A 57,671-nucleotide genomic window follows, 5' to 3' on the forward strand; every position below is an offset into this window, starting at 1 on the left:
GCCCCTGCTCGACATGACGGAGGAGGAACTCACGAAAATGCTACCTTCAAACTTCAAATAACAAATAACCCTTATATGCTGCCAGACATATAAGGGTTATTTGTTGGTGTGAAAGGCGGCTAATATTGGATGCTTACTATTTACTTTCTGCTGTTCCATAATGACATTTTTTTATGCGTCCAAAGATCGGAGTATGCTGATTCCTTTTTGTAGCAAGAACAAGGTAGGGGGCGCAGCCGGCACAAGGTTTTGTAGGAAAATACTACCCGGAATGAAATGTAGGTGTGGAGATTTTCCGTACAAACCAAAGGCACAGACCTTGTGCAAGCCGTAGCCCCTTACTACCTTTGCGAATAAAAAGAAATCAGCACCGACTTATGGCACATCAAAGTGGAATAGATGGACTTAAGAAGCGAAAGTGCAACGCCGGTATGGAAAATGAAAAAGGTGGCTACCTCAACCGAGATAACCACCCATAAAGAAGAATGAATCGAAGAATATCTTTCCTTGTGCCTTAGAGCACACAGAGCAGGATTGCCAAGATGACGGCAAGCCAGAACAGCCAACGCAGGATTGTAAAGGTTACTTGCAGAATAACTTTAACAATGAAGCGTAGTATCAGGAAACCGAGAATAATCGAAACGGCGGTTACGACTTGCGGAGTAACTATCTTCGAGATGAGGTAAATCGCACCGATAACGATGGAAAGCAGAACGGCGAGTTCGATGAAGCGTGTCCAACCGAAGCGGCGGACTTGCTTGGGAGAAGTCGGCAGCTGCCTGTTCTTCTCGGTTTTATACGATGCGTCTGCCTTGATGAAGGCGGGCTGCTGAATGTCTTGATTCATGATGATTGTATTATTCATAATCGAGGCTTTTAATAGTTTCAAGAGCGATAACAAGATGCGCACACAACACAAAGACAAGTGTTTGCAAAACTCTTGACGTGTGGAGTGGAGCATTTATCTTGGCTCTTGACACTACAAAAGCCCCCGTTCGTGTTATATCAAGCCATGTTCTCACCGCCTATCGTTGGCAGACCATTGACCTCGATGAGCAGCACGATTGTACCGGTCAGTTCGGTGTACAGTTTGTCGTATTCTGTACCTGCCGCAAAGTCGTCCGTGAGTTCGTACTTGGCAAATACCGCTTGAATTGCCTTGTTGTTCAGCAAAATTAGTGCTAACCTTTCGGGAAGCGGACTTGGCAGTTCCTTCTCAAACTCCTGCTCCAGTAAGGAAACAAGGGTATCATACTTTGAGAAATGCAGGTCGTGGTACAGTACCTCGCTTGCCATCGTCTCTGCTTCTGGGTAGGAGAAACCTTGCGCCACGGCATCGCAGTAAGCCGTCAATGCCTCGTCTGCTCGAGCGGTTATAAACGCATTGTCATTCACTCTCTCTGGAAAATGCTCTCCGAGATACGCTTCCAACTTCAGACGGAAGTAGGAAAGTTCTTTCTTTGTCGTTGTCATAAATTCAAAATTTTAGGGTTATATACATTATTTTGGGGAAATGCCTAATGCCGTATTGAAAGAGCCCAACTTGTCAGCCAGCTCATCCATATCGTGTTCTATCTTCTTATTGGTAATACGGGCATAGATTTGCGTTGTCTTGATGTTGGTGTGTCCTAACATCTTACTTACGGATTCGATGGGAACTCCCTTGGATAGGGACATCGTGGCAAATGTGTGCCGGGCGAGGTGGAAGGTCAGGTTCTTTTTGATACCGCAAATATCGGCAATTTCCTTCAGATAACTGTTCAGTTTTTGATTCGTCAGCATGGGGAAAAGTTTGCCGTCACGATAGGTCTTGCCACTATATTTTGCAATGATGCTCTTGGGTATATCGAGTAAAAGAACGTTGGTCTCCACGCTCGTCTTCTGCCGCTTGGTCATTATCCACTGCTTGCCGTTGAGCGTGACAATGTTTTCCGGAGCGAGGTTGTACACGTCTATGTACGCAAGTCCCGTGAAGCATGAGAACACGAACACGTCCCTTACAAGTTCCAAACGACCGATGCCGAAATCCTTGTTAGCAATTTTAAGGATTTCCTCGTCTGTGAGGAATCCACGATTGACCGGTTCCATGTGAAAACGGATGTTGAGGAACGGATCATGGTGCAGGACACCAAGTTTCCTGCCCAGAATGGTAATCGTCTTGAAGGTTTTCATCATCCTCGTGGCGGTGTTGGGATTCTGCCCGACAACCGTTCGGAGATAAATGTCGAAGTCGTGTATCACAATATAGCCGAGTTCGGACAGGCGGATGTCAGACCGACCGTATTTATCACGAAGGAAATTTGAGAAGTGTTTCTTGCAGACGTTGTATTTCTGTAAGGTTGCAGCTTCGACCGACACGCCTACCTGCCGTGCAACATCACTGTTGTGCTTGTTGAAGAGGCTCATTAGGGTGTCCACATCCTCCTTTTTGCCAAGATACTCCGACTTGATACGCTCCAAGGACACCTCGTCCGTCATCTCTACTTTCTTAAAGATGGTCTGGAGTCCGCTCTGAATGTTGTCAAGTTCGAGGTTGGTGGAAAGTGCTTCAGTTGTCCTTCCCTTCAATCGTTCCTTCTCCCTGTCCCATTGAGACTGTTGGACAGCAATGCCCGTCGAGCCGATGGAAAGGCGTTCGTTGTTGAGATAGATTCTCAGCATGACAGGGGTCTTGCCCTCCTTGTTCACATAATTGCTTCTGAGATAGAAGACTGCTCTGAAAATAGCTTTCATACATTTTACTGCTTTTAGTTGTAGCCTGAATAGAGGTCTTGTCCTAACACCTGCCATCTGTAGCCGTAGCTTGTCGGACACATTGTTGCCCGAAGTGGTGTATGGTAACAAAAACACCTCTGTAATCACGCTGCAAAGTTCAACATATTTGTTTGAATAGCAGTAATTTACGCATACTCCTTATGTACTCTGTATGTACTCTTGGCTACATTTTTATTTTGCCTTGAAAATGTGTAGCCTGATTGTAGCCTTTTTAGAGCATTTTGGGAGTTTCTGCCCCCTCCGTGCATACTCTGAAAATTAGGATGGGTATAAAAGAAAAGTATCATAACTACTTGTAGCTATGATACTTACGATTTTCTTAGGTTTCTCTCTGATGTTCATTTCAGAGTACCTAAAGCGGAGAGAGAGGGATTCGAACCCCCGGTGCCTCTCAGCACGGCGGTTTTCAAGACCGCTGTAATCGACCACTCTACCATCTCTCCAATGGTGATTACCATTTTTACCTCTATTGAACAAGTAGTTGTTCCTTTAAAGCGAGTGCAAAGATAGTGAGTTTTCTTTTAATGCAAAAGAATTTGGATAATTATTTTTATACCATAAACATTATTTAACAAAAAGAATAAATTCAGGTAACTACTCAGTACCCCTATGGTAAATCCATCAGAGAGTAATCCGAAGTGTTAAAACTAACCGCTCCAAATAGTAAACGAACGGCTGCCCGAGAGGATGGGAAATACCTTTCGATGGTAGCAAAAGCACGCTTATTCGCCTATGTACCAGTGTTTTGTATCTATTTTCGGAGACTCAACATAGTCCCCTACACGCCTTGGGGTAGGCTTTGTTAAAAGTCGCCATATTACATTTAACAGTCTGTATCTCAACTGTTTAAGTTTTCTAATACTCTTGCAGGAAATGAATTTACGTAGTATATTTGCAGCGTGAATGAGCAAGTGACAGACAAGGCAGATGTACTCCAGACGATAGAAAACAGATTTGCTTCGTTGGAGAAGAAGGTGTCCGACCAGGATACCGAAATAAGCCGTCTCAACCGTCTCGTAAACCAGAAGGATAAAACCATACGGGATCTGAGGCAACGCCTGTCAAAGTATGAGGAACCACCAAAGGACAGTAGCAACAGTAGTATTCCGCCCACCCAAGACTCAATAGGAAACCAGATTGTTCGTCACACTNCCGAGTGAGAGAATGGTAGTCAGATGTCATTGTGCAATAAGGCATATCCATCACATTATCAGTTCTTTATACGATGTAAAGTTACAAAAAATATCTGACACTGGCAAGAAAATACTAAGATTTATTGTATCTTTTTCTTCGGTAGCAATTAGGATTTATACCTTCTATATAGANTGCCATAATTGCTTACTTCGGACATTCCCAGTACATCCCCTTTGCAAGGCTGTGCGAGATGTTGCGCGATGTATTCCATCTCCATATCAGCCAGGGTACGGTGCAGAACATACTGACCCGGATGGGAAAGAAATCGGAGAATGCCTATAGGGAAATACGCAACCGTGTCGAAGAGGCCGAAGTCGCTGGCGCCGACGAGACTGGGCTGTACGTCGGTGGGGAGCACCATTGGGCATGGGTCTTCCAGAACGACAATCTCACCTATCTCTTCCAGGACAAATCCCGCGGCAAGGCCGCAACGAGGAAGCATTTCCCCAACGACCTTCCTGATGTCACGCTCGTGACGGACAGGCACAGTACCTATTTCAGGCTGAACGTCAAAGGACATCAGGTATGCATTGCGCATCTATTGAGGAACATACAATATCTCACAGACCTGGATAAGAACCAGACATGGTCAACGAGACTTACGGAGTTGTTGCAGGATGCGATTNGACGACAAAACCACAGCGTTCCCAGTGCAGCAATTTAATTCGGTTACGGGATCGATTGTAGAAAACGTAGACAACACCATCAGAAGGATTGAAGTCATTGCGGCGTACCAATTGGGACAGGCGAAGAATACCCTGACGCATATCCACAGGAATGCAACAAACCCGAAAAACATTTGTTTCGTTGAGTACAAACATAAGTTTTTCGGGCAAAGGTAGTAAGGAAGGAAGACCACGCAAAGGCGGCTAATATTGGATGCTTACCTTGAAAACGCTTGTTATTCGGTAACAAAGTATTATCTTTGCAAACAGAATAACAAGCGTTCTTTGTTAGGCAGAAAACAGCGATACCAAGTAGTTCGCTCGTTTCCAAATCGTTACCTATTCAGTTTAACAAACAAGGTAACTTCTTTATTTCCAATTTATTGCTGTCCGGTAAAACTTTTTGGTGGCTATCTGTGTTAGTAAAAATAGACTTAAACTTATTATTTCTTAGAATTATCGGTTATTATAGGTCTTTTCTTGTCAAAATAAGTGCATTTTATAATGCTTACAGTTTGAAACTGAAAACCAAGCCCCTGGATGAGTAAAACGGCTGCAATACCGATGGATAAAGAGATACAGAGCTTTCAGTTTATTTTTACCGGACAGCAATATTTCCAATTAGTTGTATTTTAGAAATCATCTTGGGGTAGCTAAAGTTCAACTTTGGGAACGTAATACATATATGTTTTAAGTCTGATTGGTAAAACGTTGATTTTCAGAAGCTTGGCAACAAGTCTTAAAACGTTTGTGAACGAAGTAAACGTTGGTCTGTTTGTAACCTACTCATCTTGTACGCTGCCCTAAAGCTTGTGTTACCTTCGGGCTACTACTCGTACTGCATCGACTTAGCAGGGTGTATATGGCTAATGAGATAGCTTGGGGCGATGAGCACAAAGAGACATATTAATAAGGTGGCAAGGTTGAGCGCAAGAATGAGTGGAAGGTTGATTTCTACGGGCACAGTATCCACATAATATATTTTAGGGTCGATAGATACCAAGCCTGTATAGCGTTGGAGGAGGATTAAGCCTAAGCCTAAAACGTTGCCAATGATGAGTCCCTTGCCTATAATAAAGGTGGAGAACCAAAGGAAGATGTGGCGTATTTGGCGGTTTTTAGCTCCCAAGGCTTTCATCAAACCTATCATTTGGGTGCGTTCAAGAATAATGATAAGCAAGCCTGAAATCATGGTTACACCTGCTACCGAAACCATCAGCGCAAGGATAATCCACACGTTGAGATCCATAAGGTCTAACCACGAAAATATTTGGGGATTGAGTTCGGTTACGGTAGCTGCCGAATAGGTGCTGCCATAATGGTCTTGTGTGCCTTTTACCTTTTTCAATACGTTGAGTGCAGTGAAGTCTAAGCGGTTGAAATCGTCCACGGTCAGTTCTGCTCCAGAGCATTGTGAGGGCTGCCAACCATTGAGCTTATTGGCTGTGTATAAGTCGGTAAAACATATTTGGCTATCAAATTGCTTTAAGTTGGTTTCGTAGATGCCTGCAATGGTAAATTTGCGTGTGCGTACACCTTGGTCGTTGACGAAGTAGGCAAAAAGCTTTTGACCGAGCTTCAATTTTAGTTTGTCAGCAATGGTTTTAGAGATAAGAATTTTTTGTTGACTTTTCTTATCCGAAAAATTAGGGATAGCGCCTTCCACCATACTTTGATGAATAAAGGTAGTATCAAATTCAGGTCCTACACCTTTGAGCATTACGCCGAGAAAGTCGTCCTCGGTTTTCAGTATTCCCTGTGTGTTGGCAAAGCGTTGTACGTGTTTTACGCCTTTCACCTTTTTTATAGCGGTGCAAAAGCTGTCGGTTATTTCTATGGGATATTGTTCTGTGCTTTGCAAAGCTGCAAAGTCGGCTACGGTGATGTGGCTCCCAAAGCCTATAACCTTGTTGCGTATAGAGTGTTTGAAGCCTAAGACAATAGATACGGAGAGTATCATTACCGCCAATCCGATGGCAACACCAGCTGTGGCGATGCGAATGGCAGGTTTTGATACTTTTCGGGTGGTGTCCGAATTGTTATTGATGGTCTTGGCTATGAATAATGGAAAGTTCATTTTGTTGTTGTTTTGAGGGCCTCCTCCAATCCCTCCGTTGGGAGGGGAGTGCGTATTCGCTGTAATGTAGGGGCTCGATTTATCGAGTTCCACATACCTTTTTGCTTATTCGGAACTCGATAAATCGAGCCCCTACACGCTAATTATTACCTTTTGTCGGATGGGCGAATTTGTCAGACGAGTCGGACGAGTCGGACTGGTCTGACAAGTCGGACGGGTCTGACAAAGCAACCTTATGCCCTTTCTTTGTATAGGGTAGGGAGTAGGCTATTTATCTTATAGGTGCAAAGGTAGATGTTTTTTTTATTTTAATGCAATCTTTTGTTCATTTACCGAGATATTTTTACTACTTTTGCAGTTAATAAAACAATTATGACAGAATAGTGGGAGGGAAAGAAACCCTACTATTCATAAAACAAGAAAATAGAAATGAGAAGCAAGGTAAGTCAATGGTTTGAAACCAAAGTGCGTTACGATAGAACAACAGAAGAAGGACAGAAGAAGGTAACAGAAGCCTACACAGTGGAGGCAATGAGCTTTTCGGAAGCCGAAAGTGCTATTACTGAAGAGATGGTACACTTCTCAAGTGGCGAGTTTGATGTAAAGGCTATCACCCCTGCGGTGTATGGCGAGATATTCTTTAGTGACGTAGATACAGACGATAAGTGGTTTAAGGCTCGCTTGTCGTTCATCACCATAGACGAAAAGACGGAGAAAGAGAAGCGTTCGTACATCACTTATCTTGTTCAGGCTCACTCGGTAAACGGGGCAGTGAAGCACGTTGACGAGGTGATGGCTAAGACGATGATCGACTACGACATCGTTTCGATAGCCGATACCAAGATAATGGACGTATTCGAGCATAAGTCGGCAAGTGCTGAACGAGAAGATAAGCCCGAATACGAATAAAGAAACGAAAAATCATGCCTTAATAGAATAAACTATGTACGACGTAGCAACAAACCTTCACAAGATAAAAGACAATCTGCCCAAAGGGGTAGAACTGATAGCCATAAGCAAGTATCACCCCAAAGCATATATTGAGGCTGCATACAACGAGGGTCAACGTATTTTTGGCGAAAGTCACGTGCAGGAATTGCAAGGAAAGGTGGGCGAACTGCCCGAAGATATAGAGTGGCACTTCATTGGGCATCTGCAGACCAACAAGGTGAAATATATCGCTCCTTATATCTCGATGATTCAGTCCGTAGACAGCGTGAAACTGTTGAAAGAAATCAATAAGCAGGCCGCCAAACACAATCGTGTAATCAATGTTTTGTTAGAACTTCACATTGCTGAAGAGGAAACAAAATATGGTTTTACGTTAGACCTTTGTCGGGAATGGTTGGCATCGGGCGAGCTAAACGAACTTCAGAATGTGCACATTTCGGGGTTAATGATGATGGCTTCGAATACAGATGACGAGGCACAAGTGAAGGCTGAAATGATGGCGGCAGCCAACTTCTTTGACGAAATAAAGGCAAAGTATTTTGCGGATGATGCAGCGTTTAAAGAACGTTCGTGGGGTATGAGCCAAGACTACGACATAGCTTTGGCGTGTCGGTCTACAATGATTAGAGTGGGTACGGCTATCTTTGGTCCACGTGTTTATTAAGTGTTGGCGAATGAGAGGATAACCGATTAGGGTTAAAATATAAAAGGGTTAGGCACTATGGCTTAACCCTTTCTTTTTATGATATTTAAGCAGTTCGGCTTAAAGTTTTTGATAATGTTTGCAAGCGATGTTATTGCGCCTGTATAATGTTTAGGATAGATGAGGCGTGCCACATACCATACACCATCTACAAGGTAGGCTTTAGCTATAAAGCGGTTGTGGTCGTGGTTGCCTTTTATCAAGAAACAACTGTCCTTACTTTGCTGATAAGTGGCGTTTTCGGTGAGCATTTCTAAAGTGTTCTTTACACCCCATTGCACCGTATTAGGGTTGCCCCAGGCTTCAAGCATCACATCGTTGTAGACAATCTCTATACCATCACCATTTTCGTGCTCTTCCGTTACAATCATAAAATCGGGGTAGCGCAAATCAAAGTCGTAACGTATGTTGTGGAACGTTTGGTAATGTGCATTGCTAAGTTTCTGTTTTAAGGAGTTGCGTTCTAATTCGTGGGTAAAGTGAAGATATTTGTTTTGCTCGTTAGAAGCCGACTTAACGACATTTTTACCAATAACATTTTCTTGGTCTTGTTGCGTTTTAGCTTCCTTGCACGATATGCAAAGACTGATAGCTATTGCCGTGAATAGCAATAGAATAGTGGCAGTAGAAATGGTTGCGATAAGCCTTTTTATGTGTTTCATTGTTGCGTTTGCTCGTCGGTATGTGAAGTTGAGAATTTCTTATAACGATGCAAAAGTATAGAAAAATGGGAGAATAAACAACTAAATTGTAAGTAAATGTTAGGAAAATATAATCTGTGAGGTTTTAAGGCTGGTTCTATAAATTAGCTTTGTTAGATTTTGAGCTTATTTTTGAGGTTAAAATGCAAGAGCGTGAAGGAGTGTAGCGAGCTACACGACTGAACGAACTTACATGTTGAACCAAAAACGGAGCAAGCCGAATGCAATCAAACTTGTTTGAATTGTTGAGGCGCAGCCTGTTTTATATAAAAAGAAGCCAAAAGATAACAAAACGTATTTCATAAAAATTTAATGACTATATGCGGTGGTAATTTATAGAACCAGCCTGAAATGTGGGGAATGAGAAATAAAACGTAGGTGAATGAGGGTGTTAGCAATGAAAAAGGCTTGGTTATACTTTGATAACCAAACCCTCGTTTGCTAATGTGCTATTGGGAAAAATTGCCCGTGCTTCGTCTAAAATCTGTTGTTCGTTGTTGTAACGGGCTGAGTAATGACCTAAGAGCAATTGACCTACTTCGGCATCACGTGCCACGGTTGCAGCTTCTTCTGCCGTGCTGTGGTAATATAACTTTGCACGGTCACGGTAGTCGCTTGCGTATGTGCTTTCGTGATAAAGCAAGGTTACGTTGCGTACCACTTCGTGTAGTCGCTTCATATACCGCGTGTCCGAACAGTAAGCATAGCTCCTTGGAGGGGCTGATGGTGTAGTGAGGCGACTGTTGGGTATAAGGTCGCCTTCCTCGGTTGTCCACGATGCGCCACATTTGATGTTGTTGATTTGGCTGATAGGTATCTTGTAATAGTCTATCATATCACGTCGAATGTGCGGAGCGGTGGGCTTTTCGCGAAACAAAAATCCACAACAAGGTATGCGGTGTTCGAGCGGAATGGTCTCTACGGTGAGACTTCGGTCTTCATAAATAATCTTTTGTTCGGTTGTTTTAAGTCCGTGGAAATGAATATCATAACCTAAACCATTGCAGAATAGCTTCATACTTTGGTGAAAGTATTCCTCAAAGTCTTCAGGGGCATAGATATGGAGTGGCACAGTTCGCCCCGTCATTCCGAAAGTTGAAATCATTCCCCATAGTCCGAAGCAATGATCACCGTGCAGATGTGAGATAAAAACCGCTTGAATTTTGGAGAAATGCAGCTTTGAACGGCGTATCTGTATTTGCGTACCTTCGCCACAATCTATCATAAACACCTTGCCACGTATTTCTATAACCTGACACGTGGCATTGTGATGCAGCGTTGGCAGCGCACTACCACAGCCCAATATGTGTACGTTGAATGGTTCCACGCTTACTTTTTACGACCAAAAAGGAAGATACCGTTCTTGTTTTCTAACGCCATAGTATCTGCTCCGAGTTCCATTACATCGAATGTGTCTTTAGAGAGAACAAGTTTTCCGTTGTACATTTTCCACGTTGCCCAAGGATTGCTTTCAGCTTCGGTGTTCGAAACGATAGTTCCTCCCTCCTTTATTTCAAAGTCTTTGTCCAAGCTACGCCAATTGCCGAGGAGCGAAGTGAGGTTTACTGCACTTTGCAGCATCATCTCTCCGTACTCATTGTTTGCAATTACAGCAAAGCGATCACCATTGAGCTTGCCTCCCTTTACCACCTCTGTGGTATCATCGGGATTGCTGATAAATTCTATAGTGTCGCCTTTGTCGGTTACAAGAACGAGCGAATTCATTCCTCCGTCGATCATTGTGCCGTAAATGGTGGTGTCGCCAGCGTTTAGTGATTCAGCATTGGAAGTATTGGTTTCTATCACTTTTCCCTTTTTGTTGTCCTTACAGCCGATAAATATGAGGGCTACTAATGTGAAAATTAAAATAAAAGGTGATTTCTTCATAACTATATTCTTTTATTTGTTAATGTTTTGTTCTGTTTCTTTAGCTTCATCCCATAGTTTATCCATCTCTCCTAAAGTCATATCCTTTAGTTCTTTACCCATTTCTTTTGCTCTTTGTTCTACGTAGTTGAAACGATAGATAAACTTTTGATTGGTGTATTCCAAAGCATTGTCGGGATTGAGCTTGTAAAGACGTGCAGCATTGATAACCGAGAAGAGGAAGTCGCCCAACTCTTTGGTAGAGTTTTCTTTATCCTCACGTGCCAATTCTGCTTTTAATTCGTTAAGTTCTTCGGTTACTTTTTCCCACACATCTTCTTTCTTTTCCCAATCGAAGCCCACGTTGCGAGCCTTGTCTTGAATACGATAAGCCTTAATCAGCGAGGGCAAAGAATGAGGTACGCCCGACAATACCGAGGTATTGCCTTCACGTTCCTTTTGTTTGCGTTGCTCCCAAGTAGACTCTACTTGAGTGGCAGTTGAAGGTTTTTCGCTATCTGTTTGTGTATTAACGGCTTTATCGGCTTGTAGTTCGTCTTTGTAAACAACCTGTCCTGTGGGGCTAATTACCATATTTGGGTTGGCAATAGTCCACCCCGTCCAGTCGATAAAGTCGTGTCTGAACATCAATTTGTCTGATTGTGCGTTGCAAACATCAACGATATCGAAGTCGTTGGTCTCGTTTCCCAAGCACGAGTAGAATACTACGTGTTCCATAACGTCGCCCAACTCTTTGCAAATGCCCTTTTTGTCGTTCTTCATCAAGGCATCAGCAAGTTCGAAAGTTTCTTCGATGGTGTTAGGGCGTAGACTTTCAAAAGTCTGTTTTCTGTCCCACGGACATTCTTTGCGCAAACGGTCTTGCACGTCAAGCAGACGTCCGAAAGCTGCTAATTTTTCTTCTTTGGTATGCAATGTTGTGAGTTTTAGAGTGAAAAGTGGCGGTCTGCACCACTAATTATAATGCAAAGATACATTATTTATATGATTTTTTCGTAATTTTGCAGCGTTTTTAAAGATAATAAAGAAAATAACATATAGCGAAAATGGAATTAGCAAGCAAGTATGACCCACAGGACGTGGAGTCGAAATGGTATGAGTATTGGCTCGACAACAAACTCTTCAGTTCAAAACCTGATGGCAGAGAGCCTTACACCGTAGTAATCCCACCACCAAACGTTACAGGTGTGTTGCACATGGGGCACATGTTGAACAACACCATACAAGATATTTTGGTGCGCCGAGCACGAATGGAAGGCAAGAACGCTTGTTGGGTTCCGGGTACCGACCACGCAAGTATTGCAACCGAAGCAAAGGTGGTAAACCGACTTGCACAGGAGGGAATAAAGAAAACCGACCTATCGCGTGAAGACTTCCTAAAGCACGCTTGGGATTGGACACACGAACACGGAGGCATTATTCTGAAACAATTGCGTAAGTTGGGTTGCTCTTGCGACTGGGAACGCACAGCTTTCACAATGGATGAAGCTCGTAGTGAGAGCGTTATCAAGGTGTTCTGCGACTTGTACGAGAAAGGTCTTATCTATCGTGGTGTACGAATGGTGAACTGGGATCCAAGTGCACAAACAGCCCTTTCGGACGAAGAAGTAATCTATAAGGAAGAACATTCTAAGCTCTACCACTTGAAATATTACGTAGCCGATGCCGACCAAGCAAAAGTAGAACGCAAAAGCGAAGACAACGTAATGCACAAGGACGAGAAGGGATATTATGCCGTTGTGGCTACAACACGTCCTGAAACAATTATGGGCGATACAGCTATGTGTATCAATCCTGAAGACCCAAAGAATACGTGGTTGAAAGGTTTGCACGTAATAGTACCATTGGTAGGTCGTTGTATTCCAGTAGTAGAAGACGAATATGTAGACATTCAGTTTGGTACAGGTTGTTTGAAGGTTACACCAGCTCACGACATCAACGACCACGCTTTAGGTTTGAAGCACAGCTTAGATACAATTGACATCTTTAACGACAATGGTACAATTTCCGAAGCCGCAGGCTTGTATGTGGGGCAAGACCGTATGGACGTTCGCAAACAGATAGCTAAGGACTTGACCGATGCCGTTTTGATGGAGCGCATTGAGGATTACGACAACAAGGTGGGCTATTCGGAGCGTACCAACGTACCTATTGAGCCAAAGCTCTCTACCCAATGGTTCTTGAGTATGCAACACTTTGCCGACTTGGCTTTAGATCCTGTAATGACAGACGAGATAGAATTTTATCCCAAGAAGTACAAGAACACCTATCGCCATTGGTTGGAGAACATTAAGGACTGGTGTATCAGCCGTCAGTTGTGGTGGGGACACCGTATTCCAGCTTACTATTTCAAAGACGCAGAGGGCAAGAACGCTACCGTAGTAGCACCTACAAGCGACAAGGCATTAGAACTTGCCAAGGCTATCAATCCATCTGTTACAGCTGCCGACTTGGAACAAGAAAGCGATTGCTTGGACACTTGGTTCTCAAGTTGGTTATGGCCGATGTCGGTATTCAATGGTATCAACGACCCTGAAAATGACGAGGTGAACTACTATTATCCAACAAGCGACTTGGTAACAGGTCCAGACATCATCTTCTTCTGGGTGGCTCGTATGATTATGGCAGGCTACGAATATCGTGGTAAATTCCCATTCAAGCACGTCTACTTTACAGGTATCGTGCGCGACAAGATTGGACGCAAGATGAGCAAGAGCCTTGGCAATTCGCCCGACCCATTAGAACTCATTGCTAAGTTTGGTGCTGATGGTGTGCGTATGGGCATGATGCTTTCCGCACCTGCAGGCAACGATATATTGTTCGATGAGGCACTTTGCGAACAAGGACGCAACTTCAATAACAAGATATGGAATGCTTTCCGCTTGGTACAAGGTTGGGAAGTGGCAGACTTGCAGCAGCCTAAAACCAACCAAATAGCCATCAAATGGTTTGATGCAAAGCTGAAGGAAGTGAATGCAGAGATGAACAAGGAGTTTAAGAGCTACCGCATTTCTGAAGCCTTGATGACGGTTTACAAACTCTTCTGGGACGAGTTCTCAAGTTGGTACTTGGAGATGATTAAGCCTGAATATGGTAAACCAATCGACAAGCAGACATACAAGGCAACACTCGGCTTCTTTGATACGCTCCTAAAGATGCTTCACCCATTTATGCCATTCATCACCGAAGAACTTTGGCAACACATCTTCGACCGCAAGGAAGGCGAAAGCATTATGCTTGAGAAACTTGAGTTGGCAGAACCTACTGCGGACGAAACCAAACTGATAGCCGAGATTGAGAGTATGAAACAGATAGTGGGTGGTATTCGTACCATTCGCAATCAAAAGAATATTGCACCAAAAATTGCACTCTCGTTAGAGGTAGTAGGCGCAAACAACTTTGAGGCTTACAACTGTGTAATTACAAAGATGGGCAACCTTGAAGCCATCAATGTTGTAGCCGAGAAGAGTTCTGACGCATCTGCCTTTATGGTAGGAACAGACGGCTTTGCTGTGCCATTGGGTAGCTTGATAGACGTAGAGGCCGAAATAGCTAAACTTGAAAAAGAATTGGCTCACTTGGAAGGCTTCTTGAAGGGTATCACTGCCAAACTTTCAAACGAGAAGTTTGTGGCACACGCTCCAGAAGCGGTAATCGCTAAAGAACGTAAGAAGCAAAGCGACTCCGAGGAAAAGATTGCAGCCATTAAAGCCAATATAGAAGAACTTCGCAAGAAGTAATTCTTAACGACAAAACCGACAAATGCCGACTCGCTACGTAGAGAAATCTGCGGAGTGAGTCGGCATTTTTGTATTATCCCAAATCGGTCGTTAGACTTCTTCGAGATTTGCGAGCTAAACAACTGAAAAAACAAACGAAAAGAGCCAAAATAAGGTGCAAAGACGAAGAAAAGCATAACATCTAAACGCTTTAAAAAGCCTTTGCGGGCTGATGACCGATTGGGGATTATTATCTTTTTGGACATCTAAACGTATGAAAAACACACGCTAATCACACATTTTGAGCACTAAACACTATTGTTCTATTTGCGAACACATCGTGAATACAAAATCATACATCTATCTTTTAGTTGCAAAACATATATGTTTGAGGTTGTCAAAGTTGAACTTTGGGAGGGTAAAACATATATGTTTTGGGTGGTGAAACATATATGTTTTGCAGCGTGTTTATAAATTGCTTATAATCAATATGTTACACGGCGAGTTTTTAACGATTATTCCTTTTTTAGGATTGGTCTATTCTTCTGTTGCTCATTTTTTGCTCCGCTGCCTTATATATAATAAGGTCTACTCCTTATGTGCACATCTCTATTTAACAAAATATTGCTAACGAAGCACTCTATTTAAAACAGATTTTAATGTTCGCAAGGGGCCCCTACGTTACCCCCATAAACATTTGGGTATAACTGTCTTTAACTCTTCTCACCTTTTGATAAAAGGAACGAACTTTAAGGTAAGCATCCAATATTAGCCGCCTTTCACACCAATAAATAACCCTTATATGTCTGGCCGCATATAAGGGTTATTTGTTATTTGAAGTTTGAAGGTAGCATTTTCGTGAGTTCCTCCTCCGTCATATCTAGCAGGGACCTTGAAAGAACTTCCTTCATCCATTTGTATGGCTCTATGTCTGCTTCCCTGCAACACGCCATGAAGGTATAGAAGATGGCGTTGTTCTCCGCTCCCTCATTGTTACCACAGAACAGGTAGTTCTTTCTTCCAAGCGTGATGGGTCTGATGGCCTGTTCCATAAGGTTGTTGTCTATGTTGAAGCGTCCGTCCTGCACATACCTGCCAATGCGTATCCATACGGCGAAGGCATAACGCAGTGCCTTCTCCATAGCTTCGCCTGGGGTGTACTGTTTGTGTACATCCAACATATAGGTCTCCAAATACTTAAGAATNGGCGTTGTTCTCCGCTCCCTCATTGTTACCACAGAACAGGTAGTTCTTTCTTCCAAGCGTGATGGGTCTGATGGCCTGTTCCATAAGGTTGTTATCTATGTTGAAGCGTCCGTCTTGCACATACCTGCCAATGCGTATCCATACGGCGAAGGCATAACGCAGTGCCTTCTCCATAGCTTCGCCTGGGGTGTACTGTTTGTGTACATCCAACATATAGGTCTCCAAATACTTAAGAATAGGGTAAGCTTTAGCCTTTCGTTCTGTTTCCACTTCCTCGGGTGGTGCTTTCTTGTGTTTGAGGTTTTCCTCCAACTCATAAAGCGTGGCTATCGTTTCGATGATATGGGCGGCATTCTTATCATCAGCCGCCAGATGTTCGAACTTACGTCTCACGTGTGCCATACATCCTAACAGCACGATGCCCTGTACGTTCTCAAACCTGCTGTAGACCTCATACCCATCAGACTGTATGGCACCCTGGTAGCCCTTGAAGAGTTCATCTGCCACAGCGCCCGACCGCGACCCGTCCTTCCAATGGAAGAACACACCCTGGGAGTGTATGGCGTCACGCACGCCCCACAGGTATCCCTTGCGCGTCTTTCCCTTGCGGTCGGCAACCTGTACGCTGGTCTCGTCAACCTGAAGATAAGGACTTTGCAGAATCTGTCTTACTTGAAGTTTGTAAAGTGGATAAAGTGCATCGGCGGCATCATGAACCCAGCTGTTGACGGTTGAGGTGGGGATGTTCACACCCAGTTCCTTCCATCTTTCACATTGCCTATACTCGGGCTGGTGATAGGCGAACTTGGCGGTGATGATTTCGGCGAGCAGGGAAGCGTCGGCAAAACAATCCACCGCTTGCTTTTTCAAGGGGGCTTCCAGGATGTCGACCTTCGCATCCGTTGGACGGGCTTCCTTCAGGCGGCAGATGACACGATCTTCTACCCTGACATAAAAGGATGAGGGACGCAGACACAGATGCTCACTTCTGTCATGTCCGATGATGACCATGCGCTCAGCGTCATAACCCTCTGGATATATCTCCGTCACCTGTCGCTCTATATTCTCGGGAACATAGGAGGCGTAGGCCCTACCCTTTCTGGAAGGACGGCTCACACGGCGTGATGACCTGCGTTGTCCGGCCTGCTGTTTTATCTCCTTGATGATGGGAAGGGCTTCCACCTGAGCCAGGGAACCCTCTTTGGCCCACTGCTCGTCAAAAAGCGTACCCGCCCAGCCGCTTGCACTCTCAGGCAGGCGTTTCTCGCTGCGCCTGCCAAATACCATGCGCTCAAGTTCAAGAATACGACGGGACTTTCGTTCCAGCTCAGCATCCTTANATCCTTATCCTTGAGCTCAGCATCCTTATCCTTGAGCTCAGCATCCTTATCCTTGAGCTCAGCATCCTTATCCTTGAGCTCAGCATCCTTATCCTTGAGTTGAGTATCCTTGTTCTTAAGCTCAGCATCCTTGTTCTTGAGTTGAGTATCCTTGTTCTTAAGCTCAGCATCCCTTTGCTCAAGAAGTTTAACAACAGCTTCCCGAGTGAGAGAATGGTAGTCAGATGTCATTGTGCAATAAGGCATATCCATCACATTATCAGTTCTTTATACGATGTAAAATTACAAAAAATATCTGACACTGGCAAGAAAATACTAAGATTTATTGTATCTTTTTCTTCGGTAGCAATTAGGATTTATACCTTCAATATAGAGTACCAATTCGTCCCAGCGAAGTTCATAAAATCCAGCTCTCGCCCGTATGATTTTAGGACTTAGGCAACCCTGTGCCATCTGTTTATGATAGACGACAAAACCACAGCGTTCCCAGTGCAGCAATTTAATTCGGTTACGGGATCGATTGTAGAAAACGTAGACAACACCATCAGAAGGATTGAAGTCATTGCTGCGTACCAATTGGGACAGGCGAAGAATACCCTGACGCATGTCCACAGGAGTGCAACAAACCCGGAAAACATTTGTTTCGTTGAGTACAAACATAAGTTTTTCGGGCAAAGGTAGTAAAGCAAGAATGTTACACAAAGTCGGCTAATATTGGATGCTTACGTCGTATCAAATCTTTAGTACACTCGCACGTGATACAAGTTCCACCAAATCGTAATATCAACTCGCACAGTGGATTCTATCTTCCGAAAACACAAAACATTGGTTTTGTTAGGGGCATTGCTCATCAAGAACCCCATTCTACGCAAGTCGTCAGCTATTCGGCGATAATACTGCTTATCCCAAAATACAATTTCGGTTTCACCTTTATCAACGTCTATTATTGCCAAACTTGCAAAGTCGTTTTTGCGAAACAACTCATAAAGTGGTTGCGACGCTGCATTGTATTCCTCGTTAGGGTGAACGTGCCAAGCCCAAATATGGCGTGGGTCATCGTCCGAGATAAACTTTGCCGCACGAATACGACGCAGTCCATAACGTTTGAAAGGGGCTATGGCTGTGGTACGTCTCGACTTCTGCAACTGATATTGCAAAATATCTGCCGTAGGAATATGGGCGTAGTTTGCTATTTGAGCGTGAGAAAAAAGAGGAAAGAGAAGTAGAAGCTCCCTTAAAAGTCTCCCCAAGCCCTTCCATTGAAAGAACGACCTCCCCCAGCCCCTCCGTTGGAAGGGGAGCATATATTTGCTAAAGATTTGCTGAAAAATGTTCAAAATGAGTTGTTTGTAATTTTAAGTTATTGTGGGCGAGGGGCGTGTAGGGGCTCGATTTATCGAGTTCCGCTTAACAACTTGTGCTGAGCGGAACTCGACACGTGCTGATGAGCTTGCGAATAAATCGAGCCACTACGCTACCCCCACAAGCATTTGGAAATAATTCCCTTTAACGTCTCTAACTTCTTGATAAAAGGAACGAAGTTTAAGTTAATTGAGATGTATATAGGCTGGTTCTATAAATTACCACCGCATATAGTCATTAATTTTTTATGAAATACGTTTTGTTATCTTTTGGCTTCTTTTTATATAAAACAGGCTGCGCCTCAACCATTCAAACAAGTTTGATTGCATTCGACTTGCTCCGTTTTTGGTTCAAAATGTAAGTTCGTTCAGTCGTGTAGCTCGCTACACTCCTTCACGCTCTTGCATTTTGACCTCAAAAATAAGCTCAAAATCTAACAAAGCTAATTTATAGAACCAGCCTATAAGGAGTAGCCCAACGGAGGGGTTGGGGAAGGCTTTTTATTTACTCCAACCCCCAATCTACCGACACCGCATCAGACGGCATACGCCAATCGCCACGTGGTGAAAGGCTTACTGTACCCACCTTAGGACCATCGGGCAAACACGAACGCTTGAACTGCTGATTGAAGAAACGACGAGTAAAGGTGTTAAGCCAATGCTTGATAACCTCTTCCGAATACTTATCTTCAAAGGCATATTGGGCAAGATAGAGTATCTTTGCAGGTGAAAAACCGTGACGGAGGAAATAATATAGGAAGAAGTCGTGCAGCTCGTAAGGACCTACAAGGTCTTCGGTCTTTTGCTGTATTTCGCCCTCGGCAGTAGCAGGAGTAAGTTCTGGAGATATAGGTGTGTTGAGTACATCTAAGAGGCAACGACTTTCTTCAGCGTTATCTGTCGTTTCTGCCACGTAACGCACAAGATGCTTGATAAGCGTTTTGGGAACACCTGCATTCACGCCATACATACTCATGTGGTCGCCATTGTAAGTACACCAGCCAAGTGCCAATTCGCTAAGGTCACCCGTCCCAAGCACCATTCCACCATATTTATTACTCAAGTCCATCAGAATTTGCGTGCGTTCACGAGCCTGTGCGTTTTCGTAAGTTACATCGTGGCTGCCAATGCTGTGCTCTATATCCTTTAGGTGCTGTGTAACCGAAGCTGCAATATTGATTTCCATAGTGTTGATACCCAACTCTCGCATCAAACTAAGTGCATTGTTATAAGTGCGGTCGGTAGTACCAAAGCCAGGCATCGTTACACCAAGAATACCTTTGCGGTCTAACTTCAGTTTATCGAAAGTCTTGACACAAACAAGGAGTGCTAAGGTTGAATCGAGTCCGCCACTCACACCTATTACCACAGTTTTGCAATGGGTGTGCATCAAACGCTTAGCCAATCCACACACTTGAATATTGAATATCTCTTCGCAACGTTCAGCACGGCGAGTGTTGTCTGCCGGGAAGAAGGGGTGCGGATTAATCTTTCGGGTAAGGGTAAATGCCGTTTCAGGGTTGTTTAATGGCTGACACTTAATGATTTGTCGTGCTACAAGTTTCCCCGTAGTGGCATCGGTAGACATCTCCTTTTGCGCGATGGTAAAGGTAGTATTGGTGCGGCGTTCGGTGCGAAGTCGTTCCACATCCACTTCCGATACGATGAGTTGGTCGTCAAGGCTAAAGCGTTCAGCCTCAGCAATTAATGTTCCATTTTCGTAAACAAAGGCATTGCCACCATAAACCACATCTTGAGTACTCTCACCAAAGCCACAACTGCTGTACACGTATGCCGAAATGGTGCGTGCACTCTGTTGTGAAAGCAGTTGTTTAAGATAATTGTGCTTACCTATAAGTTCGTCGGTGGCAGAGAGATTGAAGATGATTTCAGCCCCCGAAAGTGCAAGTACATTGCTTGTAGGCGTGGGCGACCATACATCTTCGCATATCTCGATACCAAACTTAACTCCCTCTGCGGTCTGGAAAATCTGTGGCTCTGAAGTTACTTTAATGTGTTGTCCTGCAAAGTAAATCTCGGTAGGACTGAGGTCGCGAGCCGATGCGAACCATCGTTTTTCGTAAAACTCGCCATAGTTAGGGAGATAAGTTTTAGGCACGATGCCAAGAATTTTGCCTTGCTGAATAACAACCGCACAATTGAGCAAGAGTGACCCTGCACAGATTGGCGCACCCACTATGGCAATGATGTCCAACTGTCTTGTTAAGTCCATCAACATTAGTATGCTATGTTCAGCGTGGTCTAAAAGCACCTGTTGACGGAAGAGGTCTTGACAGGTGTAGCCCGTGATGCAGAGCTCGGGAAAGGTTATGATTTCTACTCCTTGCCCTTCAGCCACTACTATTTGCTTGGTAATGGCATCAAGGTTAAACTTCGTGTCTGCTACCTTTACGGCTGGGATTGCCGAAGCTACTTTTACGAATCCGTATTTCATCTTTGTTCTGTTTTTAGTTTGTAATCGTTACTTGAGTAGCACCATAGCCATATTCTTGGAAAGATGCGTCTTGATATTGATATTTCTTGTAACGATAGTTGAGTTCACGGAGGAGTGAGCGGCGCAAAGTGCCTTCGCCCTTGCCGTGAATGAAGATTATTTTTTGTCCTACCTTGGCTTTGTATTGCTCTAAGGTTGAACGGAATACATTCATTTGGTATTCTAAGATGTCGCCTGCGCTCATTCCCGCTGTGGTTTCAAGAAGTTCGTCAGCGTGAAGGTCTACAATGATTTTGTCGTTGCGAAGTATCTGCTTGGTGCGATGGCTCTTGCTTTGATTGTCCTCATAGCGATGTTCCAACGATTTGCGAGCAGGTGCTGTTGTTTCTTTAACCTCCTTGGTTTTGCTCGTTTGTAGCTTTTTAGGCAAATCGAGTTTCACTTCTATTTCCTCTTGCTCCACTTTGTCTTTCTCTGTGATAGGATACAACAAGGCTGGCGACTCGAAGAAGTCGTTCTCACGGAAGGTGTTGAGCTTGTAAAACTTGGTTGCATCTATCCGTATCTTGACATCTAAGGCAGGTTTAAGCTCAAATGGCTTATCCAATTTGTAGCCAAAGAGTTGGATAGCTGCATCTTGAAGGTTGTTGAGGTCAGTGTAAGCAAATTCCTCAATGTAGAGTTTGGTATTTGGCTCTATCTCTCCTACCGACTTACAGCTCCACTTGTCGCCTCCTTCTTTCACCATATATATATAATGGATGTAGAAATTGGAGTCGTTCACCATATATGATGAGAACTTTGTATTTGCCAATTCACGGATCGAATTAGGCACAAAGGCAAGGTAAGCAGCGAGTTTATCGCCTCCCTCACGCTCTTTGACAGGGGCAACAAAGTTGTCGGAAGGGTCGTAATCTATTTCTTCCAAGGCGTCCCAATCGGCATCAGTAGAGCCACCGTGGTCAGCTAAACGTGCTTTGATTGACTTTACTTCGCCTTCTTCTACCTCTTTTTGCTGTTGTTCAAGTTTTTTTATCTTGGCAGTGGTCATATCTTCATTGCCCACAAGCACCACTTCGGAGATGGGGGTTGGTATTTCAAAACCGTCTTCATCTTCTACCAAAACTATATTCTTACCTTGGAAGCCTGAGATTTTACCACCTCCAACTTCGCTTAAGAAACGTACTTTATCTCCTATTTTCATTGTCTTTACATTTAAAAATTAGGGTATCAGCAGGCTGCTGTCGCCATAGCTGAGAAATCTGAAATCGTGGCTAAGGGCATAATCGTATACCTTATGCCAGTCGCCATTGAGGAATGCACTCACGAGGAGTAAGAGTGTAGACTGTGGTTGATGGAAGTTTGTAACCAACATCTTCACAATCTTGTACTTAAACCCTGGTGCAATGATAATTTGTGTGCTGGAATGAAGGGCTTTTAAACCATCTTTTTCAAGATAGTTTAGTAGGTTTTGGATTGCCATTTCAGGCTTTATTATCTCTCCATTTACAATTACAAGTCCTTCATCGTTGTGTTCGTATTCGTATGGGTCCCATTGGTTTACGTGCAATTCGTCTTCCGTAGCATTGGGGTGGATAGCCAATTTAACGCCCATATAGTAAAGGCTTTCAAGCGTGCGCACACTGGTAGTACCCACAGCAATGGCTGTACAATTGTGTTTCAATAAGTTTTCAAGCGTATGACGCTGCACCACAACATACTCGGTGTGCATATTGTGTCCCTCTATCTCCTCGCTCTTAACAGGCTTGAACGTACCTGCACCCACGTGGAGGGTAAGTTCGTCACGCACAATGCCCGCTTCGTCAAGCGATTGCAACACCTTATCAGTAAAATGGAGTCCAGCTGTTGGAGCTGCTACCGAACCTTTTACCTTAGAATAAACGGTCTGATAAGTGGTTTTGTCGCTTTCTTCGGTGTTTCGGTTCAAATAAGGAGGGATAGGAAGTTCGCCCACAGCTTCCAAAATTTCAGCAAACGACACCTTCTCATTGTTCCAAGAGAAGTCTACCCAATGGTTTGTGCCGCCCACAGCTGCTTCTACTTTCGTGCGGTCTACACGTGCAGTAAGTGTGAGTTGCTTACCATTGATTTCAAAGTCGCGCTTTAGTTCTCCTTCTTTCCACTTTTTAAGGTTGCCTATCATACACAGCCACGAGCATTGCGCATTGGTTTGGAACATCAATTCGTAGTCGGTAGGAGCAGCAGGTTCCATCAAGAAGATTTCTATAAGTGCACCTGTTTCCTTGCGAAAGTGCATTCGTGCCTGTATCACCTTGGTATTGTTGAACACCATCAACGCATCCTTAGGCAGATAAGTTGGAAGATTGTAGAACACATCTTCACTCACTTCGCCTTGTTTGTACAACAATAGCTTGCTCTCATCACGCTTTGCAATAGGGAATTTAGCAATGCGTTCATCGGGCAAAGGATAGTTATAATCCGATATTTTTATATGTTTTGTTTCTATTGACATCGTTTTGTTTTCTTTGTTTATATACCTGCCATTAGCGTTCCACGGAACACACAATACAAACAGGTGAGTATGAATACCGTTACCACTACATCTATATCGGACAAACTATAGCCCGTAGAAGAATATTGTGTGGAAACGTATGATATTTTGGGAGTCATCTTTCGATAAATAACCATAAATCCAATGTAAATGAGCACTGCAATTAAACTTCCGACAAGCATACCCACAGCAACATCGAAAGGATAATGTACACCGAGATAAAGACGAGTCCAAGCCGTAAGCGAAGCCCAAAGGAAGAGCAAAGAAGTAAGCAATTTGCTGCGAACTAACAGGCTAAAGAACACTGCAACACAGAAACTATTGCAGGCGTGAGCTGAGAAAAAGCTGTATCCTTCTGCCGTATATCCATCTACTAAACTGACAAGATGAGCAAGAGAAGGTTCAACCGACGGACGCAAACGAGCTATGGTAGGTTTGATAAAGCCACCATTAAGACCATTGGAAGCCAACATACACAAACCTACTGCGCTGATAATAAGCAAGATTTGACTCCACTTTTCGTTGTTCTTAATCACCAAATACAGCAGGGATATATACAGCGGAATCCACGTAACACCCGATGTAAACACCAGCACTACGTGGTCTAAGAACATATTCTCACTCCCATTCAAGGTGAGGAGAAGTGCTTTATCAAATTCTAAAAGGTCGTTCAGACTCATTCAGTTCCTTTCATGTCTTTATATCTTTGTTCAAATTTCATTATATTTCCTCTATGGCTTTTACTGCTATCCAACCCGTTTTGCCATTGGGAGTTTTGATACCTCGCCACCCATCTATCGACCTATCGGTTATCTCTACTCGTGTTCCTTCGTGCAGCATCATAACGTTCTCGCCTTTAGCATCGGGTGTTGACTTGATTGCAACTATAGAAGAAACGATTACAGCTCCATTATGATTTTGCTGACTGCCCTTTTGTGCAGCTGCAAAATAGGTTGAAGCTATGAAAATCAACCCAAAGAAGAGGGCTGAAAAGAAACCTAACTTGCGTACACCCACATTGGTTGACACGAAATAAAGCAATGCAAAGGCTAAAGCAAAGAAGAGTGCACCAAGGCTAATAGCTGCCCAAGCATCACAGCTGATAAAGTAAACCAAATTCTTAAACCAACTTACAAAGAACATTTCCGACTCGTTGCCAAGATTGTCAATGGTCTTTGATTGTGCCAACTGCAAATTGAAACGAATATCGGCATCACTTGGAGCAAGTTTTAAGGCTCGTTCGTATGCTATAACGGCTTGCGTTATGCTATTATTGCGATAGTACGCATTGCCGAGATTGTAATACAAGTCAGCCGTTGCATCTTCCTTTATTAAGGCTTCGTAATCTTTTATAGCTTGCAAATAATCGCCTTTTTCGTATGCTTTCGCTGCATCTTTCACAGTTACGGCATCGGCTTTCTGCGGAGCAAATATTCCTGCCACAACCATAAGAAGGATAAGTGTTGCCGACTTTATAGCATTATTTCCCATTCGTTTATTGCTTTTTAGTTCACGCACCGATTGTTCTATCTCTGTTATGGCTGCCACTGCCACTTCAAACGTTGCCGACATATTGCCTCTCTCATCTCCAGGGGCATAACGTTGAAATTCGCACTCGTCCAATGCGCTGATAAATTTATCGATAGCTGTATTTGCAACTCCCATCTTTAAGAAATTATCTTTTATATTATCACGAGAGAGTTGTTCGGCAGGAATATTCAATTTATCGCTTGCATAACCCCACAATGCACGGAGAATTTCGTCATAGAAATCCGCGCCCTTACGCATTTCCATAAATACTTTCGATTTATGTAAGCGGTTTATAGCCACACGTTCGGCATTCTTTCCTTTCAATCCAGCAATGTCGCCACGTATATTGGCACGCTTGCGGAGAACGGTCAATCCTGTTGCAAAAAGACCTACTAAAAACAGCAGAATACCCCAATAGCTTAACGAACCATAGAAATGATTGCCCGAAAGTGCTTTCTTTTCGTTGGTTTTAAGTCCGTGAATATCTTGATTGGCATTACCTGCGAGTGTTGCAACCTCTTCTGTTGTGCCGTCTCCCTTCTCCACATTAATCTTAAAAGGAGTGGTTTGCACAGTTTTATAACTATTGCTTGCTGTATCAAAATAAACCAATTTCACAGGAGGAATGGTGTAACTGCCTTTCTTGCGAGGAACGACAAGGAAGTCGTAAACCATATTTCCCTCAACCCCATTTGTTGTTAAACGTGTCTTATCAGAAACTTTTGGGTCATATTTATCGAACCCTTCAGGGAACTGAACCACAGGTTGTTTCATCAACTTTAAGTTTCCTATTCCTCCAACGACAATACGCAAGTTCAGCGGGTCGCCCTCTTTCAATTCAGCCTTATCTATTTGAGCCGTAATATTCAGACGTCCCACACCACCAGAGAAGTTGTCTGGCTTAGCTGGCAAGGGCAATACATCTATCGTAATGCCATCAGCTACAATGTTTTTCTCAATATCTGTTGCCCCATCAGACATAAATGCAAAGGGGTCGAAATCGTCCACATCAGGACGAATAACTCCACGGAACGTTACCGCAGGAACGTGTATCTTTCCCGTTACTTGAGGATAAAGCACATACTCGCTCCACGTAGTACAACGATAAGTGCGACCGCCTATTCGCTCAGTATGGAATGTTTTTTGCTGTGGGAGCTTTATTTCTTGCGTGTGGCAGCCTTTCAAGTCGGGCATCTTTCCTACCAATTGCATCAAATTTACATTGGTATATACCTTGTAAGTAAGCAATACAGGTTCTTGTTCGTGAACTCTTGTTTTGTTGGCTGTAACTTTGATAAACAAATCCTTCGAGCCCACATTGCGTGTTTCAGGTCGTGTAACTGTAACATCTTGACGACCACCACTTGCACTTGCAGCTCGATTGACATTCGCATTGCCCGAAGCCAACAACTTTACAGGTGTAGAAGCTATGGTCTGTCCATTTACAGAGATACGAGCTGGAGGAATACTAAAGCTACCCTTCTTAGTTGCAACAAAAACGTATGTAAATGTTTCAGACGAAGAACTGCTCATGTGCCCATTTACCACCTGAAAATTCTTTTGCGAAGCATAGTAAGGACCTGCTAAGACTTCAATTCCACGAGGCAGATTGCCCAATTTCAGTCCGTCCACATTATCGGAATAGACCGTGTATTCCACCTGAAACTCCTCGCCTACAGCCACTTGTCGTGGGGCAAAGACCCTCACGTGCTGTGCCTGAACGAGTGTTGGCAGAATGATTGTAAGTAATAAGTAGATATATCGTTTCATAATGCTTTTACCAATTCTTCACGTTTGTTTTGCTTAACGGCTGCTTCATATACTTCTTCAACCGTTGTTGTGTTGCTTTTTCTTCCTGCATAGCAGCATTCAAGAGTTGTTCGGCATTGTCTTTGCTCATATTATCCTCTTTGGGTTGCTGTGGCTTTTGCTTGTTTTTCTTATTTTGTTGGGGCTTGTTCTGCTCCTTTTTCTTTTGTTTATCCTTATTGTTGCTATTGCTTTGCTGCTGTTGTTGCTGCTGTTGATTTTTGTTTTGCTTCATACACATCGTAAGATTGTAACGTGCGTTGGCGTGTTTAGGATTACAACGCAAAGCATTTTTGTATGCTTCAATGGCTTTCCCATAATCTTTTTGTGCCTGAAGAATAGTTCCCATATTATGATAGGCACTTGCACGGCGCATCTTGTTTTCTTCGCCTTTTGCTGCTTTCGTGTATTGTTCTATTGCAGCCGAATCCTTCTTCTGTGCCTGTAATGCGCAACCTAAATTGTAAGCTGCAATTGCGTTTTTACCATTTGCAAAAAGAGCTTTCTTAAAACATACTTCGGCTTGCGCATAATCTTTCTTCCCGAAATAGGCATTGCCTCGTCGGACAAGTTCACGGTCGGTTTGTGCACACAGGCTCAATACCGCCATCACGAACAATAACAATATGTATATTCTCTTTGCCATTTACTTCTTTGTGAATAAGTTCACCTTTTTGGTTAATGGGTTTTTACGCTCCATCAGCATAACCTCTACAACCAATAGGAACAAAACAATAAGCGCAACAGCAGGGTATTGCTCATCGTAGTCGCTATACACAACGCCCGCAATCTCACCTTTCTGCAGCTTGTTCAATTGGTTGTCCAATTGTGTTTCGGCTGCTGTTGTATTGTCTACGTGGATATATGTGCCTTGACCTGCCGATGCTATCTTGCGACACATCTCCTCGTTGAGTTTTGTCATCACCGTGTTTCCTGCTTCATCTTTCAGATAACTGCCGTCTTCCATTGGGATAGGTGCACCCGAAGTTGACCCTATTCCAAGTATAAACACATTGATGCCCAACTTGCGTGCCTTCTCTGCTGCCTTCTCTGCTCCACCCTCGTGATTTTCGCCATCGGTAATGATGATAATAGCCTTACCAAAGTGGGTATTCTTAGAGAAACTTGCAGTACTCAATTCTATTGCTCCACCAATATCAGTACCTTGACTTCCAATAAGCGAAGGGTCGATATTGTTGAGAAACATCTTAGCCGAAACAAAATCTGCCGTCATAGGCAACTGCACAAAAGCATCGCCTGCAAAGACCACCAAACCTACTTTGTCGTTTGTGAAACGATTGACAAGATTTTCCACCAACATCTTACTGCGGTCCAAGCGTGAAGGACTTACATCTTCAGCCAACATAGAGTTGCTGATGTCCATTGCTATAATCGCCTCAATGCCTTCACGTTTCTCGTTAGAAATCTTTGTTCCTATCTGTGGGCGAGCCACCATTATGATGATGAGCGCCAAGATAAGTTCCATCAAATAGAACTTCACCAAAGGTCGATACTTCGATACATTGGGCGACAACTTGCGCAAAAGTTCCACATCGCCCAAACGTTTCATACGCTTACTACGCTTGTACGACCATATATGGTACATCGCTGCCAATATAGGAATGAGCAGCAAGAGCCATAAATATGTAGGATTTGCAAATCTAAACATCGTTTCTTCTTATTTCGTTTCCAATAGTTTTGGCATCGTACCAACATTATGGTATTCTGCGCAACACTATGGTTCTAAAGATAATCTCTGCCGCAAAGAGCAACAACGCCAACACCGCAAAAGGCAAATAAGCCTCGTAACGCTTAGCATAACTTGATGCACTGAGCTTAGATTTCTCCAATTTGTCAATATCTTTGTATATCTGTGAGAGCTCGGAACGGCTTTCAGCACGATAGAACGCTGCATCGGTCATTGCCGAAATATTCTGCAATGTCTTGTAATCAATGTCGGCAACTACCTGTCCTTGAGCATTTTCTGCCCCTACACCTAAACCGATGGTATAAACACGTATGCCAAACTTCTTTGCTATTTCGGCTGCAGTAAGTGGCGAAATATCGCCTACGTTGTTGCTACCGTCTGTAAGCAGTATCACAACCTTGCTTTTTCCCTTGGCATCTTTCAGTCGGCTCACCGCATTTGCCAAACCCATACCTATGGCAGTTCCATCTTGTATGATACCATTCACAGACAAGTCGGCACGGATATGGCGCAACAAGTTCAGCAACGTTGCTTGGTCAGTGGTCATTGGACACTGCGTAAAGGCTTCACCTGCAAAGATAGTAAGACCAATATTGTCGGTAGGGCGAGCAGCGATAAACTCGCTTGCCACGTCCTTTGCCACTTCTATTCTGTTGGGCTGCACATCGTTGGAGAGCATACTTGCCGACACGTCCACAGCCAGCATAATATTGATACCTTCCACTTCTTCATTGCCCATCGGATTGATAGTTTGCGGACGGGCAAGGATTATCACCACAAGGGCAAACACCGCACAGCGCAACAGCATAGGCAGATGTATCAAGCGCATACGCCAGCTCTTTGGTGCATTGGCAAAGGCGTATGTGTCGCTCATCTTCAATGTAGGCTCGCTCTTGCGCTTATAAAGGAAGTACCATATTATATAAGGTAAGAGGAGAAATAGGAGTAGTAAGTATTCTTTGTTTGCAAATTCCATTTTCGTCCTCCTTATCCTATCAACATCATTACACCTCGCACCACATACACAAGGAGTGCCATAGCCACCACTACAACCATAATCATAGCAAGGCGAAGCCAACGTTTTATGCGTTTACTACGTCTTTCTGCTTCGGCAATGGCTTCCGCTTCGTCCTCCACTTGTGGAACATAGGTGGTCTTTGTTTCTTCTATATACGCCACAACGTTGGTCAACGAGTAAGTGCGCTCATCGTCGGGCGTAGAGTATTTGGCAAACTTTACCAAGTCGGCAGTGCGGAATACGTGTTCCAATTCTAAGAGTTTTGCTTGGTCACGCTCACTTCTTAATCGGTCTACAATCTCCGAAGAGGTCATCTCCATAGCGTTGATGCCAAAGCGATCGGCAAGATACTGACGAAGAATATCGGTCAATGCCGTGTAATATGCCTTTTGGTCGTCTACCCCTTCATTGTTCTCTGCCTTCACCTTATTTATAGCTTGCAAAGCCTTTTCGTGAGGCAATAGTGGGTGTTGGTTCTTGCGTGGACGCACCAAGAGCCGCTTGCTCTTCAAGCGAAGATAGATGAAAAACGCCAATACGAGCAAGCCTACAACCGTCACACTCAACCAAAAATAAGGCAACCATTCGTTCAAATCGAAGGGCAACTTCTGTACATCATCGGCAGGACGTGCCAAAACTGTGGCAGTAGTGTCCACATCTACGGCTTTCACATCGAAGGCTAAACGATTGGTAGTATAGGTTTTTCCATCCACACTTACAGCCTGTGCAGGCAATTCATAATTGCGAGCCTCCCAAGCGGTGAGCGTATGCGAGAATGTTATCACCTTTTCGCCTTTCACATCGGTAGTATCAATGTGTTGTTCCATCAGTTCCACATTGTTAGGTACGTGGGTAGAGTCTGCAAAAAGTGCATAACTTACCTTGCTATGCTTAGGTGCTGTTACCACAACATTCCAATGCAAAGGTTCGCCTATGAGGATTTTTGGCACATCGAGCCTTGCTTCAACCTTTACTTGAGCTGAAGCCATCGCCGCTGTGAGCGATAAGAATAGGATGTATAAAAGCCTTTTCATTAATTTCTCTGTGCAAATAATGCCATTAGTTTCTTCACATAATCTTCGTTAGTTGCCACCGATATGCAGTCTACATTGCTACGTGAAAAGATGTTATGCAAGCGGTCTTGCTGTTCTATCCAGTAGGCTTTGTGCGCCATACGCAGTTTTTTGCTACTTGTATCAATGAGCATTTCGTGTCCTGTTTCGGCATCTTCCACATTGATAAGTCCCACATCGGGCAACTCTTTTGCACGTGGGTCGTACACCTGAACAGCTATCACATCGTGCTTTCGATTGGCAATGGTAAGCTCGTTTTGGAAATCGGAGCGCACATAGAAGTCGCTTAGAATAAACGATGTACAACGGCGTTTCACCACACGGGTAAGAAACTCTATTGGCACCTTCATATCTGTGCGCTTGCTTTCGGCCTTAAAATTGAGCATTTCGCTAATGATATAGAGAATGTGTTTGCGACCTTTCTTAGGTGGGATATACTTCTCTATATGGTCCGAAAAGAAGATTACACCTATCTTGTCGTTGTTCTGAATAGCCGAGAAAGCCAAGGTTGCTGCTATTTCGGTAGCAAGGTCGCGCTTCATCTGCTTGGTAGTACCAAAGTCTAACGACCCACTCACATCAATGAGCAACATTACGGTGAGTTCTCTTTCCTCCTCAAATACCTTAACAAAAGGGTGATGAAAACGTGCCGTAACGTTCCACTCTATATCTCTTACATCGTCGCCATACTGATACTCGCGCACTTCAGAGAATGCCATTCCTCTACCCTTGAAGGCGGAATGGTATTGTCCTGCAAAGATGTTTTGACTAAGACTGCGGGTCTTAATCTCTATCTTGCGTACTTTTTTTAGAATATCAGTTGTGTTCATTCGTTGAGCCTTGCTTATGGAACTTGTACCTTATTGATAATTTCGCTGATAATGCCTTCGGTAGTTACGTTGCTTGCTTCAGCCTCGTAAGATAGTCCGATGCGGTGACGCAACACATCGTATGCCACAGCGCGCACATCTTCGGGTACCACATAGCCACGGCGACGAATGAAAGCATAGGCACGGCTTGCCTTGGCAAGATTGATGCTTGCACGAGGACTGCCACCGAAAGTAATCATTTGGCTCAACTCGCCCAAGCCATAACGTTCGGGATAACGTGTAGCAAAGACGATGTCGGCAATGTATTGCTCTATCTTTTCATCTATATAAACCTCGTTCACCACTCGTCGAGCTTCCAAAATGTCGTTGGCTGTAATGAGTGGTCGCACCTCCGGCATACGCTCACGAAGGTTTTCACGGATAACGAGTTTTTCCTCCTCAAGTGTTGGATAGTCGATTATCACTTTCAGCATAAAGCGGTCTACCTGTGCTTCGGGCAACATATAGGTTCCTTCTTGCTCGATAGGGTTCTGAGTTGCCATCACCATAAAAGGTGTAGGGAGCGAGAAGCTCTCATCGCCAATAGTAACTTGATGTTCCTGCATAGCTTCCAAAAGCGCACTCTGAACCTTAGCAGGCGCACGGTTGATTTCGTCAGCCAAAACAAAGTTAGCAAATACAGGACCTTTCTTTACGTGAAAGCGTTCGTCTTTCTGCGAGTAGATTTGTGTGCCCACTACATCGGCAGGCAACAAGTCGGGGGTAAACTGTATGCGGCTATATTGCGAATCAATAAGTTGCGACAGCGTTTTAATAGCCAATGTTTTCGCCAAACCCGGTACACCTTCCAAAAGAATGTGACCATTACTAAGCAAACCGATAAGAAGAGAGTCTATCAAATGGCGTTGCCCAACAATAACGTTGTGCATACCATCGACGAGATTGGAAACAAATGCGCTCTTCTGCTCAATTCTTATATTTAGTTCGCGAATATCTATAGCTTCTGCCATAAGTATTTAATATTTATATTGTCAATTTTTAATATCACGCAAAATTAATACTTTTATCAGTTATAGAATAGTCTTTGTATCTAAATAATATTAAAAAGGTTTCCGAAAACTTATAAATTAGGAACTTTTAAGGTCTGTATAATAATTGGTAACATTTAGAACAGAGGCAAAAAGGGCATAAACCAAAGGGGAAAGTACAAATAAAGTATTAATTTGCCTTATTTGAAGTGTTCTTTTTGCGATGTATGGTTTTCCATTTTACCAAATTATCTATCTGTAATGTTAAAACAAACTGCCATATTTCTCGTATTTACGTTCAACAGTGGCTTTGTACAAAAAGGTGGGATAAATAGGTGTGCAACTGCAACTTACTGACAAACAGAGCAAAACCATATTGACTAACAATAGTGTGCAAAAACACAATGCCCTACAATCGTAAATATAGAACTACAAAACAGAAATGATGGATAAAAAAGAGACGATTTATCGGTGTTTAGGAGGGCTAAAAGTAAACTTTGAGAAACTGAAAGTTCAACTTTGGCAAGGCTAAACATATATGTATGACCTCCCCAAAGTTGAACTTTGACAAACGAAACATCAAGTTTTCGTTTTTAAAACATTAAAAGCGAAATAAAGAACAATCCTATTTCGCCATTTTAAATGTTAAAAGAGCATCATTGAGATACACTGCCCAACAACCCCTTATTTATAATCGTTTTTCGTAAAATTGGCCTCAAACAACACCTTACCTTTTTGTTTGTTCGAAGCATAGCTATATTTGAAGTTGAAGCCAGCGTCCTTGTACATCTTCGAACCTGTTTCGGCTTTCATCGTTTCAAGCAATGTTTTGCGAAGTTCGGTTTTATGGGCATTAATTACACGTTCGTCGTCCACCTCATTGAAGAAAGTGTAATAATAATGTATAGTGCGAGTGTTAGGCTCGTACACCATACTATCCAACTGCGTGTTATTGACCATTGGCGTGGGACACTTCTTGAGCGTAAACTCCTCACACTCCTTAGCAGCCCTGTCTTCTAAACTTCCGTGACACGCACAGAGCATAGCACAGAGCGTAAACAAAAATACTACTCGTTTCATTGATATACGGATTAAGTGGGTGGTATGAAAGGGGAATTTATGACCATTCTGCCCCTCACTAACCACACATTTTACTTTATAGAATGCAAAGATAGCTGTTTTTGTGCAATTTTATGATTTGATATTTCTTATTTCTCACTTTTTTTTGGTAATTTTGCACGTTAAAAGAAGAACATTTGATGAAACACATAAGAAATTTCTGTATCATTGCACATATCGACCACGGCAAGTCTACGTTGGCAGACCGCCTCTTGGAATATACAAAGACTATCCAAGTAACAAGCGGACAAATGCTCGACGATATGGACTTGGAACGTGAACGCGGTATTACAATCAAAAGTCACGCTATACAAATGGAGCATGAACACGAGGGAGAGAAGTATGTGCTCAACCTTATTGATACCCCTGGACACGTCGACTTTTCGTACGAAGTATCGCGAAGCATTGCTGCCTGCGAAGGGGCATTGCTCATTGTCGACTCTACACAGGGTGTGCAGGCACAGACAATTTCGAACCTTTATATGGCTATTGATAACAATTTGGAAATCATACCAGTTATCAATAAAATAGATATGCCTAACGCAATGCCCGAAGAGGTAGAGGACGAAATCATCGACCTTATTGGCTGCGACCGTCAAGATATTATACGGGCGAGCGGAAAGACGGGCGAGGGTGTGCCAGATATTCTCAAAGCCATCATAGAGCGTGTGCCCTGTCCTAAGGGAGATAAAAACGAACCGTTACAGGCATTGATTTTCGACTCTATATTCAACTCGTTTCGTGGTATCATCACCTTGTGCAAGGTAACAAACGGAACAATTCGCAAAGGCGATAAAGTGAAGTTTGTACAGACAGGTATGGAGTATGACGCTGACGAGGTGGGTGTGCTGAAGATGGAAATGATGCCTAAGAAAGAGCTTTCTACGGGCGAAGTGGGCTACATCATTTCAGGTATAAAGAACGCACGTGAAGTGAAAGTAGGCGATACCGTAACTCACATTGACCGCCCTTGCGCTACTGGAATTGAAGGTTTCCAAGTGGTGAAGCCAATGGTCTTTGCCGGTGTCTATCCTGTTGACCCTGCCGACTACGAAAATCTACGTACTTCGTTGGAAAAGCTCCAACTGAACGATGCTTCGCTTACTTTCTCGCCAGAGAGTTCGCAAGCTTTGGGCTTCGGTTTCCGTTGTGGTTTCTTAGGATTGCTCCACATGGAAATTATTCAAGAACGATTGGACCGTGAGTTCAATATGGACGTTATCACCACCGTACCTAACGTTAGTTATATGGTTTACGACAAATTGGGCGAAAGCAAAGAAGTGCACAACCCGTCAGGTTTGCCCGAACCAACAATGATAGAGCACATTGAAGAACCTTATATCAAGGCTTCGATTATTACATCGGCAGACTATATCGGCCCTATTATGACGCTCTGTTTGGATAAACGTGGCGAATTGGTAAGCCAAAACTATGTGAGCGGAAACCGATTGGAACTCATTTTTATGATACCACTTGGCGAAATTGTTATCGATTTTTATGATAAGCTGAAGAGTATCTCGAAGGGTTACGCCTCGTTCGATTATCACATAGACTCGTTCCGTCCATCGAAGCTTGCCAAACTTGATATTTTGCTCAATGGTGAACCTGTTGATGCGCTCTCGACCTTAACGCACGAAAGCAATGCTGTGGCCTTTGGTCGCAGAATGTGTGAGAAACTGAAAGAGCTTATTCCAAGACAACAGTTTGATATTGCAATTCAAGCAGCTATTGGGGGGAAGATTGTGGCACGTGAGACCATCAAACAGGTGCGAAAGGACGTTACCGCAAAATGTTATGGTGGTGACGTGAGCCGTAAACGCAAACTCTTGGAGAAACAAAAGAAAGGTAAGAAACGTATGAAACAAGTGGGAAATGTACAAGTACCACAAAAGGCGTTCCTCGCTGTATTAAAATTAGACTAACATTATAATTAGGAGGGAATTAATATGAAAGAAGCCATTAACACTCGCGACATCGCACGTGAGTTGGCACGTAAGTACAGTACGATGACTCACGATGAGTTGGATGTGCTTGAAAGTATTCTCGTTCCCCTTAAATATGCTAAGGGTGAAATGATTTTAAGTGAAGGGGAGGTATGCGAAAATATATATTATATTGAACACGGACTGATTAGACAGTTTTACTTCAAGAACGGAAAGCAAATCACCGAGCACCTTGGAGAAGACCGCACTATCTTTATGTGTATTGAAAGTTTGTTCCGCGAAGAACCAACCTCCTTGCAGGTGGAGGCTTTAGAACCTACATTGGTATATGCGATGCCCAAACGTAAGTTGGAGCAGGTAGCATTACACAATGTGAATATTCAAATTCTGTTCCGAAAAATATTAGAGGAAAGTCTTATCATATCACAAGTTCACGCAGACTTAGTGCGCTTTGAAACAGCACAAGACAGATACAAAAAGATGTGCAAACTGAGTCCGCAAGTTATTCTTCGTGCACCTTTGGTTTACATTGCAAGCTACTTGCAGATGACACCAGAGACACTCAGCCGTGTAAGAGCTGCAACTTTATTAGAATAAAGGTAGTAGGTTTACGCAGCTAAAACAAAACTTTTAAAAGACAAAGGCTGTAAGCTAAAGCATCAAGGTTAAACTCTGAAAAAGTTAAGATAAACTTTGAAAGAGTCAAGATAAACTTTAAAAGAGTCAAGATAAACTTTGAAAGAGTCAAGATAAACAATAAAAAAAGAATAAAGGTGAGCATTTTTCGTGTAAAATGCTCACCTTTATATATATATATCAATACCACCATATTGATGTGAGAAACTAAGTTTTCGGGCATAAAACATAAAAATAGGTTCACCAACTTCACAGCCGATGAACCCCCAAAACTTTTACTATTAACCCATAAAACTTAATTATTTAGTATGATCTTGCTATCAACACACGATGCTTAGATGGCTTTCCACTTACCATATCGACACCTTCTGTCTGTTCAAACATAAATGGAACGCAGCGTATTGTAGCCTGTGTTTCTTCCTTAATCTTTTCTTCTGTCTCTGCAGTACCGTCCCAATGACAGAGGAAGAAACCACCATCTTTAACCTTTTCTTTGAACTCTTCGTAGTTATCACACTCGTAAATGTGTTCGTTACGGAAAGTTACAGCCTTCTTATATATATTTGCCTGAATGTCATAGAGCAAGTTCTTCACACGCTCAACAATGCCATCGAAGCTCACATTTTCCTTTTCAAGTGTATCACGACGCATTATCTCAATGGTATTGTTCTCCAAATCGCGACCACCCATAGCCAATCGCACTGGCACACCTTTGAGTTCGTAGTCAGCAAACTTAAATCCAGGACGCTTATTGTCGGCATTGTCAAACTTAACGGTAATGCCCAAAGCTCTCAACTCATTGATTACAGGTTGCAACTTTTCTGTTAGAGCCTGCAATTGTTCCTCTCCCTTGAAGATAGGAATGATTACTACTTGGATAGGAGCAATCTTTGGAGGCAAAACAAGTCCGTTATCGTCAGAGTGGGTCATAATCAACGCACCTACAAGACGAGTACTTACGCCCCAAGAGGTAGCCCAAACATATTCAGGCTTATTCTCTTTGTTAAGGAAAGTCACATCGAACGACTTCGCAAAGTTCTGTCCCAAGAAATGAGAAGTACCGCTTTGAAGAGCCTTACCATCTTGCATCATTGCCTCAATAGTATAGGTATCAAGCGCACCTGCAAAGCGTTCAGTCTCACTCTTCACACCTTGTACTACAGGAATAGCCAAGTATTGTTCAGCAAAGTCGGCATATACCTTCAGCATAGTCTTAGCTTCTTCTACTGCTTCTTCCTTTGTAGCGTGTGCTGTGTGACCTTCTTGCCACAAGAACTCTGATGTACGGAGGAAAGGACGTGTACGCATTTCCCAGCGCATCACGTTACACCACTGGTTGCACATCAATGGAAGGTCGCGATAAGAATGTATCCAATTCTTATAAGTGTTCCAAATAATGGTTTCGCTGGTTGGACGTATGATAAGTTCCTCGTCGAGCTTTGCATTTGGATCAACCTCTACTCCGTTTCCTTCCTCATTAGAACGAAGGCGATAATGCGTTACTACGGCACACTCTTTAGCAAACCCTGCCACGTGTTCAGCCTCTCTTGAGAGGAAGCTCTTCGGTATAAGGAGGGGGAAATAAGCATTCTGTGCACCTGTTTCCTTAAACATCTTGTCCAACTGTGCTTGCATCTTTTCCCATATAGCATAGCCGTATGGCTTGATAACCATACACCCTCTTACAGGCGACTGCTCTGCTAATTCTGCTTTAACAACCAAATCGTTGTACCATTGAGAGTAGTTGTCGGCTCTCTTGGTAAGGTCTTTGAGTTCTTTTGCCATAATATATTGTAATCGTTTTATCTACCTTTTTAAAATAGCCTATTTATGGTTGCAAGGCTAAAATCCCACCTCAAAGATAGGAAATACTCCTTTTTGTTTAGGGAAAACCCCTTGCAACAAAGGCTGAATATCTATAACTTTGTGCAAAAATACAAAAAATAGTTGGCATAACGATAAACAATAGGTAATTTGTTGTATCTTTGTTGATATTTCAAGCAAATACTATCAACTATCGGACGCCACTAACTCTCTAAATAAAGGTAAAACAAAGAAAGATTAAAAAACGAAAGATTATGAAAAATTTAAAGACAATTGCAGCAGGATTATGTGTAGCTACACTCGTTTCAAGTTGTGCTACCAAACAAGGAACATATACATTAGGTGGCGGTGGTGCTGGTGCTGTGCTTGGCGGTATTGTTGGTAACATCATTGGAAAGAACACTAAAGGCACTATGATTGGTGCAGCTATCGGTGCAGCAGTAGGCTCTGGCGCAGGTGCATTGATTGGTCGTCATATGGACAAGGTTGCTCGCGAGACTGCAGCACAGGTACAGAACGCTAAGGTAGAGAAAACTACTGACGCTAACGGCTTAGAGTGTGTGAAAGTAACTTTCGATTCAGGCATTCTCTTCGCAACAAATAAAGCTAACCTCAACGCAACTTCAAAGAAAGAGTTGGCAGACTTTGCAAAGGTTATGATGAAGAATTCTGATTGCGACGTAGCTATTCAGGGTTACACAGACGCATCGGGTAACGACAATATCAACATTCCTTTGTCTCAAAAGCGTGCCGATGCCGTATCTTCTTATCTCCGTTCACAGGGCGTAAGTGGTGCTCAAATCCGCACTGTAGAAGGTCTTGGAAGCTCAAATCCTATCGAAGACAAGCGTGTAAGTCAGGCTAACCGCCGTGTTGAGGTATATATGTATGCTTCAGAGGATATGATTAACAAGGCTAACAATGGTACTTTGAAATAAGCCGACGCACCTAAAACATTAAGACAAAAAACCATTAGATTCAGATAAGACAAAGAAAAGTTCCACCCCACCTTTCACTTGGAAAGGTTCGGGTGGAACTTTTCTTTTCTCTTTCTTTCTTCTTCTCGTGCAATAAGCTGATTGCTTAATGCTTCTTCGCTACATATTACATCATCTAACCGATAATTTCCAATATGGACAATTATAAAAAGCAAGATGAGTTGTAAAAAACTACAAACATAAAAACCAAATTCTGCCTGACCTTCTTCGATAAAAACAAGAAATCCAAACAGCGCAGTACAAGGAGCAATACTCAACCTACAATATAAAGGAGCGCAGCTGCCACCTCCCAAATAGTAGACTTGCACGTTCGTGGCATAAAATAATGTATTTCATTATCAAGCTCTCTTGTTGCTGTCTTCCTCATTGTTTTTCTGCTTTTTAGGCAACCTCCGAGCCTTGCGCAACGCATCATTGATAATCCATTGCAACTGTCCATTGGTTGAGCGAAACTCGTCGGCTGCCCACTTTTCTATCGCACTCATCGTATCGACATCGACACGAAGGATGAAACTTTTGGTATTGTTTTCCTTCTTTGCCATTTACTCATTGAAGGGGTTAAGACATTATTTATATTACATGTTCAGGGTACCTGAATTTACTACAGGTTGGGTAGCACTTTCGCTACACAATACCACCATCAGATTGCTCACCATAGCGGCTTTCTGACTGTCGTCAAGCTCCACAACGCTCTCCTTATCCAATTTCTGCAAAGCCATATCTACCATTGATACCGCACCTTCCACAATCTTTTCACGAGCCGAAATAATGGCATCGGCTTGCTGACGGCGAAGCATAACCGCAGCTATCTCTGGTGCGTATGCAAGGTAGTTGATGCGAGCCTCTAAGATTTCTATACCAGCCATCTCTAAACGCTCATCAAGGGTTTGTTCCAAGAGCTTATTTATCTCCTCGCTATTGTCGCGAAGGGTCTGCCCGTGTACATTTTCGTCCACATTATCGTAAGCGTAAAGTCCTGCTACGTGGCGCAAAGCTGCATCGCCTTGCACACGAACGAAGCGTTCGAAAGCCAACATCAGGTCGCTTGTTGAAGTGCCAACCTTAGCATTTAGGTCGCCACCTGCCATCGATTCAGAATCAATGTCGAAGATTGCCTTATAGGTATCTTTCACTTTCCAAACCAGCATCATACCAATCATAATTGGGTTACCCGTCTTGTCGTTCACCTTGATAGGAGTTTGGTCGATGTTACGAGCACGGAGCGAAAGTCGCTTGGTATTGATGAGCGGATTAACCCAATGGAAACCCACCTCGCTGAACGTACCCTTGTATTGTCCGAAGAACATCATTACACGTGCCTCGTTAGGTTCAACCTTTACAAAGCCAGCAAAGATAAAAAGCACAACAAAGGCACAAGCTACTGCAAGAAAGAACAAGTAGACTTCTTCTTGCATAAACAGCTCTACCAAGAAGTAAGCACCTGCCAAAAATGCAACTACATTCAAAAGAAGCATCAAGAAGCCATTGAGCTTCATACCCGAAAACTTAAATTCTTTACTTTCCATAGTCGATTGTTTTTAAATTTATTCGTTGTTTTAAAGTAATATCATTTTGATATTACAAATATATAACTTTTAGTTGATATACACCAAAGTTATGCGTGTTATTTAACATATATTTAACACTTGTGTTTATACTTTTTCCCCACCTTATTATCTACTCTTTATCTATACATCGATCAACTTAAAGTGTAAGCATCCAATATTAGCCGCCTTTGTGTAACATTCTTGCTTTACTACCTTTGCCCGAAAAACTTATGTTTGTACTCAACGAAACAAATGTTTTCCGGGTTTGTTGCACTCCTGTGGATATGCGTCAGGGTATTCTTCGCCTGTCCCAATTGGTACGCAGCAATGACTTCAATCCTTCTGATGGTGTTGTCTACGTTTTCTACAATCGATCCCGTAACCGAATTAAATTGCTGCACTGGGAACGCTGTGGTTTTGTCGTGTATCATAAACAGATGGCACAGGGTTGCCTGAGTCCTAAAATCATACGGGCGAGAACTGGATTTTATGAACTTCGCTGGGACGAATTGGTACTCTATATTGAAGGAATAAACCCTAGTTGCTACCGAAGAAAAAGATACAATAAATCTTAGTATTTTCTTGCCAGTGTCAGATATTTTTCGTAACTTTACAGCGTATAAAGAACTGATAATGTGATGGATATGCCTTATAGTACAATGACATCTGACTACCATTCTCTCACTCGGGAAGCTGTTGTTAAACTTCTTGAGCAAAGGGATGCTGAACTTAAGGATAAGGATGCTGAGATTAAGATTAAGGATGCTGAGCTGGAACGAAAGTCCCGTCGTATTCTTGAACTTGAGCGCATGGTATTTGGCAGGCGCAGCGAGAAACGCCTGCCTGAGAGTGCAAGCGGCTGGGCGGGTACGCTTTTTGACGAGCAGTGGGCCAAAGAGGGCTCCCTGGCTCAGGTAGAAGCCCTTCCCATCATCAAGGAGATAAAACAGCAGGCCGGACAACGCAGGTCATCACGCCGTGTGAGCCGTCTTTCCAGAAAGGGTAGGGCCTACGCCTCCTATGTTCCCGAGAATATAGAGCGACAGGTGACGGAGATATATCCAGAGGGTTATGACGCTGAGCGCATGGTCATCATCGGACATGACAGAAGTGAGCATCTGTGTCTGCGTCCCTCATCCTTTTATGTCAGGGTAGAAGATCGTGTCATCTGCCGCCTGAAGGAAGCCCGGCCAACGGATGCGAAGGTCGACATCCTGGAAGCCCCCTTGAAAAAGCAAGCGGTGGATTGTTTTGCCGACGCTTCCCTGCTCGCCGAAATCATCACCGCCAAGTTCGCCTATCACCAGCCCGAGTATAGGCAATGTGAAAGATGGAAGGAACTGGGCGTGAACATCCCCACCTCAACCGTCAACAGCTGGGTTCACGATGCCGCCGATGCACTTTATCCACTTTACAAACTTCAAGTAAGACAGATCCTGCAAAGTCCTTATCTTCAAGTTGACGAGACCAGCGTACAGGTTGCCGACCGCAAGGGAAAGACGCGCAAGGGATACCTGTGGGGCGTGCGTGACGCCATACACTCCCAGGGTGTGTTCTTCCATTGGAAGGACGGGTCGCGGTCGGGCGCTGTGGCAGATGAACTCTTCAAGGGCTACCAGGGTGCCATACAGTCTGATGGGTATGAGGTCTACAGCAGGTTTGAGAACGTTCAGGGCATCGTGCTGTTAGGATGTATGGCACACGTGAGACGTAAGTTCGAACATCTGGCGGCTGACGATAAGAACGCCGCCCATATCATCGAAACGATAGCCACGCTTTATGAGTTGGAGGAAAACCTCAAACACAAGAAAGCACCACCCGAGGAAGTGGAGACAGAACGAAAGGCTAAAGCTTACCCTATTCTTAAGTATTTGGAGACCTATATGTTGGATGTACACAAACAGTACACCCCAGGCGAAGCTATGGAGAAGGCACTGCGTTATGCCTTCGCCGTATGGATACGCATTGGCAGGTATGTGCAGGACGGACGCTTCAACATAGACAACAACCTTATGGAACAGGCCATCAGACCCATCACGCTTGGAAGAAAGAACTACCTGTTCTGTGGTAACAATGAGGGAGCGGAGAACAACGCCATCTTCTATACCTTCATGGCGTGTTGCAGGGAAGCAGACATAGAGCCATACAAATGGATGAAGGAAGTTCTTTCAAGGCCCCTGCCCGATATGACGGAGGAGGAACTCACGAAAATGCTACCTTCAAACTTCAAATAACAAATAACCCTTATATGCTGCCAGACATATAAGGGTTATTTATTGGTGTGAAAGGCGGCTAATATTGGATGCTTACAGTGTACTAAAGATTTGATAAGACAAAAAATAAAGAAAATGCCATTGGGACGATCGTTCCAATGGCATTTCTTGTATGCTCTTGTTTGTTCTTTTTATTCCAAATCGGTCGTTAGAATAATAAAGTAAGCACCTAAACTGGGCTAATGCCCGATTTGGGTTTATTGAATATAAGCGATTGTAAGTTCTAATCGGCTTACTTATACATAAATCGTTTGATAGACTTCTTTGGTGTTTTCTCAAACTCTTCTGTCATTACTTCCATTTCTGTTACTTTAGCGTATGCAGGGGTAACAGCATTGAGCTGTGTTCTGTTTTCCTCCATAATTGCCTTAATATCAGCATCGTTGAGGTTCAAGTTTTTAGCTTCCTCATAGTCAGGATAAACCAATCCTACGAGCTTTTCGCCACGCTGAATAACAAGACATTCGCTCACCAATGGCAACGAACTGAGCTTGTCTTCTATTTCTTCAGGGTAGATGTTCTGACCATTGCTACCAAGGAGCATATTCTTAGAACGTCCACGAATAAAGATGTTGCCAGCAGCGTCCATTGTACCTAAGTCGCCAGTGTGATACCAACCCTCTGCGTCTAAAGCTGCACGTGTATCTTCTTCGTTTTTATAGTAACCCAACATCACGTTAGGACCCTTTGTCAGAATTTCGCCTGCTATATTTTCTGGGTCAGGACTATCGATAGCCACTTCCTGATGCAGTGCTGCACGACCACACGACTGAAGGGCAAACTCCTTCCAATCGCTATAAGCAATGATAGGCGCACACTCCGTAGCACCATAGCCCACTGTGAATGGGAAGTTGATGTCTTTCAAGAACTTTTCTATTTCGTTGTTGAGGGCAGCACCACCAATAATAATTTGGTAAAGATTGCCTCCAAATGCCTGATACACCTGCTCTCTAATCTTTTCTTTCACCTTATTACTAATAATAGGTGTGTTGAGGAGCAACTTCATACGTTGGTTTTGTATCTTTGGGAACACCTTCTTGCGGATAATCTTCTCAATAACAAGTGGAACGGCTATCATAATGATAGGCTTCACATCAGCCAATGCCTGTGCAATGATGGCTGGCGAAGGCATACGAGTTAGGAAGAAGATGTGCGCACCTGCGAGAAATTCGTACATAAACTCGAACATCATACCATACATGTGCGCCATTGGCAAAATACTGATGATGTTTTCGCCTGGTTTTACTACATTGTCCAATACATTTTTAGCAAAGTCGGCATTGCTCCACAAGGCACGATAAGGTATCATAACACCCTTTGAGCGGCCTGTTGTACCACTGGTATAGTTGATAAGTGCCAATTCGTCAGGGCTTTGCTCTCTATAATAATGTACGTGTTCGGCACGGAAGAACTTAGGATAACGCTGTCCAAACATCTCGTTAAGATGCTCGCGAGCGTAGGTAAGTTGCTCTGTGCGGCTCACTACGAGCGACAAGTCGGGTAGGTAGATAATACCTTCCAATCCCATCATTTTGGTAGCATCAATCTGCGTAGACACCACATCGCCCACAAAAAGCAATTTGGCGTCCGAATGATTTACGATATTGTGGATTTGGTCGGGTGTGAACTCGTGAAGAATAGGCACAGCTATCGCTCCGTATGTGAGTGTAGCTAAGAAAGTTGCTGCCCACATCGAAGAGTTTCGACCGCATATTGCTATCTTGTCGCCTTTTTGTACACCACTGGCTTCAAACATGATGTGAATTTTCTCAATCTTGCGAGCAACATCATTATACTGAAGGGTTTTACCTTTATAATCTGTAAGAGCGTCTCTATCCCAATGGGTGGTAATGCTCTTTTCAATTAATTCGTTAAAACTGGGATTTTTTTCCATCATAAACAATTTATAGATGGTGCAAAGGTAATAAAAACATTGCACATTTCAAAAAATAATGTGCAACAATTGATATTTTTGCGTTTTTAGTTGCACAAAATTGCGCATTTTGTGAAATATGTGCAGCATTTTGACCGTTAATCGTTCACTTAGGGTAAAATGGTAGTAGTGCTCTAAAAAATGGATTGTTCGTTTTTTCCTTTATCGGTTTTTGGAAAACTAAAGATTAATCTTTAGGCGGCAATAGATATATGTTTGGCATTGTCAAAGTTGAACTTTGGGAGGGTAATACATATATGTTTTGGGGTGTAAAACATATATGTTTTGGAAGGAGTTTGTAAAGTGTTGTATATCAATAGTTTGAGAACTCTGTTTTTGAAGTTTGATGGTAAAATATTATTGTTCTATTTTTCCACTATCGCTTTTGTTTCACACATATTATAAGAGGTGTCTCGGAGTAGGCATACTGTGAAGCAAAGTAGATTGAAAATGAAGGGGAATAAGGGTAGAATGACAGTTAAAAATAATTAATATAATCCTTTGCGAGAGGATATATCTCACTGATACAAAGTATTTTTTGTAATTTTGCAGAGTTTTTATGCCGTTTAGGCTCGAATAAGTGCGGGAAAGATGCTCCGCCGCCTATCGGTGAAACCGTTTTACAAATATAAAAATGTACGCAATTGTAGAAATTAACGGTCAGCAGTTTAAGGCTGAGGAAGGCAAGAAGCTTTTCGTAAACCACATCAAAGATGCGGAAGAAGGCAAGACTGTTGAGTTTGACAAGGTGCTTCTTATTGACAAAGAAGGCGCAGTCACAGTTGGCGCACCTACTGTTAGTGGTGCTAAAGTAGTAGCTGAGGTGGTAACTCCACTCGTAAAGGGCGACAAGATTGTTGTCTTCAAGATGAAGCGTCGCAAGGACTATCGCAAGAAGAATGGTCATCGCGCACAATTCACTCAGGTTGAAATCAAAACAATTAACGCTTAAATTTAGGAGGACAAGAAATGGCTCATAAAAAAGGTGTCGGTAGTTCTAAGAACGGTCGCGAATCACATTCAAAGCGTTTAGGTGTTAAGATTGGTGGTGGACAGAAGATTATCGCAGGCAACATCATCGTTCGTCAGCGTGGCAATCAGCACTACCCAGGTGATAATGTAGCTCAAGGTAAGGACGATACATTGTACGCATTGACAGATGGTATCGTTTACTTCCACAAGGGTAAGTACAACAAGAGCAAGGTCTCTGTACTCTCTGAGGAAGTTTACGCTGCAAAAACAACACCTCAGGCGTAAATAAAACAAACAACTATTCCAAACAAACAACATAAAATCCCAGACCTCCAAGGAGGTCTGGGATTTATGCGTCTAATGGGGTACTGCTCAAAAATATTGCTGAAAGAAAGCAATATTTTGAAGCAGTTTTTAATGTGCTTAAACCCAAATCAGTCATTAGACCAGTCAGACCAGTCGGACCAGTCGGACGTGTCAGAAAAGTCCGACTGGTCCGACTGGTCTAACGACCGATTTGGGTTTAAAGAGTAGTAATGAGGAGGGAACAATTTATACGAAAGGCTGTCCACGTGTTACATTTGGTATCGAAAACGATGAAACGAGGGGCGGCTAAAGTTGAGTTTTTTCTTCGTTATATCTCTTTTGGCAATAGATAAAGGAGTTATGGTTCAGCCGTTTTAGCTCCCCATAACCCCTTTGTTGGTTCTAAGTATGATTTTACACCATTAACCCAATTTGTTTCCTTCGCTTGGAAATACTACATTGGGTTTGAAAATCTTGGCTTCTTCAAAATCCATCAAGGCGTAACTTATAATAATAACCGTGTCACCCACCTGTACTTTGCGAGCTGCTGCACCATTAAGACAGATGCAGCCTGAGCCACGTTCACCTTTTATAATATAGGTTTCAAATCGTTCACCATTATTATTATTGACTATCTGAACCTTCTCGCCCGCAATCATATTTGCAGCATCGAGTAAGTCTTCGTCGATAGTGATGCTCCCCATATAATTAAGGTTAGCCTCGGTAACGGTGACACAATGTAATTTGCTTTTTAGTACTTCTATTTGCATTTCTTTTATCCCTTGTATTTGATATGGTCGATAAGACGAATAGGAGTTTTACCACAATAAACAGTGATACAACCTACAATGTAGGCACTGTCCGCCCATTCGTTTACAGCCAATAATGTGTTGCCATCTACAATGTCGAAGTATTCCACTTCTAACCCTTCTATGGCATTAATTTCTGCTATAACCCTGCTGTGTGTTTCTTTGATTGTCAGCGAGTTTTGCCATTCGGTGCTGGCTTTCAATATGCGGTAGATGTTTGGCGCAATAGCACGTTCATCGGCAGCAAGAAGCGAGTTGCGCGAGCTCTTAGCAAGTCCATCTTCATCGCGAATGATAGGACATTCTACAATCTCTACATCAGCATTGATATAGTCTACCAATCGTTTTACGACAGCTATTTGTTGCCAGTCTTTTTCGCCAAAATAAGCCCTATTAGGACGAACGATGTAGAACAGACGACTGACAACTTGGCACACTCCGTTGAAATGGCCCGGTCGTTTTTTGCCTTCCATCACAGTGCTTTGTGGTGGAAATTCAAACTGACGAGTATCAGGCATAGGATACATTTCTGCCACAGTAGGAGCAAAGACATATTGAGCTCCGCAGGCTTCGATGAGCTTGCAGTCGGCTTCTAATGTGCGAGGGTATCTGTCGAGGTCGCCTTTGTCGTTAAATTGGGTAGGATTGAGGAACACCGAGACTACTGTAACGGCATTTTCTTTCACACTTCTTTCAATCAGAGATGCGTGTCCTTCATGCAATGCACCCATTGTGGGCACTAATCCTACTTGCTTTCCTTCCTTGCGAACTTCAAATAGTTCGTTTTGTAGATCAACAATGTTTTCGAATACTTTCATTTTGAATATCTTCTTTCAGCGTGCAAAGTAACAACAAATTTATCTAAAACACCAATGAATAGTCTAAAAATATGCCAATATTAGTTGAAATAAGTACTATTTCACAAAGAAAAGAGCAGTTTCTCAATATTTTTTCATAACTTTGCAAAAGATAGGCTTGATATTTGGTAAAACAGAAGTTAGCTTTATGCGCCATTATTGAGTTATATCTTGCAATCAAAAAGTTATTTAGAATGGGAAAGAAAGTATTGTTCATCAATCAAGAAATCTCACCGTATGTACCGGATTCTGAGATGTCACTCTTTGGGGCTAATATGCCTCGCGAAATGCAAGATGCAGGTTTTGAAATCCGTACATTTATGCCTAAGTGGGCAGCTATCAATGAACGACGTGGTCAACTTCACGAGGTGATACGCTTATCGGGTATCAACTTAATCATAGACGATATCGATCACCCATTGATAATCAAGGTGGCAAGTATTCCGCAAACCCGCATACAGGTTTATTTCATTGATAATGAGGACTATTTTCAGAAGCGTGCGGCAATGACAAAGGACGAGTTGGGAAACGACTATCCTGACAATGGCGAACGTGCCATATTCTTTGCACGTGGCGTATTGGAAACTGTGAAGAAGTTAAGATGGGCACCAGACATTATTCACTGTCAAGGTTGGATGTCGGCAGTTGTACCTTTTTATGTAAAGACAGCATATCACGACGAGCCACAGTTTGCCAACTCGAAGGTTATCACTTCGCTTTTCTCGGAGCAACCACACGATAGCCTTGGTTCAAACTTTAAGCGTTGTTTGGAATTTCGCAGCGCAGAAGCAAAGATGCTTGATAAATATGGTGATAACTTTGACTTTATTGAACTCGGAAAATTGGCTTTAGACTATTCTGATGGTATTATTAAAACAAGCGATAAGGTAAATAAAGACCTCATAAATTACGCTTCTGAAATTAATATTCCTATGATACAACAGCCTCAAGACCAAGGCGATATAAAAGCAAAGTACACAGAGTTTTACAATAATATACTCGGATGAAATCAAAACTTTTAATGCTTGCCTTAGTGCTATGCACCTTTGGCATCATCTCGTGCGACGATACAACCAACGAACTTGGAGGTTCGCTCACAGGAGAAGTAGACAATTTGAAGATAAAGGCTGATACATTTAATGTCGGTTCGAAAAGTATCTTTGCACCAGATATGATTGCTCATTCGTCAAGAGGTTTTCTTGGACAAGTGAAAGACCCTGAAACGAATACTTATATCACTGCTAATTATATGTCACAGTTCAACGTGCTCAAGAATTATCAGATGATTGACAACCAAAAGATAGTAAGCAGAGATGCTGAAGATAAGGTTGTGGCAGATTCGTGCCAACTTATTCTGTATTACAACAATCACTATGGCGACTCGACAGCCCAGCTGAAGATGACTGTTTACGAACTCCAAAAGCCTGTGGAAGAAGGTCGCATATATCCTTCATCGTTCAGTCCGTTGGCGGAAGGATATGTCAGAAATGGTGGAATAGCTGTTGAACAGAGTTATACGCTCAGTGCTGCCAATATTTCGGATAGCCTTAAAGCAGATAAAAAATATGCTCCACATATCCGTGTGAAGATGTATGGCGCATATACGGACAAGAGTGGCACAACCTACAATAACTATGGTACTTACATAATGCGTAAGTATTATGAAAATCAAGCGAACTTTCGAAATGCTTATCAGTTCCTTCACGAAGTGTGTCCTGGATTCTTTTTTAAGATTACAAGTGGCTTAGGCTCTATGGCGCAAGTATCTGCTGCCCAATTGGTAGTGTTCTATCGCTATAAAGATGGTGAGAAAATAAAGAATGGAACAACAAGTTTTACGGGTACTGAAGAGGTGTTGCAGCTTACCAACTTTGATGTAGATCAGACACAAATGCAACGCTTAGCAAACATACAAGGTAGCTCTTACATCAAGACACCAGCAGGTTTGTTCACCGAGTTTACACTTCCTATTGCTGAAGTTTTGCGTGGACACGAGACAGACACCATCAATTCGGCTAAGATAGAACTAAAGCGAATGATTAATGAGACGAACAGTGCTTATACATTGGACGTTCCAAAACATCTCTTGATATTACCTTCAGATAGTTTGGCATCATTCTTTAAGAAAGGTAAAAACATTGACAACAAGACCTCGTATATAGCTCATTACGATGCAAGTGCTAACAACTATGTGTTCAACAACATTGCAGGCATTGTAAATCTTTTTGCAAAGACACGCAACACTGCAAGTAATACAGCCAATTGGGGCAAGGTTGTAGTTGTTCCTGTTGATGTTCACACCACCAAAACAAGTGATGGACAAACTGCAATCAATAAGATTTCGCTCTTTATGGGCTTGTCGTCTGCGAAGTTATTAGGCGGTGATGCAGCCACGGGAAATATCAAAATGTCGGTTGTTTATAGCAAATTCAATGGCAGATAATTTCTTAGAAAAGCGTTATCAAGACTACGAAGCGAGGAAAGCAGAGTGGCTTAGACGCAAGAAACATAAAAAGAAGGTGGTTCAACGACGGATTATAAAACCTGAAGACGAGTCACTATAAGCGCAATGAAAATGTGTTGTAAGCGATAAACCTTTGCGCTTACACATCTTAAAAAATATAAAATCAGATGATAATGGCAAGGAAAAGCATTTATTTTCCTTGCCATTTATTGTTTGGCACACCATTTGCAATAATAAAGAAAACGACTTTATAAAAGTTGTAGACGAATAAAAGAAAGATTTTAGGACAATGATAAATCAATTTTCACCCAAGGTGTCAGAAGTATTAGCTTTCAGTAGGGAAGAGGCAGAACGATTGGCGAGCCAGTCGGTTGGCCCCGAACACATCCTATTGGCAATACTTCGTGAAGATAATGTTGATATTTCGAATATGATGAATACGCTTCAAATGGATTTGGAGCGTGTAAAACACGACTTAGAAGATAAGGTTCGCAACGAAATAGGTAGCGAAAGAATGCTCTCTACAGATATGATTTTGAACGAGAGAGCCAATAATATACTCAAATTAGCAGTACTCGAAGCACGTAGTCAGCGCACCCAAACTGTAGATTTGCCACACGTTTTGTTGGCAATACTTCACGACTCGGTGAACAATGGTGCAAAGCAAGTGTTGGAAAGTAACAACCTTGACTACCAAACTGCCCTCTCTCATCTCCAACCACAGCACAATGCGATACAAGACGGAATAGGAATGGCAGGCGAAGACGAGGAGGAAGACGACCCAATATTGGGTGGTGCTAATGCAAACAATGGAACTGCCAAAGCGACACAAAGCAAGAGTGCAAAGTCGAAAACTCCTGTATTAGACAATTTTGGCACAGACCTTACTCTTGCTGCATCGGAAGGAAAACTCGATCCTGTGGTAGGACGCGAGAAAGAAATTCAACGTGTGAGCGAGATACTTGGTCGTAGGAAGAAGAACAACCCTATCCTTATAGGCGAACCTGGTGTAGGTAAGAGTGCCATTGTGGAAGGATTGGCACAACTCATTGTACGTAGAATGACCTCTCCAATCCTTTTCAATAAGCGAGTTGTTACCCTTGATATGACAGCCGTTGTAGCAGGAACAAAATATCGCGGACAGTTTGAAGAGCGTATTCGTGCATTGATAAAGGAAATAGAGCAAAATCCTGATATTATCATTTTCATTGATGAAATTCATACCCTCATCGGTGCAGGTTCAACTCCAGGGTCTATGGACGCTGCCAACATATTGAAACCCGCCCTTGCTCGTGGTACAATACAATGCATCGGTGCAACCACAATTGATGAATATCGCAAGTCGATAGAGAAAGACGGTGCGTTGGAGCGTCGTTTCCAAAAAGTTATGGTAGAGCAAACTACCGCTGAAGAGACCTTGCAGATACTCCAAAACATCAAAGAACGTTACGAGGCACACCACCACGTTACCTATACTGACGAGGCAATTCGTGCGTGTGTCAAGTTGACAGAGCGATATGTCACCGACCGTGCGTTCCCCGATAAGGCTATTGACGCTATGGACGAAGTGGGTTCACGTGTACATCTTCAGAATGCACAGATACCTAAAGAGATAGTAGAGATACAAAAGCAGATAGAAGAAGCACAAGAAAAGAAAAATTCTGCTGTACAAAATCAGAATTTTGAACTTGCTGCAAGCTTCCGTGACCGCCAAACTGAATTGGAGAAAACACTCAACGAAGCACAAAAACGTTGGGAGCGTGGCGAGGTGAACGACCGAGTAGAGATACACGAAGACAAGGTTGCTGATGTTATTTCGATGATGACAGGCGTGCCTGTACAGCGTATGCAAGAAGGCGAAGGATTGCGCCTAAAGACGATGGGCGACCAACTTCGCCAACAGGTAATAGCACAAGACGGAGCTATCGAAAAGATGGTGAAGGCTATTCAGCGCAATCGTGTAGGACTGAAAGACCCTAATCACCCTATCGGTGCATTTATGTTTCTTGGCCCTACAGGTGTAGGTAAAACATACTTAGCCAAGAAGTTAGCCGAAATAATGTTTGGTTCTTCCGACTCGCTTATTCGAATAGATATGAGCGAATACACCGAGAGTTTCAATACCTCACGCCTCATTGGTGCACCTCCAGGGTATGTGGGATATGATGAGGGAGGTCAACTTACAGAGCGTGTACGCCGTCACCCATATTCTATAGTGTTGTTGGACGAAATAGAAAAGGCACACGGCAATGTATTCAATATGTTGTTGCAAGTGCTGGACGAAGGTCGTTTGACAGATGGCAATGGACGTTTGATAGACTTCCGCAATACCATCATCATTATGACTTCGAATGCAGGTACTCGCCAGCTCAAAGAATTTGGGCAGGGCGTGGGCTTTACAGCGTCAAATCTTAACGGACTTTCGCACAGCGCAACCGATAAAGAGCGTGCACGTGCTATTGTTCAGAAGAGCCTTAGCAAGCAGTTTGCTCCTGAATTTTTGAACCGATTAGATGAGATTATCACCTTTGATCAGCTCGACCTTGAAGCCATTAAGAAGATAATCGACATTGAACTTGCAGGTCTTTTCAAGCGTGTCAATGCCCTTGGCTATCAGCTCACCATTACCGACAAGGCAAAAGAGTTTGTGGCAACAAAGGGATACGATGTGCAGTTTGGTGCTCGTCCGCTGAAGCGTGCTATCCAAAACTACATAGAAGATGGCATCAGCGAGCGTATTCTTTCGGGCGAACTCCACGAAGGTGATACCATTGCAATAGGCAAAAATCCTAATGCAGAATTGCTCACCTTCAAGTAAATACGTGTGGAATATGCTGTGCGTCACAGATAAATAAGACCTTTTGGCTATTTATCGTTAATAAGTTTATAGAAAGCAAAACGCTCAGAGGTGTTAAGACTCTGAGCGTTTTTTATTTATTATAGGCTGGTTCTATAAATTACCACCGCATATAGTCATTAAATTTTTATGAAATACGTTTTGTTATCTTTTGGCTTCTTTTGGGTTCAAAATGTAAGTTCGTTCAGTCGTGTAGCTCGCTACACTCCTTCACGCTCTTGCATTTTGACCTCAAAAATAAGCTCAAAATCTAACAAAGCTAATTTATAGAATCAGCCTATATAGAATAGAAAGAGAAGAACTCTTATTTTGTTTCTTTCATTTAAGAATGTTCTATTTTTCTTTTTCCCATCTTTTGAGAGCCATACATCTATCTTTGAAAAGCAAAACATATATGTTTGGCAATGCCAAAGTTGAACTTTGAGACGGTGAAACATATATGTATTGGAATGTGTAGATAACAACCTTGTTATCAGCAAGATACAGTTTTGTCTTTGAAAATAGATGTCTTGCTTCGCTTTGTTCTATTTTTCCTTGTTCACTTGTTTCGTTATTAGCGAAAAATAGATAAAAATAGCTTAGCAAAGCTGTGTTATTCTTCGCCTTCTTCAGCGTGTGTATAAAGAATTACGCTTGTAGCACCAATAGTAAAGAGTGTTCCGTGCTCAATAACACGTTGCTCTGTATCGCCAAGAATTTGATTATCTACAAACGTTCCTGTGTACGAAGGTCCGTCTTTCAATACATATTTTAGGTTACCCTTCTTATCCTTCGATACCGTGATAGAGCAGTGTGTCATATCCACACTTGGGTCTACCGTTTCTATTGGACAATTGATAGGGTTACCCTTTTGGTATCTTCCGATGGTATTTACACCCCAATGAAGCGGAATAATTTGCTTGTAGTGGAAACAGTTTTCTATTACGTGTATTGCTCCGTATTCAGTTTCTTCGTCCTGATTTTCAGGTGTTTCGGCTGCCTCCTTTTGTGTTTTGTGCAGTTTTGACACACCTATTCTAATGCCAAACTGCTTGCTACAATTGGGACATTCGAATACTAAACGTTGACCTGACTGATATTTCTTTTCATCAAAGGTGATGAAATTATCGCATTTTGGGCATCTTACTCGCTTCATAAAATCTTATTTTCCTATTTCTAACACCCAAGCCTGCTTAAAGTTGGCGTTGCTTCTTAGTGTGTTCAAGTGGTCAACAGCCTTTTGTGCTGTTGCATATTCTCCGTACAAAACCTTTGTGCTGCTTGAGCCAACATAGACGTGTGCTTTGGTAAAACCATTCTTTTGTAGTTGCTTTACAAAGGCGTTGGCATTGTTGGTAGTGACGTGACTTGCCAATACTATTGTCCAATAGTGCTTGCTTTTTGCCTCTGTTTTGTTGCTCACCTTTTGTACAGGGGTAGGGTGGAATGCAGTGTTGCTGTCCGAAACTTCGCTCGAATCAAACAAGTTGGCAAACATTCCGCTTTTTACGGTTTGGTCATTCAGCCCGTGTTGGGTCTGCGAAGCAAAGCCAGCAATAAATATAAAGGCAATGATGGCAGCAGCTACCGATACTTCTTTAATGGCTTTTAGGCTCACACTTAGTCGCTTTTCGCCTTGCTTATTGGTATCTATGCTTATTATTTTGGCTTTTGTTGGCTCTTCTTCTATTGTGGTTTCAACAATAGCGACAGGTTCTTCTGCCTTTGTAATAGTAGCTATTTCGTAGCTATTCAGGGCATAGAACTGTGGTGTAAGTAAGCCTCCTTCGTATGGTTCGAAAAGTATTTTGCTGCTATCGGTCTTGGTCAAACGCCCAAGTCCATTAAGCTCGATACTTCCTTCCTCGTCCAATACTTTATTAATATGGTCTACTTCATCTTCTATCCTTTGCATTGCTTCGGGATAGCTTACATCATAGGCCTCAATATAACTTTGCGCTAAGAGCGAATCGTTCAATCTTAGTACAGGGTTAAATCCAATGGTGCGAAATGGGGGGAGGAACAAACGGTCGGATATATCGTAGCGTGCCTCCGCAAAATGTGCAACGAAGCCGCCTAAACCAGGAACAATGACACAGTCATTTTCCAACAAAAGAATTTCGATATGTCGATCGATATTTATCATCGTGTGCAAATTTAGACAAATTTCGGTAAAGTGCCAAACCATTTTTCTTAAAAGTATGCTAAGCATTAGAAATAGTTATCATTCCTTTTTTATTCAAATTATATTTAATATCTTTGCCATAATGATGGAATTTTGTGTATCAATAATTGGATATGGAAAATTCTCTCTTTGCCAAAAGAATAGTGCCAGAGAAACTTTTGGTGTTACACTTGAAAGTGACAAAAATCAACGAGAAAAGGTATATGATTTATCATATTTATTAGACGAAGCCTTGGAGAAAATGATTTAATATATTACCTTTGCATAAGATAGACTGCACTCGGCAATTTACAAGTAAGTTTGTATTGCGCTCGTTTACGCTATCTTTGCATTAAAAGAATTGAACTTTAATACTTTAGATGTTAACATATTCTATTTATATTAAGGTTCGCAAGATTGCAATTTTTTAAATATTAGAATAAAAGACATATAGATATGGAATATAAGAAGACTGAAATAGACGGTGTTTGGATTATCGAACCAAAGGTGTTTAGCGATGCACGTGGCTACTTTTATGAAGCGTGGAAGCAAGCAGAGTTTGACGAGAATATTGGCTATCACGTAGACTTTATTCAAGACAATGAATCTAAATCAAGCTATGGTGTGTTGCGTGGCTTGCACTATCAGAAGGGTGAATTCTCGCAAGCTAAACTTGTGCGTGTATTGCGTGGAAAGGTGCTTGATGTAGCTGTTGACTTGCGCAAGGATTCGCCTACATTGGGCAAGTATGTAGCTGCGGAATTGTCTGACGAAAACAAACGCCAATTCTTTATCCCTCGTGGTTTTGCTCACGGCTTTTTGGTGTTGAGCGACGAAGCAGTGTTTACTTATAAGGTAGACAATGTGTATGCGCCACAAAGCGAAGCAAGTATCAAGTGGAATGATGAGACCATTGGCATTGATTGGGGAATGAATGAAGGCGATGTATTGCTTTCGGAGAAGGACTTGACCAAGGCTTTGGCGTGGAAAGATGCCGACCTTTTCTAAGCTATCAGTTGATAATAAAAGATGCAAACATTAAGCATAGAATAAACGTTGTTATATCTCTATGTTGTATTTCTTTAATATTGATAGTGTAAAATGCATATTATGAATAGATTAGGAATATGCTTTCTGTTGCTTATGGTGTTATTTATGGGGTGCAAGAATGTATCTCCCAATGCCGATAACCCTGACGAAGACCCTAAAGCTAAGGAGCTATTGCAAGGAATATGGGTAAGTGATGATGGCGGAACACCTGCTATTTGGGCTAAAGGTGACAGCATCTATTATCCAGATTCTGCAAGTATGCCCGTGCGTTTTTGGATTTATAAGGACTCGTTGTACCTAAAAGGAAACAATATAAATAGCTATAAGATAACCAAACAAGCTGAGCATCTGTTCAAATTTGTGAATAAAAACGGTGAGGAAGTTAAACTTGTAAAGAGCAATAACAGAGACTTGTTGCCCTCATTTATGTATCAAGTGTATGCAATGAATACCTTCCTTACAGCGCAAAGCGACACCATTGTGAAAACAACGATGGGCTTTTTTGAAAGCAAGGTAAATATTGCAACCACATCAGATAGAGTTGTAAAATCATCATACAATGATAATGGGGTAGAGGTAGACAATACCTACCTTGATAATGTGGCACATTTGGCTATCTCAAACCACGGCTCACTCGTTTATGCGCACGACTTCCGCAAGCAAGAGTTTGCAGCCCTCATAGATAAAACATTGATGGCAAAGAGCATATTGCGCAAGTTCGAGTTCACCCACTGCGATGACAAAGCACTCTATTATGATGCTGTGATAGGTGTTCCCGACGCTTCTACGGCATACGTGGTGGAGGTAAGAATTACGACCGATGGAAAGGTAACACAGCGAATGCGCTAAAACCTAACGAGAAAACTATATGCGTGATATATTAGAAGAGATAGTTGCAAACAAGCAAGCCGAACTTGAGCTTTGGAAACAATACATTCCAATGAAGCGATTGTATGCCCTTTTGGAAAGCAAAGGCAGTTTTGACACACAAACACCATCAATGAAAGCGGCATTAATGCAAAGCAATTCGGGCATTATAGCTGAATTTGTGAGGAAACAACCAGGCAAAGAATGGATAAATAAGGCTGCTAAACCGCGTGATATAGCTTTAGCTTTTGAAGCCAATGGCGCAACAGGCATAAGTTTTCCTACCGACTTTAAGTACTTTGGAGGGTATGATGAATATATCCAAGAAGCACGTGCAGCCCACGTAACCTTACCTATTCTTTATCGCAACTATATCATTGACGACTATCAACTCTTTCAAGCAAAGCACGCAGGTGCATCGGCTGTAACGCTCAATGCGGCGTTATTACCCATTGAGGTGTGCCAATCGTTTACATCGCTTTGTGCCCAACTCCATCTTGAAATAGTGTT

53 protein-coding genes, 1 tRNA gene and 1 pseudogene (1 of these 55 only partly in view) are annotated in these 57,671 nt (G+C 42.7%); 20 read left to right on the forward strand and 35 right to left on the reverse strand.

What is annotated here, in order from left to right; all coding sequences use genetic code 11:
* Positions 1-514: 514 nt before the first annotated feature.
* The 4 genes from CZ367_RS11995 to CZ367_RS12010 form a co-directional block, all read right to left on the reverse strand.
* On the reverse strand, positions 515-865 hold the full coding sequence (locus CZ367_RS11995) for a hypothetical protein (protein WP_077197312.1): 351 nt from the start codon (positions 863-865) through the stop codon (positions 515-517).
* Between the two features lie 140 nt (positions 866-1,005).
* Positions 1,006-1,473, reverse strand: a complete 468-nt coding sequence (locus CZ367_RS12000; RefSeq protein WP_077195296.1) for a DUF1896 domain-containing protein — start codon at positions 1,471-1,473, stop codon at positions 1,006-1,008.
* Positions 1,474-1,500: 27 nt separating this feature from the next.
* Complete coding sequence (locus CZ367_RS12005) at positions 1,501-2,733, reverse strand: site-specific integrase (protein WP_202613102.1); 1,233 nt, start codon at positions 2,731-2,733, stop codon at positions 1,501-1,503.
* Between the two features lie 400 nt (positions 2,734-3,133).
* Positions 3,134-3,218: transfer RNA gene (locus tag CZ367_RS12010), tRNA-Ser, on the reverse strand.
* 941 nt (positions 3,219-4,159) lie between these two features.
* Here CZ367_RS12010 and CZ367_RS12020 point away from each other — a divergent pair.
* The gene (locus tag CZ367_RS12020; RefSeq protein ID WP_077197065.1) at positions 4,160-4,633 is read left to right on the forward strand and encodes an IS66 family transposase; all 474 of its coding nucleotides are present in this window, start codon (positions 4,160-4,162) and stop codon (positions 4,631-4,633) included.
* Here the strand turns inward: CZ367_RS12020 and tnpB (CZ367_RS12025) are convergent.
* Both tnpB (CZ367_RS12025) and CZ367_RS12035 read right to left on the reverse strand, forming a co-directional pair.
* The gene (gene tnpB, locus CZ367_RS12025) at positions 4,569-4,790 is read right to left on the reverse strand and encodes an IS66 family insertion sequence element accessory protein TnpB (RefSeq protein WP_237581716.1); all 222 of its coding nucleotides are present in this window, start codon (positions 4,788-4,790) and stop codon (positions 4,569-4,571) included. The two genes, CZ367_RS12020 and tnpB (CZ367_RS12025), sit on opposite strands and share 65 nt — an antisense overlap.
* Before the next feature lie 673 nt (positions 4,791-5,463).
* Positions 5,464-6,711 carry an ABC transporter permease gene (locus CZ367_RS12035; RefSeq protein WP_077197454.1) on the reverse strand — a complete coding sequence of 416 codons (1,248 nt, stop codon included), beginning with the start codon at positions 6,709-6,711 and terminating at the stop codon, positions 5,464-5,466.
* 429 nt (positions 6,712-7,140) lie between these two features.
* Between CZ367_RS12035 and CZ367_RS12040 the strand changes: the two genes are divergently transcribed.
* Both CZ367_RS12040 and CZ367_RS12045 read left to right on the forward strand, forming a co-directional pair.
* Positions 7,141-7,620 (forward strand): DUF4494 domain-containing protein, encoded by a 480-nt coding sequence (locus tag CZ367_RS12040; RefSeq protein WP_077197067.1) that lies wholly within the window; start codon positions 7,141-7,143, stop codon positions 7,618-7,620.
* A 34-nt stretch (positions 7,621-7,654) separates the two neighbouring features.
* On the forward strand, positions 7,655-8,326 hold the full coding sequence (locus CZ367_RS12045; RefSeq protein ID WP_077197068.1) for a YggS family pyridoxal phosphate-dependent enzyme: 672 nt from the start codon (positions 7,655-7,657) through the stop codon (positions 8,324-8,326).
* A 62-nt stretch (positions 8,327-8,388) separates the two neighbouring features.
* On the opposite strand, the gene CZ367_RS12050 is transcribed toward CZ367_RS12045, so the two are convergent.
* The 4 genes from CZ367_RS12050 to mazG form a co-directional block, all read right to left on the reverse strand.
* The gene (locus CZ367_RS12050) at positions 8,389-9,027 is read right to left on the reverse strand and encodes a hypothetical protein (protein WP_077197069.1); all 639 of its coding nucleotides are present in this window, start codon (positions 9,025-9,027) and stop codon (positions 8,389-8,391) included.
* A gap of 451 nt (positions 9,028-9,478) precedes the next feature.
* Positions 9,479-10,393 (reverse strand): ribonuclease Z, encoded by a 915-nt coding sequence (locus tag CZ367_RS12055; RefSeq protein ID WP_077197070.1) that lies wholly within the window; start codon positions 10,391-10,393, stop codon positions 9,479-9,481.
* A 2-nt stretch (positions 10,394-10,395) separates the two neighbouring features.
* The gene (locus CZ367_RS12060) at positions 10,396-10,953 is read right to left on the reverse strand and encodes a lipocalin-like domain-containing protein (RefSeq protein WP_077197071.1); all 558 of its coding nucleotides are present in this window, start codon (positions 10,951-10,953) and stop codon (positions 10,396-10,398) included.
* Between the two features lie 12 nt (positions 10,954-10,965).
* Positions 10,966-11,868 carry a nucleoside triphosphate pyrophosphohydrolase gene (gene mazG, locus CZ367_RS12065; RefSeq protein WP_077197072.1) on the reverse strand — a complete coding sequence of 301 codons (903 nt, stop codon included), beginning with the start codon at positions 11,866-11,868 and terminating at the stop codon, positions 10,966-10,968.
* 131 nt (positions 11,869-11,999) lie between these two features.
* Between mazG and CZ367_RS12070 the strand changes: the two genes are divergently transcribed.
* Positions 12,000-14,693: a valine--tRNA ligase gene (locus tag CZ367_RS12070; protein WP_077197073.1), complete on the forward strand. Its 2,694-nt coding sequence runs from the start codon at positions 12,000-12,002 to the stop codon at positions 14,691-14,693.
* Positions 14,694-15,502: 809 nt separating this feature from the next.
* Here CZ367_RS12070 and CZ367_RS12075 read toward each other — a convergent pair.
* From CZ367_RS12075 to CZ367_RS12150, 16 genes and pseudogenes are all read right to left on the reverse strand, one after another.
* A complete protein-coding gene (locus CZ367_RS12075) occupies positions 15,503-15,901 on the reverse strand; it encodes an IS66 family transposase (protein WP_077197074.1) in 399 nt (132 codons plus the stop codon).
* A pseudogene (gene tnpC / locus CZ367_RS12080) lies at positions 15,870-17,470 on the reverse strand (IS66 family transposase). The gene CZ367_RS12075 and the pseudogene tnpC (CZ367_RS12080) overlap by 32 nt, the downstream one beginning before the upstream one ends.
* 63 nt (positions 17,471-17,533) lie before the next feature.
* Positions 17,534-17,878 carry an IS66 family insertion sequence element accessory protein TnpB gene (tnpB, locus tag CZ367_RS12085; RefSeq protein WP_077196700.1) on the reverse strand — a complete coding sequence of 115 codons (345 nt, stop codon included), beginning with the start codon at positions 17,876-17,878 and terminating at the stop codon, positions 17,534-17,536.
* Between the two features lie 80 nt (positions 17,879-17,958).
* Positions 17,959-18,468 carry a hypothetical protein gene (locus tag CZ367_RS12090; RefSeq protein WP_077197455.1) on the reverse strand — a complete coding sequence of 170 codons (510 nt, stop codon included), beginning with the start codon at positions 18,466-18,468 and terminating at the stop codon, positions 17,959-17,961.
* A 616-nt stretch (positions 18,469-19,084) separates the two neighbouring features.
* Complete coding sequence (locus CZ367_RS12095) at positions 19,085-21,034, reverse strand: NAD(+) synthase (protein WP_077197075.1); 1,950 nt, start codon at positions 21,032-21,034, stop codon at positions 19,085-19,087.
* Positions 21,035-21,047: 13 nt separating this feature from the next.
* The gene (locus tag CZ367_RS12100; protein WP_077197076.1) at positions 21,048-22,238 is read right to left on the reverse strand and encodes a DUF2027 domain-containing protein; all 1,191 of its coding nucleotides are present in this window, start codon (positions 22,236-22,238) and stop codon (positions 21,048-21,050) included.
* Between the two features lie 18 nt (positions 22,239-22,256).
* On the reverse strand, positions 22,257-23,528 hold the full coding sequence (locus CZ367_RS12105; protein WP_077197077.1) for an S-adenosylmethionine:tRNA ribosyltransferase-isomerase: 1,272 nt from the start codon (positions 23,526-23,528) through the stop codon (positions 22,257-22,259).
* A 17-nt stretch (positions 23,529-23,545) separates the two neighbouring features.
* Positions 23,546-24,247 (reverse strand): phosphatase PAP2 family protein, encoded by a 702-nt coding sequence (locus tag CZ367_RS12110; protein ID WP_077197078.1) that lies wholly within the window; start codon positions 24,245-24,247, stop codon positions 23,546-23,548.
* A gap of 40 nt (positions 24,248-24,287) precedes the next feature.
* Positions 24,288-26,867, reverse strand: a complete 2,580-nt coding sequence (locus CZ367_RS12115) for a BatD family protein (RefSeq protein WP_077197079.1) — start codon at positions 26,865-26,867, stop codon at positions 24,288-24,290.
* A 7-nt stretch (positions 26,868-26,874) separates the two neighbouring features.
* Positions 26,875-27,552 carry a tetratricopeptide repeat protein gene (locus tag CZ367_RS12120; protein WP_077197080.1) on the reverse strand — a complete coding sequence of 226 codons (678 nt, stop codon included), beginning with the start codon at positions 27,550-27,552 and terminating at the stop codon, positions 26,875-26,877.
* Positions 27,553-28,575 (reverse strand): VWA domain-containing protein, encoded by a 1,023-nt coding sequence (locus CZ367_RS12125; RefSeq protein ID WP_077197081.1) that lies wholly within the window; start codon positions 28,573-28,575, stop codon positions 27,553-27,555.
* Positions 28,576-28,621: 46 nt separating this feature from the next.
* Positions 28,622-29,590, reverse strand: coding sequence for a vWA domain-containing protein (locus tag CZ367_RS12130; protein WP_077197082.1), 969 nt, complete (start codon positions 29,588-29,590; stop codon positions 28,622-28,624).
* An 11-nt stretch (positions 29,591-29,601) separates the two neighbouring features.
* Positions 29,602-30,666, reverse strand: coding sequence for a BatD family protein (locus tag CZ367_RS12135; protein ID WP_077197083.1), 1,065 nt, complete (start codon positions 30,664-30,666; stop codon positions 29,602-29,604).
* The gene (locus CZ367_RS12140) at positions 30,666-31,535 is read right to left on the reverse strand and encodes a DUF58 domain-containing protein (RefSeq protein WP_077197084.1); all 870 of its coding nucleotides are present in this window, start codon (positions 31,533-31,535) and stop codon (positions 30,666-30,668) included. Before CZ367_RS12140 ends, CZ367_RS12135 begins: the two co-directional genes overlap by 1 nt.
* Before the next feature lie 14 nt (positions 31,536-31,549).
* The gene (locus tag CZ367_RS12145; protein ID WP_077197085.1) at positions 31,550-32,545 is read right to left on the reverse strand and encodes an AAA family ATPase; all 996 of its coding nucleotides are present in this window, start codon (positions 32,543-32,545) and stop codon (positions 31,550-31,552) included.
* A gap of 702 nt (positions 32,546-33,247) precedes the next feature.
* Positions 33,248-33,643 (reverse strand): hypothetical protein, encoded by a 396-nt coding sequence (locus CZ367_RS12150; RefSeq protein WP_077197086.1) that lies wholly within the window; start codon positions 33,641-33,643, stop codon positions 33,248-33,250.
* Positions 33,644-33,822: 179 nt separating this feature from the next.
* Between CZ367_RS12150 and lepA the strand changes: the two genes are divergently transcribed.
* Together lepA and CZ367_RS12160 are read left to right on the forward strand one after the other, a co-directional pair.
* Positions 33,823-35,604, forward strand: a complete 1,782-nt coding sequence (gene lepA / locus CZ367_RS12155) for a translation elongation factor 4 (protein WP_077197087.1) — start codon at positions 33,823-33,825, stop codon at positions 35,602-35,604.
* Positions 35,605-35,628: 24 nt separating this feature from the next.
* The gene (locus tag CZ367_RS12160; RefSeq protein ID WP_077197088.1) at positions 35,629-36,222 is read left to right on the forward strand and encodes a Crp/Fnr family transcriptional regulator; all 594 of its coding nucleotides are present in this window, start codon (positions 35,629-35,631) and stop codon (positions 36,220-36,222) included.
* A gap of 342 nt (positions 36,223-36,564) precedes the next feature.
* On the opposite strand, the gene proS is transcribed toward CZ367_RS12160, so the two are convergent.
* Entirely contained in the window at positions 36,565-38,046 is a 1,482-nt protein-coding gene (gene proS / locus CZ367_RS12165; protein ID WP_077197089.1) for a proline--tRNA ligase, read from the reverse strand.
* A gap of 293 nt (positions 38,047-38,339) precedes the next feature.
* Between proS and CZ367_RS12170 the strand changes: the two genes are divergently transcribed.
* A complete protein-coding gene (locus CZ367_RS12170) occupies positions 38,340-39,023 on the forward strand; it encodes an OmpA family protein (RefSeq protein ID WP_077197090.1) in 684 nt (227 codons plus the stop codon).
* A 74-nt stretch (positions 39,024-39,097) separates the two neighbouring features.
* Here the strand turns inward: CZ367_RS12170 and CZ367_RS12175 are convergent, their stop codons facing one another.
* From CZ367_RS12175 to CZ367_RS12185, 3 genes are all read right to left on the reverse strand, one after another.
* Complete coding sequence (locus tag CZ367_RS12175) at positions 39,098-39,340, reverse strand: hypothetical protein (protein WP_077197091.1); 243 nt, start codon at positions 39,338-39,340, stop codon at positions 39,098-39,100.
* A gap of 81 nt (positions 39,341-39,421) precedes the next feature.
* Positions 39,422-39,625: a type II toxin-antitoxin system antitoxin gene (locus tag CZ367_RS12180; RefSeq protein ID WP_077197092.1), complete on the reverse strand. Its 204-nt coding sequence runs from the start codon at positions 39,623-39,625 to the stop codon at positions 39,422-39,424.
* A 33-nt stretch (positions 39,626-39,658) separates the two neighbouring features.
* On the reverse strand, positions 39,659-40,609 hold the full coding sequence (locus CZ367_RS12185) for an SPFH domain-containing protein (RefSeq protein WP_077197093.1): 951 nt from the start codon (positions 40,607-40,609) through the stop codon (positions 39,659-39,661).
* A gap of 251 nt (positions 40,610-40,860) precedes the next feature.
* Between CZ367_RS12185 and tnpB (CZ367_RS12190) the strand changes: the two genes are divergently transcribed.
* Together tnpB (CZ367_RS12190) and tnpC (CZ367_RS12195) are read left to right on the forward strand one after the other, a co-directional pair.
* On the forward strand, positions 40,861-41,205 hold the full coding sequence (tnpB, locus tag CZ367_RS12190; protein WP_077197094.1) for an IS66 family insertion sequence element accessory protein TnpB: 345 nt from the start codon (positions 40,861-40,863) through the stop codon (positions 41,203-41,205).
* An 84-nt stretch (positions 41,206-41,289) separates the two neighbouring features.
* Positions 41,290-42,864, forward strand: a complete 1,575-nt coding sequence (tnpC, locus tag CZ367_RS12195) for an IS66 family transposase (RefSeq protein ID WP_237581718.1) — start codon at positions 41,290-41,292, stop codon at positions 42,862-42,864.
* A gap of 271 nt (positions 42,865-43,135) precedes the next feature.
* On the opposite strand, the gene CZ367_RS12200 is transcribed toward tnpC (CZ367_RS12195), so the two are convergent.
* On the reverse strand, positions 43,136-44,797 hold the full coding sequence (locus CZ367_RS12200; RefSeq protein WP_077197096.1) for an AMP-binding protein: 1,662 nt from the start codon (positions 44,795-44,797) through the stop codon (positions 43,136-43,138).
* A 673-nt stretch (positions 44,798-45,470) separates the two neighbouring features.
* Here CZ367_RS12200 and rplU point away from each other — a divergent pair.
* The 3 genes from rplU to CZ367_RS16515 all read left to right on the forward strand — a co-directional run bounded on the left by rplU (position 45,471) and on the right by CZ367_RS16515 (position 46,342).
* Complete coding sequence (gene rplU, locus CZ367_RS12205; protein WP_077197097.1) at positions 45,471-45,788, forward strand: 50S ribosomal protein L21; 318 nt, start codon at positions 45,471-45,473, stop codon at positions 45,786-45,788.
* A 17-nt stretch (positions 45,789-45,805) separates the two neighbouring features.
* Positions 45,806-46,093 carry a 50S ribosomal protein L27 gene (gene rpmA, locus CZ367_RS12210; protein ID WP_077197098.1) on the forward strand — a complete coding sequence of 96 codons (288 nt, stop codon included), beginning with the start codon at positions 45,806-45,808 and terminating at the stop codon, positions 46,091-46,093.
* A gap of 117 nt (positions 46,094-46,210) precedes the next feature.
* Positions 46,211-46,342, forward strand: coding sequence for a hypothetical protein (locus tag CZ367_RS16515; RefSeq protein ID WP_262500740.1), 132 nt, complete (start codon positions 46,211-46,213; stop codon positions 46,340-46,342).
* A 194-nt stretch (positions 46,343-46,536) separates the two neighbouring features.
* On the opposite strand, the gene panD is transcribed toward CZ367_RS16515, so the two are convergent.
* Both panD and panC read right to left on the reverse strand, forming a co-directional pair.
* Entirely contained in the window at positions 46,537-46,884 is a 348-nt protein-coding gene (panD, locus tag CZ367_RS12215) for an aspartate 1-decarboxylase (protein ID WP_077197099.1), read from the reverse strand.
* Positions 46,885-46,889: 5 nt separating this feature from the next.
* A complete protein-coding gene (gene panC, locus CZ367_RS12220; protein WP_077197100.1) occupies positions 46,890-47,741 on the reverse strand; it encodes a pantoate--beta-alanine ligase in 852 nt (283 codons plus the stop codon).
* 233 nt (positions 47,742-47,974) lie between these two features.
* Here panC and CZ367_RS12225 point away from each other — a divergent pair, with 233 nt between their 5' ends.
* The 4 genes from CZ367_RS12225 to CZ367_RS12240 all read left to right on the forward strand — a co-directional run bounded on the left by CZ367_RS12225 (position 47,975) and on the right by CZ367_RS12240 (position 53,062).
* Entirely contained in the window at positions 47,975-48,787 is an 813-nt protein-coding gene (locus CZ367_RS12225; protein ID WP_077197456.1) for a glycogen/starch synthase, read from the forward strand.
* Positions 48,784-50,223 (forward strand): DUF4270 domain-containing protein, encoded by a 1,440-nt coding sequence (locus CZ367_RS12230; RefSeq protein ID WP_077197101.1) that lies wholly within the window; start codon positions 48,784-48,786, stop codon positions 50,221-50,223. The genes CZ367_RS12225 and CZ367_RS12230 overlap by 4 nt, the downstream gene beginning before the upstream one ends.
* A complete protein-coding gene (locus CZ367_RS12235) occupies positions 50,213-50,344 on the forward strand; it encodes a dehydrogenase (protein WP_077197102.1) in 132 nt (43 codons plus the stop codon). The genes CZ367_RS12230 and CZ367_RS12235 overlap by 11 nt, the downstream gene beginning before the upstream one ends.
* Positions 50,345-50,533: 189 nt before the next feature.
* Positions 50,534-53,062: an ATP-dependent Clp protease ATP-binding subunit gene (locus CZ367_RS12240; RefSeq protein WP_077197103.1), complete on the forward strand. Its 2,529-nt coding sequence runs from the start codon at positions 50,534-50,536 to the stop codon at positions 53,060-53,062.
* A gap of 631 nt (positions 53,063-53,693) precedes the next feature.
* Here the strand turns inward: CZ367_RS12240 and CZ367_RS12250 are convergent.
* Together CZ367_RS12250 and CZ367_RS12255 are read right to left on the reverse strand one after the other, a co-directional pair.
* A complete protein-coding gene (locus CZ367_RS12250) occupies positions 53,694-54,236 on the reverse strand; it encodes an FHA domain-containing protein (RefSeq protein ID WP_077197105.1) in 543 nt (180 codons plus the stop codon).
* A 6-nt stretch (positions 54,237-54,242) separates the two neighbouring features.
* Positions 54,243-55,226 (reverse strand): HU domain-containing protein, encoded by a 984-nt coding sequence (locus CZ367_RS12255; protein ID WP_077197106.1) that lies wholly within the window; start codon positions 55,224-55,226, stop codon positions 54,243-54,245.
* A 55-nt stretch (positions 55,227-55,281) separates the two neighbouring features.
* On the opposite strand from CZ367_RS12255, the gene CZ367_RS15195 reads away from it, so the two are divergent.
* The 4 genes from CZ367_RS15195 to CZ367_RS12270 all read left to right on the forward strand — a co-directional run.
* Positions 55,282-55,515 (forward strand): hypothetical protein, encoded by a 234-nt coding sequence (locus CZ367_RS15195; RefSeq protein WP_144005990.1) that lies wholly within the window; start codon positions 55,282-55,284, stop codon positions 55,513-55,515.
* Between the two features lie 185 nt (positions 55,516-55,700).
* A complete protein-coding gene (rfbC, locus tag CZ367_RS12260) occupies positions 55,701-56,252 on the forward strand; it encodes a dTDP-4-dehydrorhamnose 3,5-epimerase (protein WP_077197107.1) in 552 nt (183 codons plus the stop codon).
* A 102-nt stretch (positions 56,253-56,354) separates the two neighbouring features.
* Positions 56,355-57,143: a DUF4738 domain-containing protein gene (locus CZ367_RS12265; RefSeq protein WP_077197108.1), complete on the forward strand. Its 789-nt coding sequence runs from the start codon at positions 56,355-56,357 to the stop codon at positions 57,141-57,143.
* A 19-nt stretch (positions 57,144-57,162) separates the two neighbouring features.
* Positions 57,163-57,671, forward strand: partial view of an indole-3-glycerol phosphate synthase TrpC gene (locus CZ367_RS12270; protein WP_077197109.1) — the 5' portion only. The gene runs 292 nt beyond the window's last position; only the first 509 of its 801 coding nucleotides appear in the window; the start codon lies at positions 57,163-57,165; the stop codon falls past the right edge of the window.

The sequence above is a fragment of the Prevotella ihumii genome, from assembly GCF_900155655.1.
Lineage (GTDB): Bacteria > Bacteroidota > Bacteroidia > Bacteroidales > Bacteroidaceae > Prevotella > Prevotella ihumii.

What these genes read in the sequence shown, in the direction of transcription:
- rfbC (WP_077197107.1), top strand. Translation starts at nt 55,701, where the DNA reads ATGGAATATAAGAAGACTGAAATAGACGGTGTTTGGATTATCGAACCA.
- rplU (WP_077197097.1), top strand. Translation starts at nt 45,471, where the DNA reads ATGTACGCAATTGTAGAAATTAACGGTCAGCAGTTTAAGGCTGAGGAA.
- CZ367_RS12040 (WP_077197067.1), top strand. Translation starts at nt 7,141, where the DNA reads ATGAGAAGCAAGGTAAGTCAATGGTTTGAAACCAAAGTGCGTTACGAT.
- CZ367_RS12035 (WP_077197454.1), bottom strand. Translation starts at nt 6,711, where the DNA reads ATGAACTTTCCATTATTCATAGCCAAGACCATCAATAACAATTCGGAC.
- CZ367_RS12070 (WP_077197073.1), top strand. Translation starts at nt 12,000, where the DNA reads ATGGAATTAGCAAGCAAGTATGACCCACAGGACGTGGAGTCGAAATGG.
- CZ367_RS15195 (WP_144005990.1), top strand. Translation starts at nt 55,282, where the DNA reads ATGCTAAGCATTAGAAATAGTTATCATTCCTTTTTTATTCAAATTATA.
- CZ367_RS12150 (WP_077197086.1), bottom strand. Translation starts at nt 33,643, where the DNA reads ATGAAACGAGTAGTATTTTTGTTTACGCTCTGTGCTATGCTCTGTGCG.
- CZ367_RS12225 (WP_077197456.1), top strand. Translation starts at nt 47,975, where the DNA reads ATGGGAAAGAAAGTATTGTTCATCAATCAAGAAATCTCACCGTATGTA.
- CZ367_RS12255 (WP_077197106.1), bottom strand. Translation starts at nt 55,226, where the DNA reads ATGATAAATATCGATCGACATATCGAAATTCTTTTGTTGGAAAATGAC.
- CZ367_RS12120 (WP_077197080.1), bottom strand. Translation starts at nt 27,552, where the DNA reads ATGGCAAAGAGAATATACATATTGTTATTGTTCGTGATGGCGGTATTG.
- CZ367_RS12140 (WP_077197084.1), bottom strand. Translation starts at nt 31,535, where the DNA reads ATGAACACAACTGATATTCTAAAAAAAGTACGCAAGATAGAGATTAAG.
- CZ367_RS12200 (WP_077197096.1), bottom strand. Translation starts at nt 44,797, where the DNA reads ATGGAAAAAAATCCCAGTTTTAACGAATTAATTGAAAAGAGCATTACC.
- CZ367_RS12145 (WP_077197085.1), bottom strand. Translation starts at nt 32,545, where the DNA reads ATGGCAGAAGCTATAGATATTCGCGAACTAAATATAAGAATTGAGCAG.
- CZ367_RS11995 (WP_077197312.1), bottom strand. Translation starts at nt 865, where the DNA reads ATGAATAATACAATCATCATGAATCAAGACATTCAGCAGCCCGCCTTC.
- proS (WP_077197089.1), bottom strand. Translation starts at nt 38,046, where the DNA reads ATGGCAAAAGAACTCAAAGACCTTACCAAGAGAGCCGACAACTACTCT.
- CZ367_RS12235 (WP_077197102.1), top strand. Translation starts at nt 50,213, where the DNA reads ATGGCAGATAATTTCTTAGAAAAGCGTTATCAAGACTACGAAGCGAGG.
- CZ367_RS12250 (WP_077197105.1), bottom strand. Translation starts at nt 54,236, where the DNA reads ATGAAGCGAGTAAGATGCCCAAAATGCGATAATTTCATCACCTTTGAT.
- CZ367_RS12095 (WP_077197075.1), bottom strand. Translation starts at nt 21,034, where the DNA reads ATGAAATACGGATTCGTAAAAGTAGCTTCGGCAATCCCAGCCGTAAAG.
- panD (WP_077197099.1), bottom strand. Translation starts at nt 46,884, where the DNA reads ATGCAAATAGAAGTACTAAAAAGCAAATTACATTGTGTCACCGTTACC.
- panC (WP_077197100.1), bottom strand. Translation starts at nt 47,741, where the DNA reads ATGAAAGTATTCGAAAACATTGTTGATCTACAAAACGAACTATTTGAA.
- tnpB (WP_077197094.1), top strand. Translation starts at nt 40,861, where the DNA reads ATGTTTGTACTCAACGAAACAAATGTTTTCCGGGTTTGTTGCACTCCT.
- CZ367_RS12005 (WP_202613102.1), bottom strand. Translation starts at nt 2,733, where the DNA reads ATGAAAGCTATTTTCAGAGCAGTCTTCTATCTCAGAAGCAATTATGTG.
- CZ367_RS12115 (WP_077197079.1), bottom strand. Translation starts at nt 26,867, where the DNA reads ATGAAACGATATATCTACTTATTACTTACAATCATTCTGCCAACACTC.
- rpmA (WP_077197098.1), top strand. Translation starts at nt 45,806, where the DNA reads ATGGCTCATAAAAAAGGTGTCGGTAGTTCTAAGAACGGTCGCGAATCA.
- CZ367_RS12185 (WP_077197093.1), bottom strand. Translation starts at nt 40,609, where the DNA reads ATGGAAAGTAAAGAATTTAAGTTTTCGGGTATGAAGCTCAATGGCTTC.
- CZ367_RS12170 (WP_077197090.1), top strand. Translation starts at nt 38,340, where the DNA reads ATGAAAAATTTAAAGACAATTGCAGCAGGATTATGTGTAGCTACACTC.
- CZ367_RS12050 (WP_077197069.1), bottom strand. Translation starts at nt 9,027, where the DNA reads ATGAAACACATAAAAAGGCTTATCGCAACCATTTCTACTGCCACTATT.
- CZ367_RS12160 (WP_077197088.1), top strand. Translation starts at nt 35,629, where the DNA reads ATGAAAGAAGCCATTAACACTCGCGACATCGCACGTGAGTTGGCACGT.
- CZ367_RS12240 (WP_077197103.1), top strand. Translation starts at nt 50,534, where the DNA reads ATGATAAATCAATTTTCACCCAAGGTGTCAGAAGTATTAGCTTTCAGT.
- CZ367_RS12265 (WP_077197108.1), top strand. Translation starts at nt 56,355, where the DNA reads ATGAATAGATTAGGAATATGCTTTCTGTTGCTTATGGTGTTATTTATG.
- tnpB (WP_077196700.1), bottom strand. Translation starts at nt 17,878, where the DNA reads ATGTTTGTACTCAACGAAACAAATGTTTTCCGGGTTTGTTGCACTCCT.
- CZ367_RS12130 (WP_077197082.1), bottom strand. Translation starts at nt 29,590, where the DNA reads ATGGAATTTGCAAACAAAGAATACTTACTACTCCTATTTCTCCTCTTA.
- CZ367_RS12060 (WP_077197071.1), bottom strand. Translation starts at nt 10,953, where the DNA reads ATGAAGAAATCACCTTTTATTTTAATTTTCACATTAGTAGCCCTCATA.
- CZ367_RS12110 (WP_077197078.1), bottom strand. Translation starts at nt 24,247, where the DNA reads ATGAGTCTGAACGACCTTTTAGAATTTGATAAAGCACTTCTCCTCACC.
- CZ367_RS12180 (WP_077197092.1), bottom strand. Translation starts at nt 39,625, where the DNA reads ATGGCAAAGAAGGAAAACAATACCAAAAGTTTCATCCTTCGTGTCGAT.
- CZ367_RS12105 (WP_077197077.1), bottom strand. Translation starts at nt 23,528, where the DNA reads ATGTCAATAGAAACAAAACATATAAAAATATCGGATTATAACTATCCT.
- tnpC (WP_237581718.1), top strand. Translation starts at nt 41,290, where the DNA reads ATGACATCTGACTACCATTCTCTCACTCGGGAAGCTGTTGTTAAACTT.
- CZ367_RS12100 (WP_077197076.1), bottom strand. Translation starts at nt 22,238, where the DNA reads ATGAAAATAGGAGATAAAGTACGTTTCTTAAGCGAAGTTGGAGGTGGT.
- CZ367_RS12125 (WP_077197081.1), bottom strand. Translation starts at nt 28,575, where the DNA reads ATGTTTAGATTTGCAAATCCTACATATTTATGGCTCTTGCTGCTCATT.
- CZ367_RS12045 (WP_077197068.1), top strand. Translation starts at nt 7,655, where the DNA reads ATGTACGACGTAGCAACAAACCTTCACAAGATAAAAGACAATCTGCCC.
- CZ367_RS12000 (WP_077195296.1), bottom strand. Translation starts at nt 1,473, where the DNA reads ATGACAACGACAAAGAAAGAACTTTCCTACTTCCGTCTGAAGTTGGAA.
- lepA (WP_077197087.1), top strand. Translation starts at nt 33,823, where the DNA reads ATGAAACACATAAGAAATTTCTGTATCATTGCACATATCGACCACGGC.
- CZ367_RS12230 (WP_077197101.1), top strand. Translation starts at nt 48,784, where the DNA reads ATGAAATCAAAACTTTTAATGCTTGCCTTAGTGCTATGCACCTTTGGC.
- CZ367_RS12135 (WP_077197083.1), bottom strand. Translation starts at nt 30,666, where the DNA reads ATGAAAAGGCTTTTATACATCCTATTCTTATCGCTCACAGCGGCGATG.